This is a genomic window from Providencia sp. SP181, from assembly GCF_050446505.1.
Classification (GTDB): domain Bacteria; phylum Pseudomonadota; class Gammaproteobacteria; order Enterobacterales; family Enterobacteriaceae; genus Providencia; species Providencia vermicola.
Genome location: NZ_JBBPXM010000020.1, coordinates 1 through 53,735 on the forward strand (window position 1 = coordinate 1; position 53,735 = coordinate 53,735).

A 53,735-nucleotide genomic window follows, 5' to 3' on the forward strand; every position below is an offset into this window, starting at 1 on the left:
ATATTAAAATTAAATGATTCATAAAAATAATATCGGATGGAAATTGATATTTTTTAGCGTATAACAAATAGAGAATAGACTAAGCTGCCAATGTGCAGCTTAATTTTTAGACAAATTAGAGAGAAGCAAACGAGGGGATCATGAAAGCGGCAACCGCATTAATAAACCGCCGCGCTCTGCGACACAACTTGCAACGGGTGAAAGAGATTGCACCCAATAGCCAACTGATTGCAGTTGTTAAAGCAAACGCTTATGGCCATGGGTTAGTTGGAGTGGGAAGTGCAGTGGAAGCGCTGGTGGATGGCTTTGGCGTGGCAAGGTTGAATGAGGCATTGCTACTGCGCCAACATGGCGTTACAAAGCCCGTCGTCTTACTAGAAGGGTTTTTTGAGCAGTCTGACTTAGTATTGATGGCAGAGCACAAAATTGACACCGTTATTCACTGCATCGAACAGCTTGAAATGCTTGAAGCGGCTAAGTTACCACATTCCCTCAAAGTTTGGATGAAATTAGATACAGGGATGCATCGCCTTGGTGTATTACCAAAAGACGCTGAGGCTTTTTATCAACGCCTGCAACGTTGCCAACATGTTGAACTGCCTATTAATATTGTCAGCCATTTCTGTCAAGCTGATGCGCCGCACTTGCCAACAACTCAACGTCAAATCGATTGCTTCAAACAGTTTATTGCAGGCAAAGAAGGCGAAAAATCTATCGCGGCATCCGCAGGTATCCTATTATGGCCTGAAGCTCACTATGACTGGGTTCGTCCAGGAATTATGATGTATGGCGCTTCTCCCCAAGAAGGAAAAAGCGCGGCAGATTTCGGCTTGCAGCCAGTCATGACTTTAAAATCCACCTTAATTGCTGTGAGAGAACATTCAGCAGGCCAATGTGTTGGCTACGGTGAAACGTGGTGCAGTGATCAAGATACTCGCCTTGGGGTTGTTGCCATTGGTTATGGCGATGGCTACCCGCGTAACGTGCCGTCTGGGACGCCAGTATTAATTAATGGGCGAAAAGTGCCGATTATTGGTCGTATTTCGATGGATATGACTGTCGTGGATTTGGGGTTAAATGCCACCGATAAAGTTGGTGATGACGTGGTTTTGTGGGGGAATGGACTGCCAGTTGAAGAAATTGCCGCACAAACGGGTATTATCAACTATGAGTTGCTCACTAAATTGACCTCACGAGTTGCGATGGAATATGTAGACGAATAGTCAACAAAGGGTTATTTTCAAGTAACAACGTAATAACCACGCTGAATAACGCAATGCGCGCTGACATTATCAGTGCCAAATAATGATTAGGAGATGTCCTGTGTTTGAACATGTTGATGCTTATCCGGGCGACCCAATTCTGTCGTTAATGGATGAATTTAATAAAGACACTCGTGATAACAAAATTAATCTGAGTATTGGTCTTTACTACGATGGTGAAGGTAAAACGCCTGAACTGGCAACGGTGGGTACCGCTAAAGCGTCACTAAACAAGTTACCTGCAAGTGCTTCCTTGTATTTACCAATGGAAGGCTTAAAAGATTACCGTCTTGAACTGCAAAAATTGGTATTTGGTGAAGATTGCCCGCTGATTGCACAAGAGCGTATTGCAACAGTGCAAACCATTGGTGGCTCTGGTGCATTAAAAATCGGTGCTGATTTCCTACATCAATACTATCCTGATTCAGAAGTTTGGTGCAGTGACCCAACATGGGAAAATCATGCCTCTATTTTCTCTGGTGCGGGCACAAAAGTTCATTATTACCCATACTTTGATAAAAAAACCAAAGGCGTTAAATTCGATGAAATGCTTGCAACCTTTAAGAAATTGCCAGCAAATAGCATCATTTTAATGCACCCATGTTGCCATAATCCAACGGGTTCTGACTTAACACCGGCGCAGTGGGATGAAGTCACGAAAGTGGCGATTGAACACAAACTGATCCCATTCTTAGATATCGCTTATCAAGGTTTTGCTGAAGGTATCAACGAAGATGCTTACGCGATTAGAGCGATGGTTAAAGCGGGTTTGACCGTGTTTGTCAGCAACTCATTCTCTAAAATCTTTGGTATCTATGGCGAACGTGCGGGTGGATTATCGGTGATTTGTGAAAACACCGATGAGCGCGATCGTGTATTAGGTCAGCTTAAAGCTGGTGTGCGCCGTTTATATTCAAGCCCACCCTCTAATGGGGCAAAAATTGTGGCTGCGGTACTGACCAATAGCGCAGAAAAAGCAAAATGGTTAGCAGAAGTGGAAGAAATGCGTTTACGTATTTTAGACATGCGCACCGTGTTGGTGGATGAGCTGAAAAAAGCGTTACCAACCAAAAACTTCGACCATTTATTGAAACAGCGCGGGATGTTCAGTTATACCGGTTTCACTAAAGAACAAGTGGCTCGTCTAAAAGACGAGTTTGCGGTGTATTTAGTGGGTACGGGCCGAGTATGTATGGCAGGTGTTAACCGCCACAATGTAAAACGTATCGTTGAGGCATTTGCTGCTGTTAGCCAATAGTTAAAGCTAACTCAATGATAAGTAAATAGACGCAGGCTAATCCCTGCGTTTTTTATTACTCGGTTATATTTATGAAACAATTAAGTCTATCTTCTCCTGTTTTATTCCTTGAATTTTTTGTCCGAAAATTTTCCTTTTTTGGTAAAGGTTCTACCCGAGCTCAATTACCTGAAGATGCGTTTTTCTATATGGGAACTTCAAAGGCTAGCCGATATCGTTATTTTGAACGTGTCCACGAAGAATTCATTCAGCGGGATAAATGTTTGCAAGAGTGGGGCTTCAATGCCTATCAACCTATGATTTCATCACAAATGAGTCAAGAGCAACAACAAATTTGGCAATCACCATCAACGCGTGCAATCATGAAATTGACAGGGGAATACTTCCATGAAAATGAATGGGTTAGAGCGAAGAGTGAAACTAAAGTCGCAAAATATTCAGGTGATTGTGACGCGCTGATGTTTGAAAATATTCAGTCATTAGCCCCATACTATTTTGATGTTCATAGCGTGTCGGAACTAGGGGATATTACCACTCACTTCCCACGAAAAACGGTTCCATTGATGATAAAAGCGGGGGAAAGCGTCTGTTTTCTTTGCCGACGAGAAGAGTATGAGTTTATAGGGTGGGGAGGGAAACAACCTATATTGATGGTTATGATGGTGCTCACCTCATTGAGCAAGAATACAAAATTCGAGACTTTAGAAAGAGCCATTTGAGTTTCGAATTGGGCTAATGAATACCCTTGCCAATAACACAAGGGTATTCATAGAATATTAGTAGCCGCGTTCTAAAATCGTCTTTAAGAACCTTGAAGTGTGGGACTTCTCACATTCGGCCACCTCTTCTGGTGTACCCGCGATGAGAATTTCACCGCCGCCGCTACCCCCTTCAGGGCCTAAATCAACAATCCAGTCTGCTGTTTTAATCACATCAAGGTTATGTTCAATGACGACAATGGTATTGCCTTGATCACGTAACTGATGCAGAACGACTAAAAGTTGTTGAATATCAGCAAAGTGTAAGCCTGTCGTTGGTTCATCCAAAATATAAATAGTTTGCCCTGTACCGCGTTTGGAGAGTTCCTTAGCCAGCTTAACACGCTGTGCTTCACCGCCTGATAACGTGGTCGCTGATTGGCCAAGACGAATATAGGATAACCCTACATCCATCAAGGTTTGCAGCTTACGAGCAAGGGCAGGAACCGCATCAAAAAACTCACGGGACTCTTCGATAGTCATATCGAGAACCTCATGAATGCTCTTACCTTTGTATTTGATTTCCAAGGTTTCGCGGTTATAGCGCTTACCTTTACACTGGTCACATGGCACGTAGACATCAGGCAAGAAGTGCATCTCAACCTTGATAACGCCATCACCCTGACAGGCCTCACAGCGCCCGCCTTTCACGTTAAAACTAAAGCGGCCTGGGTTATAACCGCGGGTACGGGACTCTGGCACCCCTGCAAATAACTCACGAACAGGAGTAAACACACCGGTATAGGTCGCAGGGTTAGAGCGCGGTGTTCGCCCTATTGGGCTTTGATCAATATCAATGACTTTATCGAAATGTTCCAAGCCCTCAACATCCAAATAAGGTGCTGGGGTAATGGTGGTTGCCCCATTGAGTTGGCGCTGGGCAATTGGGAATAATGTGTCGTTAATCAGTGTGGATTTACCTGAGCCAGATACGCCCGTAATACAGGTAAATAACCCGACTGGCACTTTTAAAGTCACATTTTTCAGGTTGTTACCTTTTGCGCCAAACACAGTGAGCATTTTGTCTTTATTGACAGGAACTCGCTGTTTCGGAATTTCAATTCGTCGTTCACCGCTTAAGAACTTACCTGTTAAGGAGTCAGGATTCGCAACAATATCTTCTAATGTACCTTGGGCGACAATTTGACCACCATGTACCCCCGCACCTGGGCCAATATCAATCACATGATCAGCGGCGCGAATAGCATCTTCATCGTGCTCTACGACGATCACGGTATTGCCTAAATCACGCAGGTGGATCAAGGTTTCTAACAGGCGATCGTTATCCCGTTGATGCAGGCCAATTGACGGTTCATCAAGCACATACATCACACCCACTAAACCTGCACCAATTTGGCTAGCAAGGCGAATACGCTGTGCTTCACCACCTGATAAGGTATCTGCAGAGCGTGACAAACTTAAGTAGTTTAAGCCAACGTTAACTAAGAATTTAAGGCGGTCACCAATTTCTTTCAGTACTTTTTCAGCAATTTGCGCGCGCTGGCCACTGAGTTTTAAGTTTTGGAAAAACTCCATCGCATGGCCAATACTGTAATCTGCGATTTCAGGTAACGTGGTGTTTTCAACAAATACAAAGCGCGCTTCTTTACGTAAACGCGTTCCATTACAAGAAACACAAGGGCGGTTACTGATATATTTCGCCAGTTCTTCACGAACGGCGGTGGATTCGGTTTCTTTATAACGGCGCTCCATATTATTGAGAACACCTTCGAATGGATGGCGGCGAACGGTAATATCCCCGCGATCATTACGATATTTAAACTCAATGGTTTCTTTGCCTGAACCGTACAAAATGATTTTTTGCACTGCAGGACTGAGTGAATCATAAGGGGCTTCAACATCAAACTTATAGTGCTCAGCCAATGACATTAGCATCTGGAAATAATAAAAGTTACGACGATCCCAGCCGCGAATAGCGCCGCCTGCTAAAGAAATTTCTGTGTTTTGTAACACGCGTTCAGGGTCAAAAAATTGCTGAACGCCTAAACCATCACAGCTTGGGCAAGCCCCAGCTGGGTTATTAAAGGAAAACAGACGCGGTTCTAGTTCCACCATGCTATAGCCACAAACGGAACACGCAAAGTTTGCAGAGAAGACCAGCTCTTCTGCTTGTGGATCGTCCATATCGGCAACAACAGCGGTACCACCAGAAAGCTCTAGCGCGGTTTCAAATGACTCAGCTAAACGTTGCGCGATGTCATCGCGGATTTTAAAGCGATCAACCACGACTTCAATGGTGTGCTTTTTCTGTAATTCGAGTTTAGGGGGATCAGAAAGATCGCAAACTTCCCCGTCAATGCGTGCGCGGATATAACCTTGGCTCGCTAAGTTATCGAGTAATTTAACGTGCTCCCCTTTACGATCTTTGACGACGGGAGCAAGTAACATCATACGGCGATCCATTGGCTGCGCTAAAACATTATCAACCATCTGGCTGACGGTTTGCGCTGCTAATGGAATATCATGATCAGGGCAGCGAGGCTCACCAACCCGCGCAAACAATAACCGCAAATAGTCATGAATTTCAGTGATGGTTCCCACGGTAGAACGTGGGTTATGTGAAGTGGACTTTTGTTCAATCGAAATCGCAGGAGAGAGCCCTTCAATATGGTCTACATCAGGCTTTTCCATTAAGGACAGGAACTGGCGCGCATAGGCAGAAAGTGACTCAACATACCGGCGCTGGCCCTCTGCATACAGGGTATCAAAGGCTAAAGAGGATTTTCCAGAGCCTGACAAACCCGTGATAACAATCAGTTTATCACGAGGAATAACGAGATTGATGTTCTTCAGATTATGCGTGCGTGCGCCGCGGACTTCGATATTATCCATTTACCACTTCCCGGATGATTTGATATTGAACAATCGCAAGCGATCATTATCACATATTTTTCCCTGATTGGATATACAGTACTCGTTATATTTTCTGGCCTGTACCGATTTAAATTCGCTGTGTTGTTGGCTGCGCTTAGTTGCGTAGTAGTAAGCTCCCTACGATGCATTCATTTACCGACTAGCTGTATTCAGAATCGAATGTTTTGAGGTGAAAAATACAAAATTACAAACAAATTCAAGGGGAAAAATAATTTGTAGGAAGGCGTGCTACTGAGAGAATAATTTTGTGTCTATACTGAAAAAAGTGCTCTGGGATTTCACTTAATTTTGGAAAGCGTTTCGCAAGTTTAAATATGCAATTTCAATTGTTGGTGCAAATCAGTTCGGTCATTGGTAAACTTCAAGGCTAATCCAGAGATTAAAATTCAATGCATCAGGAGCAATAAATGGCCAGCAGAGGCGTAAATAAAGTAATTCTTATCGGTAACCTAGGGCAAGATCCTGAAATCCGTTATATGCCTAACGGCGGAGCTGTGGCAAACCTGACTCTGGCAACTTCTGAAAGCTGGCGCGATAAGCAAACTGGCGAGATGCGTGAAAAAACTGAATGGCATCGCGTGGTGATTTTCGGCAAATTAGCTGAAGTTGCAGGTGAATACTTGAAAAAAGGTTCACAAGTCTATATCGAAGGGTCTTTGCAAACGCGCAAATGGCAAGACCAAAGCGGTCAAGATCGCTACACGACGGAAGTGGTTGTGAATATTGGCGGTTCTATGCAAATGTTAGGTGGTCGTGGCGGTGATGCGCCATCACAAGGCCAAGGTGGTCAAGGTGGTTGGGGTCAACCTCAACAGCCACAAGCTGCACAACAATTCAGTGGTGGCGGTGCTGCACCTGCACGCTCACAAGCGCCAGCACCACAAAATAATGAGCCACCAATGGATTTCGATGACGATATTCCGTTTTAATTTGTTATTTTAATAACTATAAATATATAAAAGGCTTCCTCGTGAAGCCTTTATTCTTTTATATTTTAAATATAACTATCAAATAAAAATTTTTTATTAAGATAATAAAATAAAAAATGGTTATAAACCTTAAGGGATTATTAATTTTTTTATCAAAAATAAATAATAAAAAAGCTCCAGTAATTAACTTACTTGGAGCTTTGTATTGAAGGTGGAATAAAAAGGGTAAGTACAAATTTTATTTTCATATTGCGTATCAGGCTACTTTAGGTTCCAGTAGTAAAGGGTCATTCTGACTTTCACTGGAAATTCGGTAGACTGATGGCGACGTACCTAAATAAGCGCGGAATCGCTTTGCAAATGATTGCTGGGAGTCAAATTGGTATTTTAATGCAATATCAATTACTTGTAGTTCTGTGGTGCAGAGGTCTTTTGCTGCTTCACAAATCCGCCTTCGACGAATATATTCACCTAAAGGTATCCCGACAACCTTACGAAACACTCTTTGTAAATGCCATTTTGTATATCCAGATTTTAGTGCAATATCATCCAGTAATAGACGACTGGTTAAGTTCATTTCAATCCAAACTATTATTTCATTAACAACTGTAGATTGAAATTCTGTGTATTTCCCATTATAGGGAACAGGGATTTCTTTATACATAATGTTTTTCCTACGAGTTACTTTTTAATCATATCCTTCATTAAGTAAACAGCCAATAAATAAATACTAAACAAATAGGAATACAGGCTGTTAATTTGTTAAATGACATTAATAGCAAATTTTAATTAATCTCTAACCAGTAGTGTTTGCCTTAAGATAATATATTTATCAGGAATCGAGTAAAACGAGTGATAACTGAACCTCGATCCTACAATAAGCATTACAATCACCAGGATCGAGACAGTTCATACTGATCAGTGTGTTGGAATATATTTTTTAAGTCTCCAAAAGCTGAGCAAAATAGCGATGGAAATTATAATGGATAGTATATTCATCGCTTGCCAGCCAATGGTGAAAAAGAGAATGCCAGCCCCGAGGCTGCCAATGCCGCCAAAAAAGTAGATCAGAAAATCAGTTGTTCCTTGCACTTTTGCTCTTTCATGAACTTCATAGCTGTGGGGCAGTAAATTGGTGGTGCTGATTAAAAGTAAATTCCAAGCTACCCCAACAAAAATACCAGAGAGCAAATAGTGATAAAAACCATTACCTAGTAAATTCATCACAGCAGATAAAATCAATAAAATGATGCCACATAAAATAATGCGTTTTGCCCCTAAATGCTGAATTAATGTCCCTGTGAAAAATGAGGGAGCAAACATACCCAATACGTGAAACTGAAACACGATTGCGATTGATGAAAATGGAAAATCATGTTGCTTCATCGAGAGTGGAATAGAGGCAAAAGTAAAGACGACAATCGCATAACCAATGGCACTCACAATCGCGATTAATTTCAGTATTGGCTGTGAATACAATGCCTTATAGCTTCGTTTAATTAAATTTTCATCGAGTGGTACTTTCACCATTTTTTTCAATGGCACAATGAGCAATAAAATAAATGCGATAACATAAATACCCGCTAACGTAGCAAAAGGGCCTGCAAACGGATATTTTGCAAAAAATCCTTGGGTCATAATAGCCAGTGTTGGGCCAATTAAGGCAGCGGCAATACCACCACTCATCACAAGACCAATCGCTTTAGCGCGCAGTGAAATAGGGGCTTCTTCGATAGCAGCGAAGCGAAATTGTTGTGCAGTGCCAATCGCAATTCCAGTAAAAAATAAACCTAGGGAGAAATAGATTAAATTACTTTCTAAAACCCCAAGAATCGATAATCCAGCACCAATTAGCCCGCCAATGTTCCCGACGATAAACCCAATTCTTCTTGAATATTTTTGCATCAAAAAGGCAATAGGGATTGTTGCGAGTATCAAACCAACATACTGACTTAACAGGGGAATTGTGGCATGTTTTGGGTCAGTTGCTAAGTTTTCGCCAATCACAACAGCAACTGAAAGAACAATGGCATTCCCTGTTATAAATAATGCAAGTGTGGTGGCTAACCACCAAACAGACCTTGGCATAGAGACCTCTTTCTTATAAAAATCAAATAAAATCAATTTATTGAATATGAATTTTGTTCACATCGTCATATTCTTTGGCTCTATGTTAAAACTTCAAGTTAACTTTAAGTCAAGTGATAGGTTGGGGATGTTTTAATAGTTAATTCTGCTTTATTTTGATTTAAATTAAGATGATGGCTCTGATATGGTTGAATGTGATGAGGCTCGCATTTAGGAGGGATGAGAACTGAAAAACGAAAAAATGATTGTCAGAGTAACAAAATTATGTTTTCTTAAAGGGAGTTAAGAAAACAACAAAAAATTAAACAAACAGACTAAAACAGGAAAACCCCGTGAACATGACTTTTAATCACTCAAGCCTACTACTAACCGCGCCACGTGCTGCGGTGGTCGTGCGTGTGGTGGTGGTCGTGGGCTTAGCGCCGTAACGGGTACAAATCAACGCAGATTTAGAAACCCCGCCGGCGCAAACCGAGCGGGGTTTTTTATTCTCTCTCGCTCAAATCCGCAGGCTAGCAAAGGATAATTATGATGAGCGAATCGGGCAACACATCACCACAGAAAACGCGTTTTACGGGCGCAGAATTAATTGTACATTTACTGGAAAAACATGGTATTACCATTGTTTCTGGCATTCCAGGTGGGGCAGCTTTGCCTTTTTATGATGCATTAGGAAAAAGCAAAAAAATTCGCCATATTCTTGCTCGTCATGAGCAAGGGGCGGGTTTTATTGCTCAGGGTATAGCTCGAACAACAGGCAAAGCCGCTGTGTGTATTTCGTCCAGCGGCCCTGGCGCAACCAACTTAGTGACTGCAATTGCTGATGCAAAACTAGATTCTATTCCACTGGTTTGTATTACGGCACAGGTGCCTTCTTCAATGATAGGGACAGATGCATTCCAAGAAGTTGATACTTATGGTATTTCTATTCCAGTTACCAAGCATAACTATTTAGTTCGCAGCATAAATGATTTGCCACAGGTGATTTGCGATGCTTTTCGTATCGCTGAATCAGGCCGTCCAGGGCCAGTTTGGATTGATATACCGAAAGACGTTCAAACCGCGACTATTGAGTTAACCGAGATACCTGACATTTTACCGAAAGATAAAGCGCCAAATTTTGATATGGAAAAAGTACTCCAAGCGGCGCAAATGATCAACGAAGCTAAACGTCCAGTGCTGTATTTTGGCGGTGGTGTTATCAGCTCTGCTTCAACAGAAACGGCGATTGCATTTGCAGAAAAGGCTGCTTTGCCTACAACCATGACCTTGATGGCATTGGGTACTGTGCCTATGCGACATCCTTTGTATTTGGGAATGTTAGGTATGCACGCCGCGGCAAGTACCAATATGGTGATGGAAGAATCAGATTTACTGATTGTTATTGGAGCACGCTTTGATGATAGAGCCATCGGAAAAGCTGAAAAATTTTGCCCTAATGCCAAAATTATTCACGTTGATATTGATAAAGCGGAAATCAGTAAAATTAAGCGTCCAGACATTGCTATCCATGCTGATGCAGGGCAAATTTTGGAATTATTGTTGCCATTGGTTGAGCGAAATACGCGAAATGAATGGCTCAAACGAGTCGATGAGTTAAAAGCAAAATACCCATTAAACTTAAGCGATGCAGATAACCCATTAAACCACTATGGTTTGGTGTTAGCTGCGGCTCGTGCCGCGGGTGAAGAGGCCATTGTCACAACCGATGTTGGTCAGCACCAAATGTGGGCTGCACAAGTTTATCCGTTGTCTCGCCCTCGCCAATGGTTAACTTCAGGCGGTTTAGGCACGATGGGCTTTGGTTTACCTGCTGCGATTGGTGCTGCTTTGGCTGAACCTGAAAAAACCATCGTATGTTTTTCTGGTGATGGTAGCCTGATGATGAATATTCAAGAATTAGCGACAGCAGCTGAACATCAATTAAATATCAAAATCGTTTTAATGAATAACCAAGCGTTAGGTATGGTTCATCAGCAACAAGATTTATTTTTTGAAAACCGTATATTTGCTGCAGCTTATCCGTACCAAACTGACTTTATTAAGATAGCGGCAGGCTTTGGTTTACAAACCTGTGATTTGAATAATGAGGCAGACCCTGCAATGGCACTGGAAGCGGTTATGAATACCAAAGGCCCTTGTTTAATACATGCCCTGATCGATGTGAATCAGAAGGTATATCCAATGGTTCCGCCAGGTGCCGCTAATATTGATATGATTGGAGCGTAATTATGGTACTTGAACACCACCCAATTGCTTTAGAGTTAATTGTGCGTAACCACCCTGGCGTTATGTCTCATATTTGTGGCCTATTTGCTCGTAGAGCATTTAACGTAGATGGCATTCTTTGTATGCCAATTAAAGATAAAGACGAAAGCCGCATTTGGTTATTAGTCCAAAAAGACGAACGCTTATCGCAAATGATTAATCAAGTCGAAAAACTTGAAGATGTTAGGGAAGTACGTTTTAGCGATAATTTACAGCTGTTTGAAACAATGCAAAATTATTTGCAGTAATTCTTAAACTTGGTTTTTCAAATAAGCTCATACTTTGGTATGGGCATATTTTTTAGCCAAATAATGTTGAATCGGGGTTTCTTAAAACGAACGAAAGTGATATAACATCAAAAGATAAACAAATAGTTTCTCAGTTTATGATGAAGAATAAAGGGAACAAAAACGATGCAAAACAATATCTATCTTTCGAATACCTATCAATATGAAGTAGAGACAATGTTAGTTAATACAGGCCATGATGAGGAGGGTGAGTGGATTGCACTTGAAGATAATATTTTTCATCCTCAAGGCGGCGGTCAACCTGCGGACACAGCCTGGGTTAATGAATTTGGTGTTCGGATAAAGAAACACTTGAATGGGTTAATTGTTGCTTATTTACCTGAATGCGCTTCTCTGAATGCTGAGGAAAGGGTTATAGCAAAAGTTGATAGTGAGAAACGCCGACGCTATGCTGCGCTTCATACTGCAGGGCATTTGTTAAATTGGGAATTACGTCGTTTTGGCTGGATGGCACAAAAAGGGCATCATTTCCCAGATGAATCAAGAGTAGAGTTTACTATGATGGAAAATCAAGTAACCCCTTTTGAAGAACTTGATAGCGCTGAAATTGAAGGCATTATCAATCAAAGTTTACAAAGTGCCCGTAAGGTTGATATTAAGCAAAATGGTGAAATGCGGATAAGCTATATCGACCAAACAGAAGATATGCCATGCGGAGGGACGCATGTCGCCTCGTTAGATAATATTTGCCATTTTTCAATTAAGTCGATGAAATTTAAAAAGGGAACGTTACGTATTAGCTATGATGCACAGCATGTTGCAGTTTAAACGCCATCACTAAGATGTGAATATGTCATCACTACAGTTGCTTGAAGTTCACCATCCATACATAAGTAGGAATGTGGAAAATCGCCGCTAAATGCATAAAAATCCCCTGCTTCTAAGACAATATTTTGATCGTTGTTTAAGCGTAACATGAGCGAACCTGAATTAACCATAATATGTTCGTGGGTTCCCGTCATGTGAGCAGGGCTATTAATGATTGCGCCTCGTTTCATGGTTAGCTGCCAGATTTCCGAGATATTTCCCATGCTGATACGAAATTTAAATTGCTGAGAGTACTCGCTTTCATCACTCGGTGTAGATTTTACAAAATAAGGGTAGGCTTCATGTTGACGCGTAAATAAATCGCTTAGCGGAAATCGCAGTGCTATAGCAATGGACTCCAATGTATCGATACGTGGGTTTGAATCCCCAGATTCTAATTTTGAGAGAGCCGCTTTAGATATGCCTGAAAGGCGAGAAAGTTCGTTAAGTGAAAGATTTCTCGCTTGTCTAAGTAAACGAATTTTTTGGCCAATTTTTATATTAATTTTTTTATCCATGTTGTGTCTTTCCTTGAATATTGATCTATTGTGCTAATTCTACATCACTCAGCGAATCAAATCACATACTCTTGGTTATCCATACTATTTCAATGCGTTATTTAATTTTTTGATAGAGATTTGAATTTTTAAAAATGAAAAAAATAAAGCTATTTAATAAATCTGATAATAACTATAGTGAGGGCGTTAAAAACTTTCGGAGTTAAGCGCTATGCCGTTTGAATTATTCTCACCAGAAATGGCGATTTGTTTTACGACGTTGTTGTTTGCCTATATTGTTTTTGGAATGGCGGGCTTTGGGTCTGCACTGATTGCTACACCTGTACTCGCGTTGTATTTACCTCTGAATATGATCGTTCCCATTTTAGCGTTAATTGATTTAACGGCTGCGGTATTAAATTTACTTAAAGATGGAAAAAATGCGGATTATCAGGAAATAAAATGGATTATTCCCCTAATGATAGTGGGAAGTTTAATTGGCGCAGCGATTTTATTAAAAACACGACCAGATATATTAGTTTTGTTATTAGGGCTGTTTGTTATTGGTTATGTGTTAAATGCTTTCTTATCAAAAAAAAACAAAAAACCGTTTTCAAAAGCGCTCGTTGTCCCTTTTAGTTTAATTGGCGGGGTTTTTAGCGCGTTATTTGGGAGCGGTGGTTTTATTTATGCAATGTATTTATCCAGTCGGATTGAAGATAAACAGCGTTTTCGTATCACCCAAATGACACTAATTGGTTTTAGTACGCTAACACGTGTGGTCATTTTTTTGGTTATGGGAGTGTACCTTAACCTTGATACTTTATTGATTGCATTAGCATTCTGTCCAGCAATGTTGCTTGGAACTTGGTTGGGTAGGCACATTACATTAAAAATCACCCGTGAAGCTTTTTTGAAAATTATTAATCTAGTGATTTTAGTTTCAGGCATAGCCTTGTTATATCGATATTTCTTTGTTCTTTAATTATAAATACCCGTTAAAACACAAATTTATTTTTTAAAGATAAATAGCAGAATATAGGCGGCATGCTACAATCACCGCTGGCATTATTAGGTTTATTGATAATGCAGCGGTTTTTTATATTATTAATTATTAATTTTATGGAGTTAAAATCTAATTCTTTGATTAAGTATTTAGATTAATACCAAAATGAGCTCTGATAATCAGTGTTTACACAATTTTCGACATTCCCCTTCATTTGCTATTTTTACGATTACGACCAGTATTGCCGTTATTGGCATCGTCATTGGGTTAAGTATTCCAATGGTAGCTTTGAGATTAAATAACTATGGTGTGAATGAACTCACCATCGGTATTATTTCCGCTGCGCCAGCTTTAGGGATGTTTTTAATCGCGCCTGTTGTACAGCGTATTGTGCAATGGTCAGGCAAGCGCAAAGCGATGTTAATTGCCACCATTATTTCAGGTATTAGCTTATTACCGCTATTAAGTACGCTACCTCTTTGGTTATTATTTCCTTTACGATTGATAACAGGGCTTGCCAGTGGTGTCATGATTTGCTTAGGCGAAACGTGGATTAACGAATTATCGCCTGAAAACAAACGTGGACGGATCCTCGCGATTTATACCACGGTATTTACTGTGAGCCAGCTACTTGGGCCTTCTTTTATTGCTTATTATGGTGTAGAAGATAAATCCCCTTTGCTTATTTGTACCCTTATCCATTTGATTTCGGTTGTGTTATTTATATTAATGGATCAAAAAGTAGGTGATCGATTGTCCGCTACAGCAGAAAAATCAAATTTTTCTATTATCCAGTTTGTGAAAGTTGCGCCTGGAATTTGTGGGGGAATATTATTTTTCGCCTTTTTTGATGGCACGATTTTATCCATGTTCCCTATCTATGGGATGGGGATGGGACACACAGAAGCGGTGGCTGCACTGATGATTAGCGCGATTTTAGCGGGTGATGCAATCATGCAGCTACCTTTTGGCTGGCTTGCTGACAACATGAATCGGGAGAAACTCTATCGGATCTGTGGTGTTGTAACATTGGCAGCTAGTTTCTTATTACCATTTACCATTACTCAGCCTTATTTAATTTGGGTATTGTTGTTTGTATTGGGAGCAACTGCGGGGGCAATTTATACCATTGCGTTGGTGCAGATTGGCCAATATTTTAAAGGGAATGAGCTGATTATTGCGAATGCGGCAGCAGCGATGTTGTGGGGGATTGGTAACTTATCTGGGCCTTTGCTCGCAGGGGTGGCGACATCAATTTCACCATCAGGACTACCTATTTTATTGATTTTGTCTGCGGCTATTTTTTTGTGGTTCACCCGAGCGAAATACAGTGCGCAAGTTACTGAGCAAGCGACATATTAATTTTAGCGGGTGAATTAGCACCCGCCTCACTTTATTCTGTGACTTTATAAACGACTAAATTCTCACGGTATTCATCTGGTCGATGGTTGTGCCAAAAAAGTACCATACCTTGTGGGGCAGGCTTCACTTCTTTTGATAATACGATTAACCAGCGGCAGTGCTCTGGTTTTTGGAACTTATCCTGTCGTTGGTGTAGAACTTTTGTGTAGTAATACAACATTGGCGCTTCTGATTCTCCAATATTATCAGAGGCCATACAATCATCAGCTGTATATTGGCCTACTAAATGCTGTTTTAAATCGACAAAAACCCCTTCAAAACCTTTTGTGTAATCAACCCAACCCAAAAATAAGGTTAAGATCACTCCCCAAACAGTACAGAGCCCGAGTACCCAGTTTTTCATCATTTGAAAAGCGGGGGAAAGGTTTGGAATGATTCGGTTACGCAAGAACCAAACCAGTGTAATCAATACCCCGCAGATGAAAGTGATAGTGGAAAAGGGCATTTGATAACTCATGGGGAGCCAACGGCTAAATAATGTTAAGTATTCTTGATGGTGGCCCGTTAATACGATGAAATAGCTGCCCCATAGAAATGCGACTAAGAATGACCAAAACACAGCAGAGAAACGTGAAATCCCATTGAGAACTTTTTCAGGAATAGCCAAAAGTGCAGGTGTACCAATAATCGCCATTGGTGCGATAAAAGGAAGAAGGTATAGTGCACGGCCAGAGGCAGAAATTTGCAAAAAGACTATGCCTAAGAGCGGGAATAATGTGAGTAAATAGGTGTTAGAAGTCATTAAGCGTTTGATTGGGTGGCGTAAGAAATAAGCGACTGCCAACAAACCCGATGGTAGGGCAAACAATGAAACGGCTGCAGGGATACGTGTTAAATTTGCTTTTGCACCGAGTTTTTCAACAGAAAAGCCAAAAAAGCGACCGATGTTATTTTCCCAAAACCAAACCATAAATAAATCAGGGTGTTGCTGGTAAAGCATGATTGGCCAAGGGAGGATAGCAATAAGCGCCGCTAATCCAGCCGCAAAACTATAGCACCAAAATTGTTTTGTACGGCATTGAGTTAAAAATACAGGGGCTAATAGCAGACAAATCCACAGGACTCCAGGAATAAAGACACCTTTTGAGAGCATCGTTACCACTGTTCCCACGCAGAGCCAAACCGCTGACATTCCCATTTTTTGTTGTTGGATCAACCCTAATAGCCCATAAAGCCCGATTGTTGCACCTGCTACCAGGGCGACATCAGTAAACATATCATGGCTATGGCGGAGGATCCCTGGCGCGCAAGCATACAGTGCAAATGCAATCCAAATACGGATATCAGTAAAGTCCTTTGCAGTAAAAAAGCGGCGAGCTAAGAACACAAAAAATGAAAAGTTAATGACTGAAAAAAATAAGCTGGCAGTTCGTGCCGCATCATAGAGTGGCATAAACCCTGAAAATAAGTGGGAGGTTAGGGTTGCAACCCAATAATAAAGCGGGGGTTTTTCCATAAAAGGCTCACCCGCATTGGTTGGAACTAACCATTTCCCTGTTTCATACATGGTTTGAATAATACCAAAGCTGTAGTTTTCATCTTGTTTCCATGGACTATGACTATAGATACCAGGGAGTAAATATAGGACAAGGAAACTGATAAAAAGTAGTAAAACACCCCGTTGTAATGTGATGGATGGTGTATTTTTATTTGGCATATTCATTTAAGACTTTAGTTCACGGTGATAAAAATAAAATAATAACTACGGTTAATAGTTTTTTAGCTCATATATAAAAATAATATTTACTCATTGACGGATATTTATATTTTTTGAAAATATTATTCACTAACACATATTTAAACTATTTTACCATGAAATAATAATGAGTTAGCTAACCGTTTTGTAAGCAAATATTCAGTGATTATATCAAAAAAAATAATCTCGCTATATAAACAAAGTCTATATGAAATTGAATTAGCTATTTTTACCTAATGTTATCTTTAATAAATGGTGAAGAATAATAAATATTATTAATAAAGCCGTATTTATCATCGGGTATTTTATTCTATTTTTCGAGGTGGAAAATGAGTTTGATGCAGAGAAAAAACTAAAAACACTTGATCATTTGCCCGTTTTCGAACGATAATTGCTCTCCTCACAATACGCCCTATTCTTATTTTTAAGCCAAACGATTGCGCCATTGTTTTGATTGAGATTTTTCCTCTCGGTCAATAAGGTTTTTAGAAATACGTAATCGTTTACGTCAGCGGGAGTGTGATGAGCCAGTAAGATGGGCATATAAACTTATTGGCTTTTAGCGTGTTCGTTTACCATTAACAGCAGAGGTACACCATGTCAGGCCAACAGGCTTCATCCAACTGCAAATTGGATTCATTTTTTAAGATCACCGCTCGCGGCTCTTCCGTTCGCCGTGAAATCATTGCAGGGCTAACCACATTCTTAGCGATGGTTTATTCTGTTATTGTGGTGCCTGGTATGTTGGGGCAGGCTGGTTTCCCGCCTACTGCAGTGTTCATTGCTACCTGTTTAGTGGCGGGTTTCGGTTCATTATTAATGGGGCTATGGGCGAATTTGCCGATGGCAATAGGTTGTGCCATTTCACTTACCGCATTTACCGCTTTCAGCTTAGTTTTAGGCCAGCAAATTAGTATCCCTGTTGCGTTAGGCGCCGTATTTCTAATGGGGTGCTTGTTTACCATTATTTCTGTAACAGGCATTCGTAGTTGGATTTTACGTAATATGCCAATGGGCATTGCACATGGTACAGGGATTGGTATCGGCCTGTTTTTATTATTGATTGCTGCAAATGGCGTGGGTTTAGTGATTAAAAACCCAAATGCTGGCCTACCTGTGGCTTTAGGTGAATTTACCTCTTTCCCTGTTTTAATGTCATTAGCGGGTCTTGCAGTTATTTTCGGCTTAGAAAAGCGCCGTGTACCAGGTGGCGTGTTATTAGTCATTATTGCGATCTCAATTATTGGTTTAATTTTTGATCCTGCAGTGAAATACCAAGGTTTCTTTAAATTACCGTCATTAGGTGACGATGGTCTTTCTCTTGTTTTTAATATGGATATCATGGGTGCGTTGCAACCAATGGTACTGCCAAGTTTATTGGCGCTAGTCATGACTGCCGTATTTGATGCGACGGGTACAATCCGTGCCGTTGCAGGGCAAGCGAACTTATTAGATAAAGACGGGCAAATTATTGATGGTGGAAAAGCATTAACCGCTGACTCCGTAAGTAGCATTTTTGCGGGGGCGATAGGTGCTTCACCAGCGGCGGTTTACATTGAATCAGCCGCGGGAACAGCTGCTGGTGGGCGTACGGGGTTAACTGCTGTTGTTGTTGGAGTGCTATTCCTACTGATCCTCTTTTTATCGCCATTGTCATACTTAGTGCCGGCTTATGCGACAGCACCAGCACTGATGTACGTTGGTTTGTTAATGTTAAGTAACGTTTCAAAATTAGACTTTGATGACTTTGTTGATTCGATGTCTGGCCTGCTGTGTGCGGTGTTTATCGTCCTGACATGCAATATCGTAACGGGCATTATGCTTGGCTTTGCAGCATTAGTGATCGGTCGCATTTGTGCGGGTGAATGGCGTAAGTTGAATATTGGTACTGTTGTGATTGCTGTGCTTTTGGTGGCGTTTTATGCTGCTGATTTGGCCATTTAAAGGTAATTAAATCAAAAAGGCGGGGGTTGTTACCGCCTTGTAACGCATTATTTCGATTAATCGCAAAGTATAAATTTTTTTCCCATAGGACGGTAGCTAGGGATAGAATAGATATAAGGCGGTGAATCAAGTGGAAGTCCCATTTTTCCACTCGTGACCGCTTGATTGTCATAATCGAGGTCTGGACGGTGCTATCTCTTACTATGCGGCGGCAGGCAATTTTGAGTTCTGGTCGTCTAGTTAATCAGTAAGGGCAACATGGAAATTTTCTTTACTATTCTTATTTTGATTTTAGCTGTCTCTGTGTCAGGGGTTGCTGCTAAAATTCTTCCTATTCGTATTCCACTTCCCCTCATTCAAATAGCCATTGGTGCACTATTAGCTTGGCCACAATTTGGCTTGCATGTCACGTTTGACCCCGAATTGTTTATGGTTTTATTGATTCCGCCTTTACTGTTTGTTGATGGCTGGAAAACACCAACCCGTGAATTTTTCCAAAATGGCCGGGAAATTTTTATTCTCGTGTTGGTTTTGGTATTGGTTACAGTTATAGGTATTGGTTACTTAATTTACTGGTTAATGCCTGGTATTCCACTCATCGCCGCATTTGCCCTAGCTGCGGTACTTTCACCAACGGATGCGGTTGCGCTGTCTTCCATTGTGGGGAAAGGGCGTATTCCTAAACGTATGATGAGTGTCCTAGAAGGTGAGGCATTAATGAATGATGCTTCAGGTCTGGTGGCATTAAAATTCGCAGTTGCCATTGCGATGGGGACAATGGTATTTAGCACATCTGGCGTGACGATTGAATTCTTTAAAGTTGCTGTGGGTGGCTTACTTGCAGGGATTATTGTGACATGGTTGTACAGTAAATCTTTGCGTTTAATGAGCCGCTGGAGTGGTGATGACCCTGCAACACAGATTGTTTTCATGCTATTGCTGCCATTTGCTTCATACATGATTGCAGAACATATTGGGTTTTCTGGCATTTTAGCCGCTGTTGCCGCAGGGATGACTATCACCAAATCTGGCGTGATCCGTAATGCGCCACTCGCAATGCGTTTACGTGCGGATAGTGTTTGGTCGATGTTGGAATTTGTATTTAACGGCCTAGTTTTCATCATGTTAGGGCTACAGTTGCCTGGGATATGGGAAACTTCCGTCATTCAAGCAGATCTCGACCCAAGTGTTGAGACATGGATGTTGTTTGCAGCCGTTGCCATTATTTACTTTGCCTTGTTATTGCTGCGTTTTTGTTGGCTGTGGCTGATGAAAAGGTTTAGCCGTTTGTTCCTAAAGAAAAAACCACTGCAATTTGCTAATTATACCGTGCGTGAGCTGTGGCTGGCTTCTTTTGCGGGGGTGCGTGGGGCGATTACCTTAGCGGGTGTGCTCTCTATTCCGTTGTTTTTAACCGACGGTTCTCCTTTCCCTGCTCGTTACCAACTGGTGTTTATCGCCGCTGGGGTGATTTTGTTCTCCATTTTTGCAGGGGTGATCGCATTACCGTTATTGCTGCGCAATTTCAAAGTGGGTGACAAAGAAGCGGATGCCAACGAAATACGTATGGCGAAGGCTAAAATGGCAGAAGTAGCGATCGTTAGCTTGAATAAAATGGAAGAGCGTTTATCTGCGGACGTGGACGAAAAACTTGATTCAGAAGATATCAGTGAGGTTGCTTCTCGCGTGACAGGTTATCTCAGACGTCGTACGGCAGGGCAAGATGAAATTGAACATAACTTGCAAATTGAAGACCTTGAGCGCCGTTTCCGTTTGACCGCGTTGCGTGCAGAGCGTGGTGAGCTTTATCACTTGCGTGCTACGAAAAAAATCAGCAATGAGACACTACAATCTTTGTTGGTCGATTTAGATTTATTAGAAGCGGTACTGATCGAAAAAGAGCATTAAAACGAAAAACCGAGTATTCTACTCAGCATTCTTTAGTTTGAGACAGAATACAGCATTATGTGGTTACTTGTTATCACGACGCTGCTTTGGGCAGCGTCTTTTAGTTTGATTGGTGAATATTTAGCAGGCCAAGTCGACAGCTGGTTCTCAGTTTTGGTGCGTGTTGGCCTTGCTTCATTAGTATTCCTGCCTTTTCTTCGCTGGCGTCAATTTGGCGCTAAAGTGATTTCACTTTACATGTTAGTGGGTGCTTGCCAGCTTGGGATCATGTACCTGTTTGTTTTCCATGCCTATCAATATCTTACTGTTGCTGAGTTTTTACTGTTTACGGTATTAACGCCACTGTATGTCACATTAATTTATGACTTATTAGAACGGCAGCCACTGCGTAAAGGGTACTTGTTTAGTTCTTTGCTGGCGGTGATTGGTGCGGCAATTATTCGCTATGATCATTTGAGCGAATCATTCTGGTTGGGGTTATTGTTTGTGCAGTTAGCCAATATCTTTTTTGCTATCGGGCAAGTGGGGTATAAGCGTTTGATGGAGGTACATCCCATTCCTCAACATCAGGCTTTCTCGTGGTTCTATTTGGGGGCGACGTTAGTGGCACTGATTGGTTGGTTGCTCTTTGGTAATAAATCCATGATGCCAACCACAAACCTCCAATGGGGAGTACTGCTGTGGCTTGGTATTGCTGCATCAGGTATTGGTTATTTTATGTGGAACTATGGGGCAACAAAAGTTGATGCTGGAACCCTTGCTATTATGAATAACATGATGGTTCCAGCTGGCCTATTAGTGAATTTTGCCATTTGGCAGCAACATCCTAATTGGTTGAGTTTTACCATTGGATCGAGCCTAATAATTGCGTCTCTTTGGGTGCATAAACGTTGGATACTTTCGCGGGCTTCACATACGAAAGGCTCTCCACAGCGTGATCCGTCGCGTTCTCAGTAAATGCCTCGATAGCTGGCTGGCGCTGTTCTCCTTCACGGCACGCAGCGTACAGCCGGCTCCATAAGCCACTCCCCAATGTTTTAGTCTTAATCAACCCTTGTTTCTCGAAGGAATCTACGGCCCAATGGGGTAATGCGGCAATTCCCATTTTAGCTGCTACCATTTGAATTAAAATCAATGTGTTATCTACATTTTTTACATTTGGTGAAACGCCCGCAGGTTGCAGGAAGTGGCGCCAAACATCAAAACGTTCTCGTTGTACTGGGTAGAGCAGTAACGTTTCATTCGCCAAATCATGTGGTTCAATGTGTGGCTTCTTTGCAAGTGGATGGTCACAGGCGACGATCAATTTCACTTCATAATCGAACATTGGCGTGTAATGAATACCTTGGTCAGGCAGGATATCTGACGTCATCACAAGGTCGAGCTCTCTTGAAAGCAACTCAGGCTGTGGGTCGAATGTCACCCCCGATTTAAAATCCACACTCACTTGCGGCCAGGTCTGCCTAAACTGTTGCAATGCAGGTGTTAGCCATTGAATGCAACTGTGGCATTCGATAGCAATACGTAGCGCACAGACACCAGGTTCATTACAGACGCGAATGGCATCTTTGACCAAGGGTAGTACTTGTTGTGCCAGCTGCAATAAAACTTCCCCTTGTGGCGTAAATTGTAATGGCTGGCTTTTTCGTACAAATAAGCGAAAGCCTAACCGATGCTCTAAATCACTAAACTGGTGTGACAGAGCTGATTGTGTCTGGTGCAAGTGTGTTGCTGTAGCCGCTAATGAGCCGTACTGGCTGAGCGCTTGCAATGTTTTTAAATGTTTTAGTTCGATCATGAGAAACCTTCACGGTGACAATGAAATATTTGCGCTTGTGCTTTATACAGTACCTGTTGATTATGGATGTGTAAACATCTAGACGGCTAAATATTTTAAGGGGTCAATATGTCTGTTATAAATCATACACTTGGTTTTCCACGCGTCGGTCTGAAAAGAGAGCTAAAACGAGCACAAGAAGATTATTGGGCAGGCAAAATTAACCAATCGGCGCTTTTAGCGGTGGGGCATGAGTTGCGCGTTCGCCATTGGGAGCAGCAAAAAAATGCAGGTGTTGAATTATTACCCGTTGGTGATTTTGCTTGGTATGACCAAATTCTGACAACCAGTTTACTATTAGGTAACGTGCCGCCACGCCATCAAAATGAAGATGGTTCTATTGATTTAGATACCTTATTTAGAGTCGCTCGTGGCCGTGCACCAACAGGGACTCCAGCGCCAGCAGGTGAAATGACCAAATGGTTTAACACAAACTACCATTACATCGTGCCTGAGTTTCAAAAAGGGCAAAAATTTGCGTTATCTTGGAATCAATTGTTTGATGAAGTTGATGAAGCACTTGCGCTAGGCCACAAAGTTAAACCTGTGATTGTGGGGCCAATTACCTACCTGTGGTTAGGGAAAGTTAAAGGCGAATCATTTGATCGTTTATCGTTGCTGAATGAATTACTGCCAGTTTACCAACAAATATTGGCGCGCTTAGCTGAAAAAGGCATTGAATGGGTGCAAATTGACGAACCCGCACTGGTACTGGATTTACCTATTGAATGGCAACAAGCATACAAAGAGGCCTATCAAGCGTTATCAGGCCACATAAAATTATTGTTGACCACGTATTTTGATGGCGTTAGCCATCACTTAGATATCATCAAACAGTTAGCTGTCCAGGGGGTACATGTCGATGTTGTGGCGGGTTCAGATGATATTGAAGTACTGCACCAAGCGCTGCCTGCTGACTGGGTTTTATCACTAGGTGTGATTAATGGCCGTAATGTTTGGAAAGCCGATTTAGGTGAAAAATTTACCCAAGTAAAACCACTGCTAGGTCAACGTTCAGTGTGGGTAGGAACCTCCTGTTCACTGCTGCACAGCCCCATTGATTTGAATGATGAAACGCGTTTAGATGTGGAAGTGAAAAGCTGGTTCGCGTTTGCATTACAAAAATGTGAAGAGCTTGCCTTGCTGAGTAAAGCACTCAATCAACCCACTGATGCAAACATTGCAACGTTAGAAACATACAGTGCGCCGATTCGAGTTCGTAAAACCTCAACTCGAGTGAATAATGCCACCGTCGCACAACGTTTAGCGGCAATTCGTGAGGGGGATGCAGAGCGTACCAGCCCATATTCACAACGTGCACAGCTTCAGCGTAAACGCTTTAACTTGCCATTATGGCCAACTACCACGATTGGTTCTTTTCCTCAAACCAGTGAAATCAGAACGCTACGGTTAGATTTCAAAAAAGGTCATGTAGATAAAACCTATTACCGTACAAATATTAGCGAGCACATCAAACAGGCGATTAAAGAGCAAGAAATTTTGGATATCGATGTGTTGGTACACGGTGAAGCTGAACGTAATGACATGGTTGAGTACTTTGGTGAACACTTTGATGGCTATGTATTTACGCAAAATGGTTGGGTACAAAGCTATGGTTCGCGTTGTGTGAAGCCACCAGTGATTATTGGGGATATTAGCCGCCCTGAGGCAATTACCGTTGAGTGGGCGAAATATGCGCAATCGCTAACGAAAAAACCTGTCAAAGGCATGTTAACAGGTCCAGTCACTATCCTGTGTTGGTCATTCCCGCGTGAAGATGTTAGCCGTGAAACCATCGCAAAACAAATCGCACTGGCACTACGCGATGAAGTGGATGACTTACAGAAAGCGGGTATTGGTATTATTCAAATTGATGAGCCTGCGTTGCGTGAAGGCTTACCACTGCGTAGAAATGAGTGGGCAGCATACTTAAAATGGGCAGTCGATGCCTTTAAACTCAGCGCTGCCATCGCTGAGGATGACACACAAATTCATACCCATATGTGTTATTGCGAGTTCAATGACATCATGGATTCGATAGCGGCGCTAGATGCAGATGTGATTACTATCGAAACTTCGCGTTCAGATATGGATCTGTTGGATGCATTTGAACATTTCGATTATCCAAATGAAATTGGGCCAGGTGTCTATGATATTCACTCACCGAATGTACCAAATGTGGCGTGGATTGTTGAATTGCTCAGAAAAGCGGAAAAACGTGTCCCTGTTGAGCGTTTGTGGGTCAACCCAGACTGCGGACTGAAAACCCGCGGCTGGACGGAAACCCGTCAAGCGTTAGCCAACATGGTTGAAGCCGCGAAATTGCTAAGAAATGAGCACTCATCTTAAAGCGTAATAAAAGGCAGGGAAACCTGCCTTTTTGCGTATACAGATTGGTTAACGGGTTAACCAAATAATTTGGATTTCAACAGATTCATACCAATAGAAGCCAAATCGAGGTTTTCAGGAAGCTCACCATTTGGTGTTGCACTATCAACCAGTTGGGGCAGATATTTAGCCACTAAATCTGATGTTGATTGTGTATCTAAGCCCACAGATTGAGCCAACTCTTGAAGATTAACATTGCCAAACACTTGCATTAATTGGCTTCCATCAATCGGTAAATTCGCCCCTTCGCTAATCCACGACGTAATAATGCCACCTAATCCTTGTTCGTTAAATTTATCAACGACACCAGAAAGGCCACCTTGGTTTTCAATCCAATTAATAACGGATTGAAATTGTTGCATTTTATCACCTGCAACCATCCCTAACATTTGATCGAATAGCCCCATTTTTTGACTCCTAGGTAACATGTCACTTGATGCTCTCACTCATAGTATGGAGCATTATTTGAAAAATTGTAGTCGGCTATTTTGATTAATTTATTTTTCAGGTCAATGAAAATGATGCATTTAAGATAACCCGATATAACAAGGTGATGTGATTGAGCTTATGGAGGATGTAAATAAGCACAACCGATGTCACATTTTTTATCACACATTTGTGTGAATGACTCTCATGAGGTGTGAATTTATTTATTTGTTCTATATCAATAGGTTACATCTAAATTGATTGTTTTTTATATTATTGGCAATGTGATGTTGGTCATGTGTTTGTGAATTTTGTTGTGTGAAAATTCACAACAGTCACGAAGATTAACAACATCAGGGGTCATTATGGGAAATTTCGTTAATAATATTGGCGTTATTGGCCTTGGTTCCATGGGGATGGGCATTGCACAATCTCTAATAAAAAAGAATATTCCAACCTATGGATTTGATTTAAACCAAGAAGCTTGTCAAAACTTACTTCGTGTTGGGGCAAAAGCTGTAGGGCAAAATGCCGCTGAATTTGCCCAGGAAATAGAGGCGTTATTGCTCGTGGTTGTTAATGGCCGCCAAGTTGAAGCTATTTTATTTTCTGGGGATAAGCCACTTGTTGAACAACTACACCCAGGGACAATCATTGTCTTACACAGCACTTTAGCTGCTGAGCAAACTAAACAAATTGCAAAACGCCTTGCAAGTTACCAATTATCATTGGTGGACGCACCTATTTCAGGTGGTGCGATTAAAGCGGCTGAAGGCAAACTCACCATAATGGCTTCTGGTGAACCCGTTTTATTTGAAAGGTTATCACCTGTCTTTGATGCCATTTCTGAGCGTCTCTATCGTGTTGGTGATGAGGTTGGCTTAGGGTCAACGGTAAAAACCATCCATCAATTACTCGCGGGTGTACATATCGCTGTAGCAGCAGAAAGTATGGCGCTAGCATCAAAAGCGGGTATCGACCTTGATGTGATGTATGACATTGTCACGCATGCGGCAGGGAATTCTTGGATGTTCGAAAACCGTATGCAGCACGTATTAGACGGGGATTACACACCAAAATCATCCGTTGATATTTTTGTGAAAGATTTAGGCTTAGTGATGGAAACGGGGAAAGCGTTAAACTTCCCGCTTCCTCTCGCCGCGACTGCCCATCAAATGTTTATTTCTGCGAGTAACGAAGGCTTTGGTCTGCAAGATGACAGCGCAGTGATTAAAACATTTAAAGGAATTACTTTACCGGAGAAAAAAGCATGACAGTGAAGTTAGGCGTAATCGCCGATGATTTTACCGGTGCGACCGATATTGCGGGCTTTATGGTACAAAACGGCTGGAAGGTCGTTCAACTATTGAACGAACCTGATGAAAATACCGTTGTACCTCATGATGTTGATGCGATTGTTGTCAGTTTAAAAAGTCGCTCGTGTCCTGTTGATGAAGCAGTGAGTGCTTCAATCAATGCGTGTAACTGGCTAAAACAAAAAGCGCAGTGCCAGCAAATATTCTTTAAATACTGTTCGACGTTTGACTCGACAGAAAAAGGCAACATCGGTCCTGTGACTGATGCATTAATGGCACAATTGGGGACGGATTTAGCCTTAGTTTGCCCTGCATTACCCATCAATGGCAGAACTGTTGTTCATGGCCATTTATTTGTTAATGGTCAGTTGCTTAACGAAAGTGGGATGCAACATCATCCTGTGACACCAATGACGGATGCAAATTTATTGCGCGTTATGGAGAAACAGTCGAAAGGGAAAGCGGGCTTAATTTCACTGGTAGAGGTACAGCAGGGTCACGACACGATAAGTGCACAGCTAGCGGCGTTTGCTGAACAAGGCATGAGTTATGCGGTTGTCGATGCGATCACCATGGATGATTTATTACCCATCGCGAGTGCAGTGAAAACAATGCCATTACTCACTGGCGGCTCTGGTTTAGGCGCTGCACTGGCAAACATTGATAGCCAATGTGTGTGGGGTGGTAACACCACCAGAGGGGAAAAACCGACTGGCTTAGCTCGGAAAACAGTCATTTTGTCAGGTAGTTGCTCTGTTATGACAAACAAGCAAGTACAAGCTTATCAGCAAATTGCGCCTGCAAAAGCGTTGGATGTTGGAGAGTGCTTAAATAACCCAGCGTATGCAAAATCATTGGCAGTTTGGGTTCAAGAGCAGCAATCGACAGGTTTAGCACCATTACTATATGCGACTCAGCCACCTGAATTATTAAAGAAAACACAAGAAAAATATGGCGCTGTAGCGTCGAGCAGTGCAGTAGAAAACGTATTTGGTGAAGTGGTGAAGGAACTTCAATCGCAAGGGTTTAACACGTTTATTATCGCGGGTGGTGAAACGTCGGGCAAAGTCGTTCAAAGCCTTGGTATCGAGCAATTAAGTATTGGTTCACCGATCGCCCCAGGCGTTCCTTGGGTACAAGATTTAGCAAGCGGAAACTGGTTAGCATTGAAATCAGGCAACTTTGGCCAAGAAAATTTCTTCCAGTTCGCACAGGAGATGTTTAATGAGTGATGAAAAGGCGCTGCGTCAAGAGTTAGTCGATTGGGCTAAGTCAATGTTTAACCGTGGATATAGCAGCGGTGGAGCAGGAAATATAAGCGCTAGGCTACCTGATGGCTGCATTATTGTTACACCAACAAATTCCAGTTTTGGGGATTTAGATCCAAATAAACTGAGTAAGCTAGATGCCGATGGAAATTGGATTGATGGTGATAAGCCAACAAAAGAAGTGTCTATGCATATGGCAATGTATCAGCAACGTCCTGATTGCCAAGCTGTTGTTCACTTACACTCTCCGTGGCTTACTGCGCTCTCGTGCTTAGCTGGGTTAGATACCGCAAATTGCTTGCCCCCGATTACGCCTTATTACGTCATGCGTGTGGGGAAACTGCCATTGATTGAGTATTTGCCGCCAGGGGACGACCGAATTGGTGAGGAAATTGCGAAATTAGCACCGACGCATAATGCGGTATTGCTATCTAACCATGGACCTGTGGTGGGTGGAAAAACACTAAGACAAGCATTTTTTAATGCAGAAGAGCTAGAAGATACAGCTCGCTTATATATCACATTGCGCCCACACGGTTTCACGACATTAACGCAAGAGCAAGTCGAGTTGCTCGAGAGTCGTTATCCACAAAAGTAAGGAGGCAAAAAATGGCTAAGTTTGCAGCAAATCTCAGCATGATGTTTAACGAAGTGCCTTTTATGCAACGTTTTGAAAGTGCAGCGAATGCAGGTTTTAAAGGCGTTGAATATCTTTTTCCTTATGAAGAAGATGCCAATTTAATTGCGAATGAACTGAAAAAACACAATTTAACGCAGGCATTGTTCAATATGCCTGCAGGTAACTGGGCTGCGGGCGAGCGTGGCATGGCATCTCTTCCAGGTCGTGAGGCTGAATTTGCCGAAGGTGTACAAACGGCTCTGACATACGCGAAAGCATTGGGTTGTAAACAAGTGCATGCAATGGCGGGGAAAGTGAATGAAAACGTCACATTAGAACAGCAAAAAGCGTGTTTCATCAAAAATATTCAACATGCTGCGGATGTGATGGCGGAGCATGGGATCCGTGTACTGATTGAGCCAATCAATACCCGTGATATGCCTGGGTATTTTTTAACGACTCAAAAGCAAGCTGAAGCATTATTACCTGAAATTAATCGTGAAAACGTATTTATCCAGTTGGATTTATATCACTGCCAAATTATGGAGGGTGATTTATTGAAAACAATCGAACGTTTATGGGGTAAATTTAGTCATATTCAGATAGCGTCAGTCCCTTACCGTCATGAACCCGATAGTGGCGAAGTGAATTACCCTTGGATTTTCAAACAATTGGATGAAATGGGTTATGACGGCTGGTTAGGATGTGAATATCATCCTGCAGGCCGTACCGAAGATGGGTTAGGCTGGCTTAAACAAGCAGATTCATAATTAGGAGAACCTATGCTCCCTTCTGAGCGTCGTGATTTTATTTACCGTTACGTACATGAGCGCCAAACTGTGTCGATCAGTGACTTAGTTGAGCTTATGAATGTCTCTCATATGACCGTACGACGTGATATTCGGATGCTAGAAGAAGAAGGGAAGGTGCTCAGTATCAGTGGTGGCGTTAAGTTAAATGATGTGTTGCGTCAAGAACTACCTTGGAGTGAAAAGGCGCGATTGCATCACCGTCATAAGCGTGAAATTGGCCAGTTTGCCAGTTCGTTAGTTGAGGATGGGCAAGTTGTGTACCTCGATGCGGGGACGACAACATTTGAAATCGCTCGTGTCCTTGGTGAACGCTTTAATTTAACGATTGTCACTAATGATTTTTCTATCATGCAGTATTTGATGGATAAATCGCAGCTCAACCTTTACCACACAGGTGGGCAAGTGGACAAACGCAATCATTCTTGCGTTGGGAATACCGCCGCGATGATGTTGCAAACCTTGAATGTGGATATTGCGTTTATCAGTACCAGCTCATGGGATTTGCAACATGGTGTTTCAACACCTCATGAGGAAAAAGTACAGATAAAACAAACGCTACTAGATGTAAGCCGACGCTGTGTGTTGGTTTCAGATAGTAGCAAATTTGGCAAGTATGGCATGTTCCGTGTTTGCCCTCTAAATCAGTTGCACGACATTGTTTGTGATGATCGATTACCCATCGATGTGGTGCAACGGATAACAGAACAAAACATAAAACTTCATTTAATAAAGACATAAAACATAAATAATCTTACCTAGAACTGCATAGCCAGAAAAAGGCTATAGCAAGGAGAATTACAATGAAAGTTATTATTACTGGTGGCGCAGGCTTTCTGGGCCAGCAGCTAGCCGCTGCTTTGCTTAAAAATAGCCAGGGTTTAAAATTTGACCACCTTGTTTTAGCCGATATTCAGTGCCCTACATCGCCAGTTGAAGATGCGAGAGTGACCTGTGTCGCGTTGGATTTAACCCAGACTGGCGCAGCTAATGAACTGATTGATGCGCAAACGGATGTGGTTTTCCACCTTGCAGCTATTGTGAGCAGCCATGCTGAAAGCGATTTTGACCTAGGCATGAAAGTCAACTTCGAAGCAACGCGCCAATTATTGGAAGCTGCTCGTGAGAAGAACCCTGCAATTAAATTTATGTTCACCAGCTCATTAGCTGTTTTTGGTGGGCAATTACCTGATGTGATCACTGATCTGTGTGTTGTGAACCCACAGTCGTCTTATGGCGCGCAAAAAGCGATGTGTGAGTTAATGGTGAATGACTACTCCCGTAAAGGCTATATAGATGGACGGGTTATGCGTTTGCCAACAATTAGTATTCGCCCTGGAGTACCAAACAAAGCCGCTTCTTCATTTGCCAGTGGCATCATTCGTGAGCCATTAAATGGTATTGAGAGCGTTTGTCCAGTTTCACCTGACTTAGCATTATGGTTATCAAGCCCAGAAACGGTGATTAACAATTTTATTCATGCGGTGAGTATTCCTGCGGAAAAATTTGGCCAGTCACGGACAGTGAATTTGCCAGGCATCACCGTCACGGTTCAGGGAATGATTGACGCATTGCGTGATGTTGCAGGTCAAGAAACGGTTGATCTTATCCGTTTTGAGCCCGATGAAGCCATTAATCGCATTGTGGCGAGTTGGCCAGGCAAATTTGATATTAGCCGTGCATTGGATTTAGGTTTCCGTGCAGATGGCTCGTTTGGTGATGCGATCCGTTCGTTTATCACCCACCACGGCTCGTCTAATTAGGAGATAGCCTATGTCCTATATTCCTGTTATTGGCCTCGCGGTGGCCATATTCGTTCTGATTTTTCTCGTATTACGAACGCGCGTTCATGCGTTATTGGCAATGCTCATTGCCGCGGCAATTGCGGGTGTTTCTGGTGGTTTAACAGCAGCGGAGACAGTGACAGTCATTACAAAAGGCTTTGGGTCAACACTTGGTAGCATCGGTATTGTTATCGGACTCGGGGTAATGATGGGAAGGGTGCTTGAAGTTTCAGGTGCTGCTGAACAAATCGCCTATAGCTTTATCAAATGGTTAGGGAAAAAACGTGAGGAGTGGGCACTGGCAATTACGGGCTATATTGTCAGTATCCCTATCTTCGTTGACTCCGCTTTCGTCATTTTATATCCATTGGCAAAAGCGCTGGCGAAAAATGGTAAGCGCAGCATATTAACCTTAGGTGTTGCACTGGCTGGTGGTTTAGTTGTTACGCACCATACAGTTCCTCCGACACCAGGCCCTTTAGGCGTTGCTGGTATTTTTGGTGTCGATGTTGGGGCGATGATCCTGGCTGGAATGAGCCTCGCTATTCCTTGTGTAATCGGAATTGTTTTTTATGCAAAATGGTTAGGAACTAAATATCCTGAGTTTATGCCAGATGAAACGGGCAGTGAAGATCTGAAAGAAGTTCATGCACGTTACATGGAAGAAAAAGCAAACAAACCATTACCAAGCTTATTTTTATCTTTACTACCGATTATCACGCCAATCTTGTTGATTTTTATCAATGCAATTAATGGCTTGATTTTAAAAACTGAATCATTCCAAGGAATGGAAAGCAATTGGTATTTTCAGACATTTGAATTCTTAGGTGCGCCAATTATTGCTTTATCAATTAGTGTGTTGATATCGGTATACACATTAATGCCAAAAGCAACAAAAGAAGAAGTCATCGACCGTATGGAAGAAGGCTTACAAGCCGCTGGGATTATCTTGTTAGTGACAGGTGCTGGTGGTGCGTTAGGCGCAGTATTACGTGATAGTGGGACAGGTAATATTCTTGCTGAGCACGTTGCAAACTTACCAATTACACCTGTACTAATTCCTTTTATTATCGCGACATTAGTGCGCTTAATTCAAGGGTCTGGCACGGTAGCGATGATCACAGCAGCATCCATATCTGCACCAATCATCAGCCAAATACCCGATATTAACTTATTGGTTGCGGCGCAAGCGGCAACAATGGGGTCTCTGTTCTTCGGTTATTTCAACGACAGCCTATATTGGGTTGTGAACAGAATGATGGGGATTAAAGACGTAAAACAACAAATGATCGTTTGGTCTATACCTACAACAATAGCGTGGGCGATTGGTTTAGTTGGCGTCCTTGTCCTTGATGTAATTCTCTAAAATTGTACTTTAAGCTTTACCTGCCAATCCAAAGCGCCTTTACAGGCGCTTTTTTTCGATAATCAGGTACATTCATCTATACTGATTGCATCTTAAACAGATTCTCAATATGGCACCTTTATTTTGTGATTAAAATCACGTTTTATTGAAAATAAAATGATGATGTTTTCATTAAAAGAGATACTCGTCACTAAATTAACTTGTGCTTATCGCTATATTAATAGTAGCTAATTAATTCAATGATGCCATTGTGTAAAGGAGTTTGATATGTCTGACGTTTTCCACTTAGGTTTAAAGAAAAGTGACTTACAGGGTGCAACCGTAGCGATTGTTCCTGGGGATCCTAACCGTGTTGAAAAAATTGCACGTCTGATGGATAACCCTGTACACCTTGCGTCATTACGTGAGTATACTTCGTGGCGTGGTGAGCTCGATGGTAAAGCTGTTATTGTTTGCTCAACAGGTATTGGTGGCCCATCTACCTCTATTGCAGTTGAAGAACTCGCGCAATTAGGTATCCGTACTTTCCTACGTATTGGTACAACTGGTGCAATCCAAGAAGATATTAATGTGGGTGATGTATTAGTCACCACAGGTGCAGTACGCTTAGATGGTGCGAGCCAGCACTTTGCGCCACTTGAATACCCAGCAGTGGCGGATTTTGATTGTACTAATGCATTATTTGCAGCGGCAAAAGATGCGGGTGCAACGGTTCATGTTGGTGTAACAGCCTCTTCAGATACTTTCTACCCAGGCCAAGAGCGTTATGATACCTATACTGGTCGTGTAATGCGCCATTTCAGAGGCTCAATGAAAGAGTGGCAAGACATGGGCGTTATGAACTATGAAATGGAATCAGCAACGTTACTGACCATGTGCTCAAGCAGCAAAGGCTTACGTGCAGGTATGGTTGCAGGGGTGATTGTTAATCGTACACAACAAGAAATCCCAAATGAAGCATTACTGAAGAAAACAGAAGGTAATGTGCTGAGTATTGTTGTTGAAGCGGCACGTCGTTTACTGTAATCAATGATTTACTGGCTCGCCTATTTAAAATTCACTCGGTTGTGGAAAGGCAATAGGCGGGCTTAGTTTGCCCTTCAAATTATTTATTTGAATCATAATCCTGCCAAGTTTTTAACAGTTTGTAATGAATTTCCAGAAAATAACGTGATCCTCTTATTCATTAGATCTGTTATTGTCATAAAAACAATTATCAATATTATGTGCCCTTTAATCGTTTGGGTTGCATCTTCTTTATTTGCAACTTAGACGTGTGCTGTGGGCAAAAAGGAATCATTATGTCAACAACACCTTACCTTCACCCTTCCGTCCTTCCACTGAAAGGGGGGATTAATTTCCGCGATTTAGGTGGGAAAAAACTATCAAATGGCAATAAAATCAAACCTGGCGTGCTGTTCCGTTCAGGGGCATTAGATCGCTTAACTCAGGATGATGAGTCGGTTTTACAATCACAAAATCTTTTCCAAATTATTGATTATCGTGACGAAGTTGAAATCATTGCTAAGCCTGATGTTGTTTGGCCAGGTGCACATTATGTCCATGCTCCGGCAAACCCGCTCGCCAAAGAAGTGACAGCAAACTTAGATAAGCTCACGCCAGAAATATTGGAACAGTTTGATCCACAAGCCTTTATGTTTCGTTTGTATGAATTATTACCGTTGAATAACCCCGCATATCATCAATTGGTGAACATGCTACAGCAACCCGAAAAAGGGGGGATTGTTCAGCACTGTGCCGTCGGGAAAGACCGCACTGGTGTCGGCTCGGCGTTGGTTTTATTTGCTTTAGGTGCTGATCTTGAAACGGTAATGGAAGACTATTTACTCACTAACGAAACATTAGCGCCATATCGTAAGCACTTACTGGAAGAACACGCAAAAACCATGAGTGATAGCATCGTGAAAAAGTTTGAGTATGTGTATTCTGTCCGTGAAGAGTTCCTACAAACAGCCTTAAAAAGCATTGAAAAACAGTATGGTAATGTGAATAAGTGGTTGGAAACCGATTTTGGCTTAGGGCTGAAACAACGTGAAGACTTACAGCAACACTTCCTCGAATAATAGATGTTACTTTGGCTGATGTTGTGTGAATAAAGGTATGAGCACATAACTCAGCTGAATTTATTGTCCTGTTTAATCTTGATTTATATGTTTTTCGCTACTGTAATACATCTAACCATTGATGGAAGGAATGTACCGTGACGCTCAATGAAATCGTGACCGTTGTGACGGATTTTACTCGTGAACATGAAGTATGGGCGCTACCCATTATTTTCTTTCTCGCCTTTGGTGAATCTCTCGCTTTCTTATCACTTCTTTTACCTGCAACAGTGATACTGCTTGCGCTTGGCGCTTTGATTGGTGAAAGCAATATTGTTTTTTGGCCTATTTGGTTGGCTGCTGCGTTAGGGGCCTTTTTTGGCGATTGGCTTTCTTACTGGTTTGGTTTTCATTACAAAGAAAACGTACGCAAGATGTGGCCGATTTCCCGTAATCCGCAAGTGATTGATAAAGGGCAAGTTTTTTTTGATCGATGGGGAATTTGGGGGATCTTTTTTGGCCGTTTCTTCGGGCCATTGAGGGCTGTCGTCCCTTTGGTTGCAGGGATCTGTGCGATGCCTCAACGCCATTTCCAACTTGCCAATATTGCCTCTGCGATGATCTGGGCGTTTGGCATACTCGCCCCAGGAGCCCTTGGTCTTAAATGGTTTGCGAGTTGGATAGGCTAGGCTTGCGAAGCGGCTCGCAAATAAACGGCGGCAAATGAAATTACCTCTGGACACTTATACAGTATCCCATTACCTTACACTAGATTTTGTAAAGTAAGGATTTAATCGTGGATACCTCTCTTTTATATGCCGTTATTGGTGCGTTGAGTGGCATTTTAGTCGGTGGTTTAGCGACGTGGTTTTCTATTGCCCAAAAAATCGCGCACAAAGATCAAGAGCTACAACAGGCTTACCGACAACTTGCAGCCAGCGATGAAAAAAATGTGCATCTTGCTCAGTGGAAAGAGGAGTATGACAGGCTTGATCAAGAGCTTCGTACACAACGTGACATTAACCGGGAACAAGAGGCCGAATTACGCGAAGTCATCACACGGTTAGAGCAAAATCAGCTTGCTAACGAAGAAAAACAACGCATTTTACAGAACAGTGAGCAACGCTTAACGACTCAGTTCGAAAATTTAGCGAATCGTATTTTTGAACAAAATGAGCGTCGTGCTTCAGAACAGCAGCAAAAAAGCTTACTCGCAATGCTATCGCCTTTTCGTGAGCAATTAGATGGTTTTCGCCAACAAGTTCAACAAAGTTTTGGTGAAGAAGCGAAAGAAAGGCATACATTGGCCTATGAAATTAGGCAGTTGCAGCAGCTCAACAATCAGATGACCAAAGAGGCCGTTAATCTAACGCGTGCGCTGAAAGGGGATAACAAGATACAGGGTAATTGGGGAGAAACTATTTTAACCCGTATCTTAGAAGTTTCCGGTTTGCGCGAAGGCTGCGAATTTGAAACCCAAGTCAGTATTAATACGGGTTATAATAGCCGCTATCAACCTGATGTCATTATCCACCTTCCTGAAGGTAAAGATGTGGTTGTCGATGCCAAAATGTCATTAGTGTCTTACGAGCACTATTTCAATAGTGAAGACCCTCATGAGCAGCAACAAGCATTAAAAAACCACGTTGCTTCCATTCGTAATCATATGCGAATGCTGAGCCGAAAGGATTATCATCAGTTACCAGGAATTCGTTCACTGGATTACGTTTTAATGTTTATTCCTATTGAGCCAGCCTATTTGCTGGCTTTGAAAGAAGCCCCTGAGCTACTCGATGAAGGAATAAAGCAAAATATTATGTTAGTTTGTCCATCCACCTTGCTAGTGGCGGTTCGAACAATTAATAATATATGGCGTTATGAGCGACAAGGGCAAAATGCCCAAGAAATTGCAGATAAGGCAGCAAAAATGTACGACAAGCTGCGTTTATTTGTGGATGATATGCAGGTTTTAGGCACCAGCCTTGATAAAGCGAATAATACTTACCATTCGGCGATGAAACGCCTTGCTCAAGGGCGGGGTAATTTGATTAGCCAAGCGGAAAGTTTTAAGGAGCTTGGGGTAGAGATAAAACAACCTATTGAGCCTCAACTTGTAGAGCGGTCAGATTCACCTAATTGTGCTGAATCGTAGACTTCTAATAGGGTTTTACCTCAAAGGCTGTTACACTTCCTACAAAGTTTGAATGATAAGCAGGCATAAGAGAAATGACTGAACCAACGAAAGAAACCATTGATTTTGGTTTCCGCACTGTCGGCAAAGAGGATAAAGCTGGCTTAGTAGCGAATGTTTTTCACTCTGTAGCATCAAAATATGACTTAATGAATGACCTGATGTCATTCGGTATTCATCGTATCTGGAAACGCTTCACGATTGAAGCAAGCGGTGTGCGCCGTAATCAGCGTGTACTGGATCTTGCGGGTGGAACAGGGGACTTAACCGCAAAATTTTCACGCTTGGTGGGTGAAAAAGGGGAAGTCATTCTGGCAGATATTAACGATTCCATGCTGAAAATGGGGCGTGAAAAATTACGTGACCTCGGCATTGTGGGAAATGTTAATTATGTTCAAGCTAACGCAGAAGAACTACCATTCCCAGATAACTATTTTGATTGTATTACCATTTCTTTTGGCTTGCGGAACGTTACCGATAAAGACAAAGCACTGCGTTCAATGTTTCGTGTGCTAAAACCAGGCGGTCGCTTGCTGGTCTTAGAATTTTCAAAACCCGTTATTGAGCCACTGAATAAAGCTTATGACGCATATTCATTCCATATTTTACCGCGTATTGGGCAGGCTATTGTCAACGATCCAGATAGTTATCGTTACTTAGCAGAATCAATCCGTATGCACCCAAATCAAGAAACTTTGAAAGGGATGATGGAAAATGCCGGTTTTGAACAAGTGTCTTATACAAATATGACCGGTGGTATTGTTGCACTGCACAAAGGGTTTAAATTCTAAGATGGAAGCGGCATCAGCACATACCGAAATCCAACATACGGTTTTGTATTCTTTAATAACAGCAATGATGGAAACCTCTCTTAATCATATGCTGTTTAAAGAGAAAGTTCTGCAGCCTGCTAGGATGCGTTTGGCGGGTAAGGTGATGTCCATTGAGTTAAAAGAGCTTAATAAAACACTGACCCTGATTTTTGCGGAAAATCATGTTGATGTACTGAGCGAATGGACTGAAGCGGCAGATTGTACAATTAAAACGTCGCTGTTCACTTTAGTGAAGTTGAAAGACAAACAACAATTATCTCAATTGATTAATCACGGTGATATCGTGATTGAAGGGGATATGCAGATTGTCCAACATTGGTCTTCTTTGCTCGATTTAGCGATTTGGAATCCAGCTCACTATTTATCACCGTATATCGGCGATGTAGCAGCGGAAGGGTTGAGCAAGCTGCTAAATAAAGGTGTTTGCCTTGTAACTCATTTGGTTAAACGCCAAAAGACCTATGTTAAAGATGCCCTGATTGAAGAGTGGAAAATGGCGCCAAGCCAACTTGAACTCGTGCATTTTAGTGATGAGGTTGAGCAAATTGAGAGCTCAATGAGTACGCTGGAACAACGGCTAAGCCAACTGGAGGAGAAGAATGACACCCGGTGAATTAAAACGACTTTACTTCATTATTCGGGTTTTTCTCTCTTACGGATTAGATGAGTTAATCCCCAAAATTAAACTTACGTTGCCACTTCGTATTGGTCGCTTGGGTTTTTTTTGGATTAGGAATCAGCACAAAGATAAAGAACTTGGTGAAAGATTACGTCTTGCATTACAAGAATTAGGCCCCGTTTGGATTAAATTTGGCCAGATGTTATCGACTCGCCGAGATCTCTTTCCACCTGCAATCGCAGACCAACTCTCTTTACTACAAGACAAAGTTGCCAGCTTCGATGGTAAATTAGCACGTGGTTATATTGAGGCTTCTTTAGGTGGGCCTCTGGAGCAATGGTTTGATCATTTTGATGAGCAAGCACTCGCATCCGCGTCTATCGCTCAAGTTCATACGGCTATTTTAAAAGAAAACGGCAAAGATGTTGTTATCAAGGTTATTCGCCCAGATATTTTACCTATTATCAAAGCGGATATTAAGCTCATGTACCGTATCGCAAATTGGGTGCCGTTATTACCTGATGGGCGCCGTTTGCGTCCAAAAGAAGTGGTTCGTGAATATGAAAAAACATTAATTGATGAGCTGAACCTTTTACGCGAGTCGGCGAATGCTATTCAACTGCGACGTAACTTTGAAAACAGCTCTATGCTGTATATCCCTGAAGTTTATCCAGACTATTGCCGTGAAAATGTCATGGTAATGGAACGTATCTATGGGATCCCTGTATCAGATATTGCGACACTCAAAGCGCAGGGAACCAATATGAAGCTGTTGGCTGAGCGCGGTGTAAAGGTCTTTTTCACTCAAGTGTTTCGCGATAGCTTTTTCCATGCGGATATGCATCCTGGGAATATTTTTGTCAGTTATGAGCACCCAGAAGACCCTCTGTATATTGGTATTGACTGTGGTATCGTCGGCTCATTAAATAAAGAAGATAAGCGCTATTTAGCTGAAAACTTTATTGCATTTTTTAATCGTGATTACCGTAAAGTTGCGGAGCTTCACGTCGATTCTGGTTGGGTTCCCCAAGATACTAATGTGGAGGATTTTGAATTCGCCATTCGTACAGTATGCGAACCTATCTTTGAAAAGCCATTAGCCGAAATCTCTTTCGGGCATGTACTACTGAATTTATTTAATACGGCGCGCCGTTTTAATATGGAAGTGCAACCTCAGTTAGTACTATTGCAAAAAACATTATTGTATGTGGAAGGTCTTGGTCGGCAGCTATACCCTCAGTTGGATTTATGGAAAACAGCAAAACCATTTTTAGAGGATTGGGTGCATAGCCAAGTTGGCTTACCTGCAATTACACAAGCATTGAAAGAAAAAGCACCTTATTGGGCTGAAAAAATGCCTGAGCTACCAGATTTAATTTATGGTGCCCTGAAACAACACAAGTACTTGCAGTCAAACATTGAACAACTTGCACAGCAGTTGAAAGGTCAGCGAAATAAACAGCGAAAATCGCAATACCTATTAGGAATAGGAGCTACATTTATCCTCTGTGGCAGTTTATTCTTTATTTCCGATTTAACGCGTCTTTCCGCAGTGTTTATGGCTGCTGGTGCTTTATCGTGGTTGTTTGGTTGGTGTAAAACAGGCGAAAATTAAGTAAACTTTGTTTTGCGACAAGTTTATAAGGCTGTGAACATTTCCGTATTTTGTGTTGGTTGTATATAATAGACCTAATAACAATTGATCCCAAAACTATAGAGGTATTAACAATGGAATCAACTATTGCAATGGCTGCTTTTGGTAGTCCTTGGCAACTCATTATTATTGCTTTGCTTATTATTTTAATTTTCGGCACCAAAAAATTACGTTCTTTAGGTTCTGATTTAGGTGAATCACTCAAAGGCTTTAAAAAAGCGATGAGTGATGATGAAAAAGCGAAAGTAGAACAAGAAAAGCAAGATGCTGATTTTGCGACTAAAAATATTACGGAACAACAGGCTGCAGAGAAAAAAGAAAGCCCAGTTGAGAGCAAAAACAAAGAGCAGGGTTAAACCGTGTTTGACATAGGTTTTAGTGAACTGTTGCTTGTTGCTGTCATCGGTCTTGTTGTATTAGGGCCTGAGCGCTTACCTGTGGCGGTGAGAACCGTTGCTGGGTGGATTCGTACCATGCGCTCAATGGCTGCTAATGTACAAAATGAGTTATCGCAAGAGCTGAAATTACAGGAATTGCAAGAAACGCTGAAAAAAGTTGAGGAGAAAGCTAATCTAGAAGCGCTGTCTCCTGAACTGAAGCAGTCTATGGAAGAACTGCGGACAGCAGCTCAGTCACTGAAAAGTGGCTATCAAGCAACAACTAATGATATTGAAACAGAGTTAAATAAAGCTAAAGAAATCACTGATAGCTATGATACAGCTGTCAAAGATGCGAAAAACAGCGCTGAACAGACGCAAGAATCGGATCCAGATCCTGAGTATGCGGCTAAAATGGCTGCTGTTGTTGAGGAAGTTGAAACTGAGGAACCAGCAAAAACTGATGAGCCAGTCGCTTTAGCAACAACAGACTCGCAAGATACTAAAGCTAAAAACTCGAATCAAACCGAAAGTGAAAAATAACACATGGCTGTAAATGATACACAACCACTTATTAGCCACCTCATTGAACTTCGCAAACGGCTATTAAACTGTTTAATAACAGTTTTAATTGTCTTCGCTGCACTTGCTTATTTTTCAAATGATATCTACCGTCTCGTTGCGGCCCCTTTGATTGATAAGCTGCCAGTGGGTTCGCAAATGAGTGCGACTGATGTGGCATCAACATTTTTTACCCCGATTAAATTGACAATGATGGTCTCGGTTTTTGTATCGATACCTGTTATTCTTTATCAAATCTGGGCATTTATTGCACCAGCACTCTATAAGCATGAGCGTAAATTGATGTTACCTCTGCTGGTTTCAAGTAGCTTTTTATTTTATCTTGGAATGGCATTTGCTTATTTTGTTGTCTTCCCACTAGCATTTGGCTTCTTTGTTAAAACAACGCCAGATAGCGTTAACTTCATTCCTGATATCAGTAAGTACCTTAGTTTCGTTATGACTTTGTTTATGGCGTTTGGTGCGGCTTTTGAGGTGCCTATTGCCATTATCTTACTGTGTTGGACTGGGGTCACTACCCCTGAGGCACTTAAGCGTAAACGTCCATACATTCTTGTAGGGGCATTTATCGTCGGGATGTTCTTAACGCCTCCAGATGTATTATCTCAAACGCTACTTGCAGTGCCCATGTACTTGCTCTTTGAGCTTGGTGTTTTACTTTCTAATTTCTACGTAGGTAAAGGAAGGAAGCGTCAAGAAGAAGAGGAAGATGAAAAAGAAGAATCTTAACCTTAATAGATGCATCGAGCTCCTGATTTTACTGACAATAAAACGCCCATTAATGATGGGCTTTTTATTGTCTTGAATTACAGCTCAGGTGATTTTTTGAATTGCGTATTTTCGAGCACTTTTGGGACATTTTTGTTTAAAATATTCAATAGAAGAATTGAACGATACTCTCCATTAGGCTCATCAAAGATAGCTTGAATTCCTGCAAAAATACCCTCTGTAATTGTCACTTTATCGCCTGATTTTGGAAGGTCTGGTGCAACCATATGGGTAATTGGAGTCAGCTGTAATAACTCAATCACTTCTTCTGGTACTTCAGTCGGTAATTGGCCAAAACGAATAAAATGGCTAACACCCCGAGTGGATTGAATCGTCGTAGTATGAATTTCGTTATGATCAAACTTTACAAATAAGTAATTCGGAAATAATGCTTCTTGCACCGTTGTCCTTTTACCCCTAACAATTTTTTCCATCTCAGTCATGGGAGTCATACAGAGCACGTTCTGTCTATTTAGATGCTCAATAGCACGTTCAATTTGGCCTCGTTTGCAATAAAGCAGGTACCATTTTTCCATTTTTTGAATCTCGTATGACAATAATATGTTTATGATAACAAATTACGACAGAACAATGTGACTAATGAACCTCTGCACAATATTATTCATATCCGTAAGTTAAAATCATCAAGCTGCGGCTTATGAACACTGTAATATAGAACCTAAGTTTGTAGGAGACACAATGGATATCTTTTTGTTGAGTAATGGTAAATTACCAGGAAACTCAGTTTGGTTAAGCTATGCTTTACCTCGAATTAAAGAAACACTTACCCGTAAAAATATCAAATCAGCTGTTCTCGTTCCATATGCTGTTCTCCGTGGATCTCATGATGAGCGTGCAGAACAACTTTCAGAAGCACTAGGCATTAAAGTAACGACTATAGAGCATTTTTCTAGCCCAGTTGAAGCCATTGAACAAGCAGAGTGTATTCTGGTTAGCGGTGGTAATACTTGGTGGTTAAACAAGTGCCTACATGAAAATGGTTTGATTGTGGCGATTCAACGTGCGGTCAGAGAGCGTGGTGTTCCATACATTGGTTGGAGTGCAGGTTGTAATGTAGCAACACCAAGTATTCGCACAACCAATGATATGCCTGTGAGTAATGCAGCTATTATGCCATCTTTGGGGCTCTTCCCATTACAAATTAACCCACATTACATTGATGCACATATTTCTGGGCATATGGGGGAAACACGTGATGAAAGACTACAAGAGTTTTGCGTAATTAACCCACATGAAGTGGTTGTTGCGCTTCGAGAAGGTAGCGGTTTGCAAATTAAAGGGAATGAACTCCATTATTTTAGTGGTAAGAATGAAGGTTTTAAATTATTTCAGCACAACAAAACATTCCCAGAGCAGTTCGATACATTATTATTAGAAAAATTAGTCCCTTTTGATTGCCAGTAAAATGGTATACTTAACCAGAAAAATATTGATTTTTAAATGATTTAGACAGTAACTTGTAACCTTGGCCGGACGTCTTATAATGAGACTCCCTCTGTAATAGTAAAAGAAGATAATGAAATATCGTGACCTTAGAGATTTTATCGCGCAGCTGGAAAAGCAAGGCGAGTTAAAACGCATTACAATGGAAGTCGATCCCTATTTGGAGATGACTGAAATTGCAGATCGCACCCTAAGAGCAGGGGGACCGGCCTTATTATTTGAAAATCCAAAAGGTTACAATATGCCTGTTCTATGTAATTTGTTTGGGACAACCAAGCGGGTTGCAATGGGAATGGGGCAAGAAGACATTAAAGCCTTGCATGATGTTGGCAAGCTACTCGCATTCTTAAAAGAGCCCGATCCTCCGAAGGGTTTCCGTGACTTATTCGATAAGTTACCTAAATTCAAACAAGTTTTGAATATGCCTGCTAAGCGCTTAAGCTCAGCTCCGTGTCAGGAACAAATTTGGGCGGGTGAAGATGTTGATCTAACTAAAATTCCAGTTATGCATTGTTGGCCAGAAGATGCCGCACCACTTATTACGTGGGGGTTGACTGTCACTAAAGGGCCACACAAAGAGCGTCAAAACCTCGGTATTTATCGTCAGCAAGTCCTTGGTAAAAATAAAGTGATCATGCGCTGGTTGTCTCATCGTGGTGGTGCATTAGACTTCCAAGAATGGTGCCAAGCACATCCAGGGGAAAAGTTTCCTGTAGCTGTTGCATTGGGTGCTGATCCAGCAACGATTTTAGGCGCAGTTACTCCTGTGCCAGACACGCTATCTGAATACGCTTTTGCGGGTTTATTACGCGGTAATAAAACGGAAGTGGTTAAGTGTATTTCCAATGATCTTGAAGTACCTGCTGGTGCTGAAATTATCCTTGAAGGCTATATTGAACCTGGTGAGATGGCGCCAGAAGGACCTTATGGCGATCATACGGGTTATTACAATGAAATAGATAACTTCCCTGTGTTCACAGTCACCCATGTTACTCAACGCCGTGATGCTATCTATCACTCAACATATACTGGCCGCCCACCTGATGAGCCAGCGGTACTTGGTGAAGCACTAAACGAGGTTTTAGTGCCAATTTTGCAAAAACAATTTCCTGAAATTGTCGACTTTTATCTCCCCCCCGAAGGGTGTTCATACCGTTTAGCGGTTGTAACAATGAAAAAGCAATATGCAGGGCATGCAAAAAGAGTCATGATGGGGGTCTGGTCATACCTGCGTCAGTTCATGTACACTAAATTTGTTATTGTTTGCGATGATGATATCAATGCACGTGACTGGAAGGATGTTATTTGGGCTATTACAACGCGTATGGACCCTGCTAGAGATACGGTTATGATGGAAAATACCCCAATAGATTATCTTGATTTTGCTTCCCCTGTGTCTGGTTTAGGTTCAAAAATGGGGCTTGATGCGACAAACAAATGGCCAGGTGAAACAGACCGTGAATGGGGCCGCCCAATTGTCATGACGGAAAGCGTTAAATCTCGCATTGATGATATCTGGGAACAATTGAAAATTTTTGAAAAATAAGAGGGAAAGCATGGCAACTTTAAGCTGTAAAGTCACATCTGTCGAATCAATCACGGATACGGTTTATCGGGTTATTTTGTTGCCAGATGGTCCCTTTCATTTTAAAGCTGGTCAATATTTGATGGTTGTGATGGATGAGCGAGATAAACGACCATTTTCAATGGCATCCACAGTCTGCACCAAAGGCACAATCGAGCTGCATATTGGTGCCTCTGAAATTAATTTATATGCCATGGCGGTGATGGATAGGATTTTAGATCAACAACGCATCGATATCGATATTCCCCATGGCAAAGCCTGGTTTCGTGAAGACAGTCAAAGCCCAATGATTTTAATTGCGGGGGGAACGGGGTTCTCTTATACCCATTCAATATTACTTGCCGCTTTAGCTGAAAACCCTCAACGGGATATCACCTTCTATTGGGGTGGGCGTCAATTAGAGCATTTGTATGATCTTGGTGAACTTCAGGCGCTGAGTGAAAAATACACTAGTCTAAAAGTCGTTCCTGTTGTTGAACAACCCGATGAATTATGGCGAGGCCGTACAGGGACAGTTCTTAGCGCAGTATTAGAGGATTTTGGCGACCTTTCAGAACATGACATTTATATTGCAGGTCGTTTTGAGATGGCGAAAAGCGCGAGGGATCGTTTTTGTAATGAGCGTGGAGCTAAAGTTGAACGCTTGTTTGGTGATGCCTACGAATTTATTTAACCGGCCATATTTCAAATTGTAGGGGGGCTTCACTTAGCTCCCCTAGTCATGTAGTTATCTACGCTCCTAGGAATATCTTTGCTCGCTATCTATCTATAATCTGAACTATGAGGGGTAAACCTGCATTGGTATATTATTTAATATGGCAGTGTTGCAGATTGCAGGGGGACTTCACTTAGTTCTTACAGTCATTTCAAGGTTAAAACGCTTTGAAATAATTTTTTGTCGCCAACTATTAGTCGAAATTATGGCAGACGACTCACGGGTATTTGGCAAAAAAGGCAAAAAAAACCCGCCCCTGACTAGGCGGGAACATCGACAAAATGCAATGTTTGACGAAAGGGGTATTAAACTCGTTCAATAATTGTGGCGATACCCTGACCAAAACCAATACACATTGTGGCTAAACCAAATTGCTTATCTTTTTGCTCTAACTGATTCAGTAATGCTGTAGTGATCCTTGCTCCAGAGCAACCTAATGGGTGACCCAGCGCAATAGCCCCTCCGCTTAGGTTTACCTTCTCATCAATGAGGCTTTCAGCAATATTCAGTCCTTTTAAACATGCGATGGATTGAGCCGCGAATGCTTCATTTAACTCAATAATATCAATATCATTTAAAGATAAGCCTGCTCGTTTTAGCGCCATTTCAGTCGCAGGAACAGGGCCAAATCCCATAATAGATGGATCACAGCCAACAACGGCCATTGCCCTGACTCTAGCTCTCGGTTTTATGCCATGTTGCTTCGCATAGCTTTCGCTACTAAGTAACATGGCGGATGCGCCATCTGATAAAGCAGATGAGTTCCCCGCAGTTACTGTACCATTTACAGGATCAAAGGCAGGGCGAAGGGCGGCTAACCCTTGAAGACTCGCGTCTAAGCGGATGACTTCGTCATAATTTACGGAAATAAGATTCCCATCAGCATCATGCCCTTCAATAGCTACGATTTCATTGGCGAACTTTCCATTTTTTGTGGCAGCAGCGGCAAGTTGGTGAGACCTAAGTGCAAAGGCGTCTTGTTCTTCTCGACTAATTTTGTACATTTTGGCTAGCATTTCTGCGGTTAACCCCATTGCTCCTGCGGCTTTTGCTACTCGCAATGTAAGTCTAGGGTTAAAGTCGATGCCATGTGTCATAGGCACATGCCCCATATGTTCCACACCACCAATTAAGACTGAATTTGCATCACCCGTCATAATTAACCGGCTCGCATCATGTACCGCCTGCATTGATGAACCGCAAAGGCGGTTAACCGTGACAGCAGGCACTGTATGGGGAATATCCGTTAATAAAGCGGCATTTTTTGCAATATTAAAACCTTGTTCTAAAGTTTGTTGTACACATCCCCAGATAATGTCATTTAATTCTTTTTTACTTGCATTAGGATTGCGTTCAAAAATTGCGTTCATAAGGTGCGCAGAAAGGTCTTCAGCTCTAACATGGCGAAATACTCCACCCTTTGAACGGCCCATTGGTGTGCGTATTCCATCAATAATGACGACGTTTTCCATAAAATTAACCCCTCGCAACTTTTTTGAGATCAATAGCCACAACAGGCGGTTGTGGGTAATAGGTAGCATTAGTCATCGCTTTTGCTTTTAGGCCCTCAGGAGCCTGATAAAGCGGGCTTAATGATGCTAATACTTCCGTAGTTTTTAAGTATGATTGGCTACCGATTGTGTCTAAATAACAGAACACGCCACCTCTAAATGGAGGGAAGCCTAAGCCATAAACTAGTGCAATATCTGCATCTGCAGGGCTTTGGATTATGCCTTCTTCTAAGCAACGAACGACTTCGTTTATCATTGGTGCCATCATTCGAGCGATAATTTCTTCTTTCGTAAATGAACGCTTAACTTTGCAGATAGAATTCAGTAGTTCATCAGTTTGTGGGTCATTGACTTTTTTAGGTTTCCCTTTTTTATCTTTTTCGTATTGATAAAAGCCTTTCCCGTTCTTTTGGCCAAAACGCTGTTGTTCATACATCACATCAATTGCATTTTTACCCGTTTTACTCATTCGCTCAGGGAAACCTTGCGCCATCACTTGTTCAGCGTGGAAGGCGGTGTCGATACCAACGACATCAAGTAAATAAGCAGGGCCCATCGGCCAGCCAAATTCTTTTTCCATGATTTTGTCGATCTCTTTGAAATCCGCGCCATCTTGGAGTAATAAGTTGAAACCTGCAAAATAAGGGAATAGAACACGATTCACAAAGAAACCTGGGCAATCGTTCACCACAATTGGTGTTTTACCCATTTTATTCGCATAGGCAACGACTTTTGCGACAGTATCGTCAGACGTTTGTGTACCGCGGATAACTTCCACTAAAGGCATTCGGTGTACAGGGTTGAAGAAGTGCATTCCACAAAAGTTTTCAGGGCGTTTTAAGGATTGAGCCAATGTGGAAATTGGAATTGTTGAAGTATTAGATGCCAGTATCGTTTCTGGTGAAACAAGTGATTCCACTTCAGATAGCACGGCGGCTTTTACTTTGGGATTTTCAACCACAGCTTCGACAATAATTTGGCTATTTTCAATACCATTATAAGATAATGAAGGGTGGATTGCGGCTAAAGTTGTTGCCATTTTAGCTGCACTAATGCGCCCCCGCTCAAACTGGTTATTTAACAGTTTTTGGGCTTCTTCAATACCAAGATCTAAAGACTTCTCATTGATGTCTTTCATTAGAACTGGCACACCTTTACTGGCGGATTGGTAAGCTATCCCTCCACCCATAATACCTGCACCCAAAACGGCGGCTTGAGTTGGCGCTTTAACATTTTGAGCCAGTTTTTTACTATTGGATTTAATTTGTTGATCATTAAGAAAAATACTGACCAATGAACGGGCAACATCACTGTGAGCGAGAGGGACAAAAGCTGCTGTTTCATGTTTTAGCGCTTCATCGCGAGTGCAATTCGCTGCTTTCTCGATGGTATTGACTGCCGCCATTGGTGCTGGGTAGTGTTTTCCTGCAACTTGATACACCATGCCTTTCGCAACATTAAAGCTCATGGTCTGCTCAAGTGGGCTTAATTGAAGAGGGGCCAGTTTAGGTTGACGCTTCTTCTGCCAATTCATGTTACCCGCAATGGCTGATTCAATAATGGCTAAAGCAGATTGTGGCAATTTTTCGGTTTCAACTACGGCATCAACTAACCCTAATTTGAGTGCTTGAGGCCCGCTGACATCCTTGCCTGCAGTAATAATTTCTAGCGCGCTATCTAAACCAATTAACCTTGGCAAGCGAACAGAGCCACCAAACCCTGGCATGATACCAAGTTTCGTTTCAGGTAAACCAATACGAGCATCAGGGGATGCGATACGAAAATCTGTTGATAAAACACACTCACAGCCGCCACCAAGTGCATAACCATTGATTGCACAAATTGTAGGAACAGGGAGATCTTCAATGCGATTAAAGATGCTATTAGCGTATTTCAGCCATTCACTGAGGGTTTCTTTCGGTGCTTCAAATAATGAGAGAAATTCTTTGATATCAGCTCCGACAATAAAAGCAGATTTGTCAGAGCGGAAAATAACACCTTGCAGATCAGGTTGACGCTCAAGAACAGACACGGCTTCATCCAGTGAAGCAACGGTGTGGGTATCCAACTTATTGATTGGCCCTGGTGAATTAAAAACCAGTTCTGCAATACCTTTTTTCAACCATTGAATATAGATTGTTTCACTTTGATAAAGCATTCTGTTCTCCTTTACATGAAAAAGTTATCTGGTACGACCAGATGATTTTAGTGTGACTAGAATGTTAATTAATTGCAAACGGTTAATAACAAATTTGGAATCTTGGTCACAGCAATTAAGTGAAATACTGTTGTTTTAAAATGATATTTTTATTATTTATCAATTAATTAGTTTGGATTTGCAACGGAGTGCATATCCGTTAAGAACAGAACGTGATAAGCTTGAATTTTCTAATTAATGCTGAAAGGTTGAAGGAAATGGAAAAACTGACTGCACTCTACGCTGATCATATTAAAACGTTACAAAACAGAACTCAGCAAGTCTTACAGCGCAGCAAATTAGATGCCATATTGATTCATTCGGGTGAACCACTTCGCATCTTTCTTGATGATAGTGACTACCCATTTAAGGTTAATCCGCACTTTAAGGCTTGGGTTCCTGTTACGGATGTCCCCCACTCTTGGTTATTAGTTGACGGCGTTAATAAACCTAAATTATGGTTTTACTCACCCGTTGATTATTGGCACAGTGTTGAGCCACTTCCAAATGGCTTTTGGACGAAAGATGTCGAACTGATTCATCTAAAAAATGCAGATGATATCAAAGGGTTCCTGGCCAGTTTACCAAAAGAGAATGTTGCTTATATTGGTTCAGCGGCAGCAAGAGCCGAATCTTTAGGCATCTCTTTAGATAATATTAATCCGAAGCCAGTCTTAGATTATTACCATTTTCATCGTGCCTATAAAACAGACTACGAACTGTATTGCATGCGTGAAGCGCAAAAAATGGCGGTAAATGGCCATCTTGCTGCATTGGAAGCCTTCCGTGCTGGAATGAGTGAGTTTGATATTAATGTCAGCTACTTACAATCAACAGGCCACCGTGATACTAACGTGCCGTATGGCAATATTGTTGCATTGAATGAAAATGCAGCAGTGCTCCATTACACTAAATTACAGCAATCCGTTCCTGCTGAATTACGGAGTTTCTTGATTGATGCAGGCGCCGAATATAACGGTTATGCGGCTGATATCACGAGAACGTATGCAGCAAAAGGCAAGGATGAATTTGCTGAATTAGTCGCGGACGTTAATAAAGAGCAGCTTTCTCTTATCGACACAATTAAAGCGGGCGTTCGTTACACTGATTACCATGTGGATATGCATCACCGTATAGCAAAAATCCTTGTGAAACATGATATTGTTAATGGTATTAGTGAAGAATCAATGGTTGAGAATGGTTTAACTACACCATTTTTACCTCATGGTTTAGGGCATCCATTAGGTCTGCAGGTCCATGATGCAGCTGGATTTATGCAAGACGACAATGGGACACATCTTGCAGCACCAAAAATGTATCCTTTCTTGCGTTGTACTCGTGTTCTAGAACCCAAAATGGTGTTAACTATCGAACCAGGTCTTTACTTCATTGAATCTCTGCTTTTATCGTGGAGAGCGGGTGAGTTTAGTCAGCATTTTAATTGGGATAGAATTGAGTTCTTTAAGCCATACGGTGGTATTCGTATTGAAGATAATATCGTGATCCATGCTAACCGTATCGAAAATATGACTCGAGACCTGCATTTACGTTAATGAAACCTTATTTAATACCGGCAGAAACGATTTCTTTTACAGAAGAAATTAAAAAAAGCCGATTTATTACTTACTTAGCTCATACCGAGGGTATTGAAGCGGCGAAAGATTACATTCAATCGATTAAAGCACAATACCCCGATGCTCGGCACCATTGCTGGGCATTCGTTGCTGGCCGCCCTGACGATTCTCAACAATTGGGCTTTTCCGATGATGGGGAACCTACAGGGACGGCTGGTAAACCTATTATGGCGCAGCTCTTAGGTAGTCAACTAGGGGAAATCACTTGTGTGGTTGTGCGTTATTTTGGTGGGATCAAATTAGGTACTGGTGGGCTAGTTAAAGCTTATGGTAATGGCGCACAACAAGCGCTGAAAATACTATCGACACAAACCAAAGTCCCACAAAAAGTGTTTAATTTAGTGTGTGATTATTCGCTAATTAATGCAATAGAACAGCTGCTTGCTCAGGTCAATGGCGTGATCTTGCACAGTGATTATAATGAAGTTGTTGCTTTGCAAATTACAATTCCTGCTACCCTTGAGCAGGAAGTCAATGATAAATTACGCGATATAAGCCGTGGTGCCTTAGCGCTCACGCCAGAATCGGAATAGTCAATCGCTTTAGCAAGGAACCTGCCGAATGCATTTTCGTGCAATAACCCGTATTGTCGGGCTGCTTGTCATCATTTTTTCTTTTACCATGGTTATTCCTGGTATTGTCGCGTTAATTTATCGCGATGGTGCAGGGCGAGCCTTCAGCCAGACTTTCGTTACGGCATTATTAATTGGTCTATTTTTATGGTTACCTACGCGTAATAGCAAACATGAATTAAAAGCGAAAGAAGGCTTTCTTATTGTTGTCTTATTTTGGACCGTATTGGGCAGTGTGGGAGCATTACCGTTTATTTTCTCTGAAAGGCCAAATCTTTCAGTGACGGATGCCTTTTTTGAATCCTTTTCTGGCTTAACGACGACTGGAGCAACAACATTAACAGGACTTGATTCTTTACCTAAAGCAATTTTATTTTATCGACAAATGTTGCAGTGGCTTGGGGGGATGGGGATCATCGTGCTTGCAGTTGCTATTCTTCCCCTGTTAGGTGTTGGGGGAATGCAGCTCTATCGTGCAGAAATGCCAGGGCCATTGAAAGACAATAAAATGCGTCCTCGAATTGCGGAAACAGCCAAAACACTCTGGCTTATCTATGTCTTATTGACGATAGCCTGTGCAATTGCGTTATGGATAGCTGGGATGGATGTGTTTGATGCGATTTCCCATAGCTTTTCAACAATTGCTATTGGTGGGTTTTCTACCCACGATGCTAGCATCGGTTACTTTAATAGCCCCGCAATTAATACCATTATTGGTGTTTTCCTTATTATCTCGGGGTGTAACTTTGGTTTGCACTTTGCAGTTTTAACTGGGCGAAGCCTCGGTATTTATTGGCGCGATCCTGAATTTAAGATGTTTATCAGCTTCCAGTTTGTCCTCGTAGTGGTTTGTACTGCGATATTGATGTATCACTCTGTCTACGGCGGTTTTGGTCAAACACTTGATCAGGCTTTTTTCCAAGTTGTCTCGATGGCCACAACGGCGGGCTTCACGACAGATAGCTTCTCTGGTTGGCCGCTATTTTTGCCAATGCTTTTATTGTGTGCAGCATTTGTTGGTGGATGTGCAGGCTCAACGGGGGGCGGCTTAAAAGTTATCCGTATCTTATTATTGTTCTTACAAGGTTCCCGCGAACTAAAACGACTAGTACATCCAAATGCAGTCTATACCATCAAGCTTGGGCAAAGAGCACTTCCTGAACGTATAATAGAGGCTGTTTGGGGCTTTTTTTCAGCGTATGCATTGGTTTTTGTTGTCAGCCTCTTATTGCTTATCGCAACAGGTGTCGATGAATTTTCAGCGTTTTCTGCGATTGCGACTACATTGAATAACTTAGGACCAGGGTTAGGCACAGTAGCGGATAACTTCACAAGTATGAATCCAGCGGGTAAATGGATTTTGGTCGTTACTATGTTATTTGGTCGTTTAGAAGTGTTTACCTTATTAGTGTTACTGACTCCAACGTTTTGGCGTGAGTAATTCAGTACAATATTGCTATATAGAAATGATAAAAATCTAGGAACGATAATGAGTTATTTACTTCTACATTCCAGTACGGATGGGCAGACAAAAAAAATTGTTTTAAAAATAGCAGAGCAATTACGTAGCTTAGGCCGAGAATGTGATATTCGCGATTTGAATACAGAGCAAAATTTTAATTTATCTGCTTATGATAAGGTGCTGGTAGGGGCTTCTATCCGTTATGGGCATTTCAATAAAAAACTTCAGCGTTTCGCGACTTCTCATCAAAGCCAGTTGAATTCAATGAAGACCGCTTTCTTTGCAGTGAACCTAACAGCAAGGAAAGAAGGTAAGAACACAGTAGAGACAAATGCTTATACGCGTAAGTTTCTGGAGGTTTGTCCTTGGAAGCCAGCATTGAAGTCTGTTTTTGCGGGGGCGTTGTTTTACCCACGCTATAAATGGTTCGATAAAGTAATGATCCGTCTCATTATGAAAATGACAGATGGGCCAACAGACCCTAATACTGAAATTGAGTACACCAATTGGGAGAAGGTTTCATACTTTGCGATTGAGTTTGATAATCTATAGTGTGATTTATCAACAAATTATATTTTTTTTATACGAATTGTTTAATTATTAAGCTATCAGTGGAAAATATCAAAAAAACACTTGCGAGATTTTTTCG

General features: G+C 41.8%; 48 protein-coding genes. 38 read left to right on the top strand and 10 right to left on the bottom strand.

Annotated elements, in window-relative coordinates; translation table 11 throughout:
* Positions 1 to 140 precede the first annotated feature (140 nt).
* The 3 genes from alr (at position 141) to AABS66_RS19955 (ending at position 3,239) form a co-directional block, all read left to right on the top strand.
* The gene (gene alr, locus AABS66_RS19945; RefSeq protein WP_206086318.1) at positions 141 to 1,223 is read left to right on the top strand and encodes an alanine racemase; all 1,083 of its coding nucleotides are present in this window, start codon (positions 141 to 143) and stop codon (positions 1,221 to 1,223) included.
* Positions 1,224 to 1,323: 100 nt separating this feature from the next.
* Positions 1,324 to 2,520 (top strand): aromatic amino acid transaminase, encoded by a 1,197-nt coding sequence (locus AABS66_RS19950; RefSeq protein ID WP_430225392.1) that lies wholly within the window; start codon positions 1,324 to 1,326, stop codon positions 2,518 to 2,520.
* Positions 2,521 to 2,591: 71 nt separating this feature from the next.
* A complete protein-coding gene (locus AABS66_RS19955; RefSeq protein ID WP_430225393.1) occupies positions 2,592 to 3,239 on the top strand; it encodes a hypothetical protein in 648 nt (215 codons plus the stop codon).
* A 57-nt stretch (positions 3,240 to 3,296) separates the two neighbouring features.
* Here the strand turns inward: AABS66_RS19955 and uvrA are convergent, their stop codons facing one another.
* The gene (gene uvrA, locus AABS66_RS19960; RefSeq protein WP_272516346.1) at positions 3,297 to 6,131 is read right to left on the bottom strand and encodes an excinuclease ABC subunit UvrA; all 2,835 of its coding nucleotides are present in this window, start codon (positions 6,129 to 6,131) and stop codon (positions 3,297 to 3,299) included.
* 449 nt (positions 6,132 to 6,580) lie between these two features.
* On the opposite strand from uvrA, the gene AABS66_RS19965 reads away from it, so the two are divergent.
* Positions 6,581 to 7,102: a single-stranded DNA-binding protein gene (locus AABS66_RS19965; protein WP_206086322.1), complete on the top strand. Its 522-nt coding sequence runs from the start codon at positions 6,581 to 6,583 to the stop codon at positions 7,100 to 7,102.
* A 256-nt stretch (positions 7,103 to 7,358) separates the two neighbouring features.
* Here the strand turns inward: AABS66_RS19965 and AABS66_RS19970 are convergent, their stop codons facing one another.
* Together AABS66_RS19970 and AABS66_RS19975 are read right to left on the bottom strand one after the other, a co-directional pair.
* Positions 7,359 to 7,766, bottom strand: a complete 408-nt coding sequence (locus AABS66_RS19970) for a helix-turn-helix domain-containing protein (protein WP_430225394.1) — start codon at positions 7,764 to 7,766, stop codon at positions 7,359 to 7,361.
* A 254-nt stretch (positions 7,767 to 8,020) separates the two neighbouring features.
* Positions 8,021 to 9,190 (bottom strand): MFS transporter, encoded by a 1,170-nt coding sequence (locus AABS66_RS19975; protein WP_404462276.1) that lies wholly within the window; start codon positions 9,188 to 9,190, stop codon positions 8,021 to 8,023.
* A gap of 338 nt (positions 9,191 to 9,528) precedes the next feature.
* On the opposite strand from AABS66_RS19975, the gene ivbL reads away from it, so the two are divergent.
* The 4 genes from ivbL to AABS66_RS19995 all read left to right on the top strand — a co-directional run bounded on the left by ivbL (position 9,529) and on the right by AABS66_RS19995 (position 12,534).
* Positions 9,529 to 9,618 (top strand): ilvB operon leader peptide IvbL, encoded by a 90-nt coding sequence (gene ivbL, locus AABS66_RS19980; RefSeq protein ID WP_272681679.1) that lies wholly within the window; start codon positions 9,529 to 9,531, stop codon positions 9,616 to 9,618.
* Positions 9,619 to 9,721: 103 nt separating this feature from the next.
* A complete protein-coding gene (ilvB, locus tag AABS66_RS19985) occupies positions 9,722 to 11,419 on the top strand; it encodes an acetolactate synthase large subunit (protein WP_430225401.1) in 1,698 nt (565 codons plus the stop codon).
* A gap of 2 nt (positions 11,420 to 11,421) precedes the next feature.
* Positions 11,422 to 11,706 carry an acetolactate synthase small subunit gene (gene ilvN, locus AABS66_RS19990; RefSeq protein ID WP_047756595.1) on the top strand — a complete coding sequence of 95 codons (285 nt, stop codon included), beginning with the start codon at positions 11,422 to 11,424 and terminating at the stop codon, positions 11,704 to 11,706.
* A gap of 165 nt (positions 11,707 to 11,871) precedes the next feature.
* Positions 11,872 to 12,534, top strand: a complete 663-nt coding sequence (locus AABS66_RS19995; RefSeq protein ID WP_430225395.1) for a hypothetical protein — start codon at positions 11,872 to 11,874, stop codon at positions 12,532 to 12,534.
* Here AABS66_RS19995 and AABS66_RS20000 read toward each other — a convergent pair.
* Entirely contained in the window at positions 12,531 to 13,091 is a 561-nt protein-coding gene (locus tag AABS66_RS20000; protein ID WP_206086326.1) for a helix-turn-helix domain-containing protein, read from the bottom strand. The genes AABS66_RS19995 and AABS66_RS20000 overlap by 4 nt on opposite strands.
* 211 nt (positions 13,092 to 13,302) lie before the next feature.
* Between AABS66_RS20000 and AABS66_RS20005 the strand changes: the two genes are divergently transcribed.
* Together AABS66_RS20005 and AABS66_RS20010 are read left to right on the top strand one after the other, a co-directional pair.
* Entirely contained in the window at positions 13,303 to 14,055 is a 753-nt protein-coding gene (locus AABS66_RS20005) for a sulfite exporter TauE/SafE family protein (protein WP_206086327.1), read from the top strand.
* A 186-nt stretch (positions 14,056 to 14,241) separates the two neighbouring features.
* The gene (locus tag AABS66_RS20010) at positions 14,242 to 15,438 is read left to right on the top strand and encodes an MFS transporter (protein ID WP_430225396.1); all 1,197 of its coding nucleotides are present in this window, start codon (positions 14,242 to 14,244) and stop codon (positions 15,436 to 15,438) included.
* Positions 15,439 to 15,469: 31 nt separating this feature from the next.
* Here AABS66_RS20010 and AABS66_RS20015 read toward each other — a convergent pair whose 3' ends face one another.
* A complete protein-coding gene (locus AABS66_RS20015) occupies positions 15,470 to 17,155 on the bottom strand; it encodes an ArnT family glycosyltransferase (protein ID WP_430225402.1) in 1,686 nt (561 codons plus the stop codon).
* 636 nt (positions 17,156 to 17,791) lie between these two features.
* On the opposite strand from AABS66_RS20015, the gene AABS66_RS20020 reads away from it, so the two are divergent.
* The 3 genes from AABS66_RS20020 (at position 17,792) to AABS66_RS20030 (ending at position 22,003) form a co-directional block, all read left to right on the top strand.
* The gene (locus AABS66_RS20020) at positions 17,792 to 19,138 is read left to right on the top strand and encodes an NCS2 family permease (protein WP_225820737.1); all 1,347 of its coding nucleotides are present in this window, start codon (positions 17,792 to 17,794) and stop codon (positions 19,136 to 19,138) included.
* Positions 19,139 to 19,396: 258 nt separating this feature from the next.
* Positions 19,397 to 21,046, top strand: a complete 1,650-nt coding sequence (locus AABS66_RS20025; protein ID WP_206086330.1) for a Na+/H+ antiporter — start codon at positions 19,397 to 19,399, stop codon at positions 21,044 to 21,046.
* A gap of 57 nt (positions 21,047 to 21,103) precedes the next feature.
* On the top strand, positions 21,104 to 22,003 hold the full coding sequence (locus AABS66_RS20030) for a carboxylate/amino acid/amine transporter (protein ID WP_206086331.1): 900 nt from the start codon (positions 21,104 to 21,106) through the stop codon (positions 22,001 to 22,003).
* Here AABS66_RS20030 and metR read toward each other — a convergent pair.
* Positions 21,888 to 22,844: an HTH-type transcriptional regulator MetR gene (metR, locus tag AABS66_RS20035; RefSeq protein ID WP_206086332.1), complete on the bottom strand. Its 957-nt coding sequence runs from the start codon at positions 22,842 to 22,844 to the stop codon at positions 21,888 to 21,890. The two genes, AABS66_RS20030 and metR, sit on opposite strands and share 116 nt — an antisense overlap.
* 108 nt (positions 22,845 to 22,952) lie before the next feature.
* Between metR and metE the strand changes: the two genes are divergently transcribed.
* Complete coding sequence (gene metE / locus AABS66_RS20040) at positions 22,953 to 25,232, top strand: 5-methyltetrahydropteroyltriglutamate--homocysteine S-methyltransferase (RefSeq protein ID WP_430225397.1); 2,280 nt, start codon at positions 22,953 to 22,955, stop codon at positions 25,230 to 25,232.
* A gap of 56 nt (positions 25,233 to 25,288) precedes the next feature.
* On the opposite strand, the gene AABS66_RS20045 is transcribed toward metE, so the two are convergent.
* Positions 25,289 to 25,678 carry a YidB family protein gene (locus tag AABS66_RS20045; RefSeq protein ID WP_206086334.1) on the bottom strand — a complete coding sequence of 130 codons (390 nt, stop codon included), beginning with the start codon at positions 25,676 to 25,678 and terminating at the stop codon, positions 25,289 to 25,291.
* 384 nt (positions 25,679 to 26,062) lie between these two features.
* Here AABS66_RS20045 and ltnD point away from each other — a divergent pair, with 384 nt between their 5' ends.
* The 17 genes from ltnD to tatC all read left to right on the top strand — a co-directional run bounded on the left by ltnD (position 26,063) and on the right by tatC (position 41,907).
* Positions 26,063 to 26,971: an L-threonate dehydrogenase gene (gene ltnD / locus AABS66_RS20050; RefSeq protein WP_272539568.1), complete on the top strand. Its 909-nt coding sequence runs from the start codon at positions 26,063 to 26,065 to the stop codon at positions 26,969 to 26,971.
* Entirely contained in the window at positions 26,968 to 28,245 is a 1,278-nt protein-coding gene (gene otnK / locus AABS66_RS20055; protein WP_206086336.1) for a 3-oxo-tetronate kinase, read from the top strand. The genes ltnD and otnK overlap by 4 nt, the downstream gene beginning before the upstream one ends.
* Positions 28,238 to 28,879 (top strand): aldolase, encoded by a 642-nt coding sequence (locus AABS66_RS20060; protein ID WP_206086337.1) that lies wholly within the window; start codon positions 28,238 to 28,240, stop codon positions 28,877 to 28,879. The genes otnK and AABS66_RS20060 overlap by 8 nt, the downstream gene beginning before the upstream one ends.
* Before the next feature lie 11 nt (positions 28,880 to 28,890).
* A complete protein-coding gene (otnI, locus tag AABS66_RS20065) occupies positions 28,891 to 29,670 on the top strand; it encodes a 2-oxo-tetronate isomerase (RefSeq protein ID WP_206086338.1) in 780 nt (259 codons plus the stop codon).
* 12 nt (positions 29,671 to 29,682) lie between these two features.
* Positions 29,683 to 30,450 (top strand): DeoR/GlpR family DNA-binding transcription regulator, encoded by a 768-nt coding sequence (locus tag AABS66_RS20070; RefSeq protein ID WP_206086339.1) that lies wholly within the window; start codon positions 29,683 to 29,685, stop codon positions 30,448 to 30,450.
* Positions 30,451 to 30,512: 62 nt separating this feature from the next.
* Complete coding sequence (gene denD / locus AABS66_RS20075) at positions 30,513 to 31,472, top strand: D-erythronate dehydrogenase (RefSeq protein ID WP_206086340.1); 960 nt, start codon at positions 30,513 to 30,515, stop codon at positions 31,470 to 31,472.
* A gap of 10 nt (positions 31,473 to 31,482) precedes the next feature.
* Complete coding sequence (locus AABS66_RS20080; RefSeq protein ID WP_004914902.1) at positions 31,483 to 32,859, top strand: GntP family permease; 1,377 nt, start codon at positions 31,483 to 31,485, stop codon at positions 32,857 to 32,859.
* Between the two features lie 267 nt (positions 32,860 to 33,126).
* Positions 33,127 to 33,885, top strand: a complete 759-nt coding sequence (gene udp / locus AABS66_RS20085; protein ID WP_206086341.1) for a uridine phosphorylase — start codon at positions 33,127 to 33,129, stop codon at positions 33,883 to 33,885.
* Between the two features lie 275 nt (positions 33,886 to 34,160).
* The gene (locus AABS66_RS20090; RefSeq protein ID WP_272574197.1) at positions 34,161 to 34,943 is read left to right on the top strand and encodes a tyrosine-protein phosphatase; all 783 of its coding nucleotides are present in this window, start codon (positions 34,161 to 34,163) and stop codon (positions 34,941 to 34,943) included.
* A 137-nt stretch (positions 34,944 to 35,080) separates the two neighbouring features.
* Positions 35,081 to 35,611, top strand: a complete 531-nt coding sequence (locus tag AABS66_RS20095) for a DedA family protein (protein WP_430225398.1) — start codon at positions 35,081 to 35,083, stop codon at positions 35,609 to 35,611.
* Between the two features lie 107 nt (positions 35,612 to 35,718).
* Positions 35,719 to 37,074 (top strand): DNA recombination protein RmuC, encoded by a 1,356-nt coding sequence (gene rmuC, locus AABS66_RS20100; protein WP_430225399.1) that lies wholly within the window; start codon positions 35,719 to 35,721, stop codon positions 37,072 to 37,074.
* A gap of 74 nt (positions 37,075 to 37,148) precedes the next feature.
* Positions 37,149 to 37,904 (top strand): bifunctional demethylmenaquinone methyltransferase/2-methoxy-6-polyprenyl-1,4-benzoquinol methylase UbiE, encoded by a 756-nt coding sequence (gene ubiE, locus AABS66_RS20105; protein WP_047756010.1) that lies wholly within the window; start codon positions 37,149 to 37,151, stop codon positions 37,902 to 37,904.
* 1 nt (position 37,905) lies between these two features.
* The gene (locus tag AABS66_RS20110; RefSeq protein WP_206086345.1) at positions 37,906 to 38,559 is read left to right on the top strand and encodes a ubiquinone biosynthesis accessory factor UbiJ; all 654 of its coding nucleotides are present in this window, start codon (positions 37,906 to 37,908) and stop codon (positions 38,557 to 38,559) included.
* Positions 38,546 to 40,180: a ubiquinone biosynthesis regulatory protein kinase UbiB gene (gene ubiB / locus AABS66_RS20115; protein WP_206086346.1), complete on the top strand. Its 1,635-nt coding sequence runs from the start codon at positions 38,546 to 38,548 to the stop codon at positions 40,178 to 40,180. The genes AABS66_RS20110 and ubiB overlap by 14 nt, the downstream gene beginning before the upstream one ends.
* A 113-nt stretch (positions 40,181 to 40,293) precedes the next feature.
* The gene (gene tatA, locus AABS66_RS20120) at positions 40,294 to 40,575 is read left to right on the top strand and encodes a twin-arginine translocase TatA/TatE family subunit (RefSeq protein ID WP_206086347.1); all 282 of its coding nucleotides are present in this window, start codon (positions 40,294 to 40,296) and stop codon (positions 40,573 to 40,575) included.
* A gap of 3 nt (positions 40,576 to 40,578) precedes the next feature.
* Positions 40,579 to 41,139 carry a Sec-independent protein translocase protein TatB gene (tatB, locus tag AABS66_RS20125; RefSeq protein ID WP_206086348.1) on the top strand — a complete coding sequence of 187 codons (561 nt, stop codon included), beginning with the start codon at positions 40,579 to 40,581 and terminating at the stop codon, positions 41,137 to 41,139.
* Positions 41,140 to 41,142: 3 nt separating this feature from the next.
* Entirely contained in the window at positions 41,143 to 41,907 is a 765-nt protein-coding gene (tatC, locus tag AABS66_RS20130) for a Sec-independent protein translocase subunit TatC (protein WP_206086349.1), read from the top strand.
* Positions 41,908 to 41,984: 77 nt separating this feature from the next.
* Here tatC and rfaH read toward each other — a convergent pair whose 3' ends face one another.
* Positions 41,985 to 42,482 carry a transcription/translation regulatory transformer protein RfaH gene (rfaH, locus tag AABS66_RS20135; RefSeq protein ID WP_206086350.1) on the bottom strand — a complete coding sequence of 166 codons (498 nt, stop codon included), beginning with the start codon at positions 42,480 to 42,482 and terminating at the stop codon, positions 41,985 to 41,987.
* 163 nt (positions 42,483 to 42,645) lie between these two features.
* Between rfaH and pepE the strand changes: the two genes are divergently transcribed.
* The 3 genes from pepE (at position 42,646) to fre (ending at position 45,668) form a co-directional block, all read left to right on the top strand.
* Positions 42,646 to 43,371, top strand: coding sequence for a dipeptidase PepE (pepE, locus tag AABS66_RS20140; protein ID WP_206086351.1), 726 nt, complete (start codon positions 42,646 to 42,648; stop codon positions 43,369 to 43,371).
* A gap of 112 nt (positions 43,372 to 43,483) precedes the next feature.
* Positions 43,484 to 44,956, top strand: coding sequence for a 4-hydroxy-3-polyprenylbenzoate decarboxylase (gene ubiD / locus AABS66_RS20145; protein WP_206086352.1), 1,473 nt, complete (start codon positions 43,484 to 43,486; stop codon positions 44,954 to 44,956).
* Between the two features lie 10 nt (positions 44,957 to 44,966).
* On the top strand, positions 44,967 to 45,668 hold the full coding sequence (fre, locus tag AABS66_RS20150) for an NAD(P)H-flavin reductase (protein ID WP_430225400.1): 702 nt from the start codon (positions 44,967 to 44,969) through the stop codon (positions 45,666 to 45,668).
* Positions 45,669 to 46,015: 347 nt separating this feature from the next.
* Here the strand turns inward: fre and fadA are convergent, their stop codons facing one another.
* Together fadA and fadB are read right to left on the bottom strand one after the other, a co-directional pair.
* On the bottom strand, positions 46,016 to 47,182 hold the full coding sequence (gene fadA, locus AABS66_RS20155) for an acetyl-CoA C-acyltransferase FadA (RefSeq protein WP_206086354.1): 1,167 nt from the start codon (positions 47,180 to 47,182) through the stop codon (positions 46,016 to 46,018).
* Between the two features lie 4 nt (positions 47,183 to 47,186).
* The gene (gene fadB / locus AABS66_RS20160; protein WP_206086355.1) at positions 47,187 to 49,379 is read right to left on the bottom strand and encodes a fatty acid oxidation complex subunit alpha FadB; all 2,193 of its coding nucleotides are present in this window, start codon (positions 49,377 to 49,379) and stop codon (positions 47,187 to 47,189) included.
* Between the two features lie 257 nt (positions 49,380 to 49,636).
* On the opposite strand from fadB, the gene pepQ reads away from it, so the two are divergent.
* From pepQ to hemG, 4 genes are read left to right on the top strand one after another with little or no spacing between them, the layout of a single operon-like run.
* Positions 49,637 to 50,971, top strand: coding sequence for a Xaa-Pro dipeptidase (pepQ, locus tag AABS66_RS20165; RefSeq protein WP_206086356.1), 1,335 nt, complete (start codon positions 49,637 to 49,639; stop codon positions 50,969 to 50,971).
* Positions 50,971 to 51,585 carry an IMPACT family protein gene (locus tag AABS66_RS20170; RefSeq protein WP_206086357.1) on the top strand — a complete coding sequence of 205 codons (615 nt, stop codon included), beginning with the start codon at positions 50,971 to 50,973 and terminating at the stop codon, positions 51,583 to 51,585. The genes pepQ and AABS66_RS20170 overlap by 1 nt, the downstream gene beginning before the upstream one ends.
* 28 nt (positions 51,586 to 51,613) lie before the next feature.
* Positions 51,614 to 53,065, top strand: coding sequence for a Trk system potassium transporter TrkH (gene trkH, locus AABS66_RS20175; RefSeq protein WP_206086358.1), 1,452 nt, complete (start codon positions 51,614 to 51,616; stop codon positions 53,063 to 53,065).
* A gap of 48 nt (positions 53,066 to 53,113) precedes the next feature.
* Entirely contained in the window at positions 53,114 to 53,638 is a 525-nt protein-coding gene (hemG, locus tag AABS66_RS20180) for a menaquinone-dependent protoporphyrinogen IX dehydrogenase (protein ID WP_206086359.1), read from the top strand.
* Positions 53,639 to 53,735: the final 97 nt, after the last annotated feature.

Bases quoted from the DNA above. Each gene is read 5' to 3' on its own strand.
- udp (WP_206086341.1), top strand. From the start codon at position 33,127: ATGTCTGACGTTTTCCACTTAGGTTTAAAGAAAAGTGACTTACAGGGT.
- trkH (WP_206086358.1), top strand. From the start codon at position 51,614: ATGCATTTTCGTGCAATAACCCGTATTGTCGGGCTGCTTGTCATCATT.
- alr (WP_206086318.1), top strand. From the start codon at position 141: ATGAAAGCGGCAACCGCATTAATAAACCGCCGCGCTCTGCGACACAAC.
- AABS66_RS20020 (WP_225820737.1), top strand. From the start codon at position 17,792: ATGTCAGGCCAACAGGCTTCATCCAACTGCAAATTGGATTCATTTTTT.
- fadB (WP_206086355.1), bottom strand. From the start codon at position 49,379: ATGCTTTATCAAAGTGAAACAATCTATATTCAATGGTTGAAAAAAGGT.
- ubiB (WP_206086346.1), top strand. From the start codon at position 38,546: ATGACACCCGGTGAATTAAAACGACTTTACTTCATTATTCGGGTTTTT.
- tatA (WP_206086347.1), top strand. From the start codon at position 40,294: ATGGAATCAACTATTGCAATGGCTGCTTTTGGTAGTCCTTGGCAACTC.
- denD (WP_206086340.1), top strand. From the start codon at position 30,513: ATGAAAGTTATTATTACTGGTGGCGCAGGCTTTCTGGGCCAGCAGCTA.
- AABS66_RS20080 (WP_004914902.1), top strand. From the start codon at position 31,483: ATGTCCTATATTCCTGTTATTGGCCTCGCGGTGGCCATATTCGTTCTG.
- pepE (WP_206086351.1), top strand. From the start codon at position 42,646: ATGGATATCTTTTTGTTGAGTAATGGTAAATTACCAGGAAACTCAGTT.
- ubiE (WP_047756010.1), top strand. From the start codon at position 37,149: ATGACTGAACCAACGAAAGAAACCATTGATTTTGGTTTCCGCACTGTC.
- AABS66_RS20005 (WP_206086327.1), top strand. From the start codon at position 13,303: ATGCCGTTTGAATTATTCTCACCAGAAATGGCGATTTGTTTTACGACG.
- AABS66_RS20070 (WP_206086339.1), top strand. From the start codon at position 29,683: ATGCTCCCTTCTGAGCGTCGTGATTTTATTTACCGTTACGTACATGAG.
- otnK (WP_206086336.1), top strand. From the start codon at position 26,968: ATGACAGTGAAGTTAGGCGTAATCGCCGATGATTTTACCGGTGCGACC.
- AABS66_RS20015 (WP_430225402.1), bottom strand. From the start codon at position 17,155: ATGCCAAATAAAAATACACCATCCATCACATTACAACGGGGTGTTTTA.
- hemG (WP_206086359.1), top strand. From the start codon at position 53,114: ATGAGTTATTTACTTCTACATTCCAGTACGGATGGGCAGACAAAAAAA.
- tatC (WP_206086349.1), top strand. From the start codon at position 41,143: ATGGCTGTAAATGATACACAACCACTTATTAGCCACCTCATTGAACTT.
- AABS66_RS20030 (WP_206086331.1), top strand. From the start codon at position 21,104: ATGTGGTTACTTGTTATCACGACGCTGCTTTGGGCAGCGTCTTTTAGT.
- AABS66_RS19975 (WP_404462276.1), bottom strand. From the start codon at position 9,190: ATGCCAAGGTCTGTTTGGTGGTTAGCCACCACACTTGCATTATTTATA.
- uvrA (WP_272516346.1), bottom strand. From the start codon at position 6,131: ATGGATAATATCGAAGTCCGCGGCGCACGCACGCATAATCTGAAGAAC.
- AABS66_RS19970 (WP_430225394.1), bottom strand. From the start codon at position 7,766: ATGTATAAAGAAATCCCTGTTCCCTATAATGGGAAATACACAGAATTT.
- ubiD (WP_206086352.1), top strand. From the start codon at position 43,484: ATGAAATATCGTGACCTTAGAGATTTTATCGCGCAGCTGGAAAAGCAA.
- AABS66_RS20110 (WP_206086345.1), top strand. From the start codon at position 37,906: ATGGAAGCGGCATCAGCACATACCGAAATCCAACATACGGTTTTGTAT.
- ltnD (WP_272539568.1), top strand. From the start codon at position 26,063: ATGGGAAATTTCGTTAATAATATTGGCGTTATTGGCCTTGGTTCCATG.
- AABS66_RS20025 (WP_206086330.1), top strand. From the start codon at position 19,397: ATGGAAATTTTCTTTACTATTCTTATTTTGATTTTAGCTGTCTCTGTG.
- fadA (WP_206086354.1), bottom strand. From the start codon at position 47,182: ATGGAAAACGTCGTCATTATTGATGGAATACGCACACCAATGGGCCGT.
- pepQ (WP_206086356.1), top strand. From the start codon at position 49,637: ATGGAAAAACTGACTGCACTCTACGCTGATCATATTAAAACGTTACAA.
- metR (WP_206086332.1), bottom strand. From the start codon at position 22,844: ATGATCGAACTAAAACATTTAAAAACATTGCAAGCGCTCAGCCAGTAC.
- AABS66_RS19955 (WP_430225393.1), top strand. From the start codon at position 2,592: ATGAAACAATTAAGTCTATCTTCTCCTGTTTTATTCCTTGAATTTTTT.
- AABS66_RS20170 (WP_206086357.1), top strand. From the start codon at position 50,971: ATGAAACCTTATTTAATACCGGCAGAAACGATTTCTTTTACAGAAGAA.
- fre (WP_430225400.1), top strand. From the start codon at position 44,967: ATGGCAACTTTAAGCTGTAAAGTCACATCTGTCGAATCAATCACGGAT.
- ivbL (WP_272681679.1), top strand. From the start codon at position 9,529: ATGACTTTTAATCACTCAAGCCTACTACTAACCGCGCCACGTGCTGCG.
- AABS66_RS20010 (WP_430225396.1), top strand. From the start codon at position 14,242: ATGAGCTCTGATAATCAGTGTTTACACAATTTTCGACATTCCCCTTCA.
- AABS66_RS19965 (WP_206086322.1), top strand. From the start codon at position 6,581: ATGGCCAGCAGAGGCGTAAATAAAGTAATTCTTATCGGTAACCTAGGG.
- AABS66_RS20090 (WP_272574197.1), top strand. From the start codon at position 34,161: ATGTCAACAACACCTTACCTTCACCCTTCCGTCCTTCCACTGAAAGGG.
- AABS66_RS20000 (WP_206086326.1), bottom strand. From the start codon at position 13,091: ATGGATAAAAAAATTAATATAAAAATTGGCCAAAAAATTCGTTTACTT.
- rfaH (WP_206086350.1), bottom strand. From the start codon at position 42,482: ATGGAAAAATGGTACCTGCTTTATTGCAAACGAGGCCAAATTGAACGT.
- AABS66_RS20045 (WP_206086334.1), bottom strand. From the start codon at position 25,678: ATGGGGCTATTCGATCAAATGTTAGGGATGGTTGCAGGTGATAAAATG.
- AABS66_RS19995 (WP_430225395.1), top strand. From the start codon at position 11,872: ATGCAAAACAATATCTATCTTTCGAATACCTATCAATATGAAGTAGAG.
- metE (WP_430225397.1), top strand. From the start codon at position 22,953: ATGTCTGTTATAAATCATACACTTGGTTTTCCACGCGTCGGTCTGAAA.
- otnI (WP_206086338.1), top strand. From the start codon at position 28,891: ATGGCTAAGTTTGCAGCAAATCTCAGCATGATGTTTAACGAAGTGCCT.
- AABS66_RS20060 (WP_206086337.1), top strand. From the start codon at position 28,238: ATGAGTGATGAAAAGGCGCTGCGTCAAGAGTTAGTCGATTGGGCTAAG.
- ilvB (WP_430225401.1), top strand. From the start codon at position 9,722: ATGAGCGAATCGGGCAACACATCACCACAGAAAACGCGTTTTACGGGC.
- ilvN (WP_047756595.1), top strand. From the start codon at position 11,422: ATGGTACTTGAACACCACCCAATTGCTTTAGAGTTAATTGTGCGTAAC.